This window comes from Massilia sp. 01N410, assembly GCF_056399665.1.
In genome coordinates this window covers 54,398-111,267 of record NZ_JBFTRV010000017.1, presented here as the reverse complement: position 1 = coordinate 111,267, position 56,870 = coordinate 54,398, and the positions used below count along the sequence as shown (strand labels likewise).

48 protein-coding genes and 1 pseudogene (2 of these 49 running past the window's edge) are annotated in these 56,870 nt (G+C 66.0%); 18 read left to right on the top strand and 31 right to left on the bottom strand.

Annotation, left to right across the window (positions count from 1 at the left end; translation table 11 throughout):
• From leuC to AC1DOP_RS20790, 3 genes are all read right to left on the bottom strand, one after another.
• Positions 1-360: the start of a 3-isopropylmalate dehydratase large subunit gene (gene leuC, locus AC1DOP_RS20800; protein ID WP_477253077.1), read on the bottom strand. 1,041 nt of this gene lie to the left of the window's left edge; 360 of the gene's 1,401 nt are visible here — the first part of the coding sequence; the start codon lies at positions 358-360; its stop codon lies beyond the left edge, outside the window.
• A 220-nt stretch (positions 361-580) separates the two neighbouring features.
• Positions 581-2,437, bottom strand: a complete 1,857-nt coding sequence (locus AC1DOP_RS20795; protein ID WP_477253075.1) for a chemotaxis protein CheA — start codon at positions 2,435-2,437, stop codon at positions 581-583.
• Positions 2,437-3,303: a protein phosphatase CheZ gene (locus AC1DOP_RS20790; protein WP_477253073.1), complete on the bottom strand. Its 867-nt coding sequence runs from the start codon at positions 3,301-3,303 to the stop codon at positions 2,437-2,439. Before AC1DOP_RS20790 ends, AC1DOP_RS20795 begins: the two co-directional genes overlap by 1 nt.
• A 364-nt stretch (positions 3,304-3,667) precedes the next feature.
• Here AC1DOP_RS20790 and AC1DOP_RS20785 point away from each other — a divergent pair, with 364 nt between their 5' ends.
• The 3 genes from AC1DOP_RS20785 (at position 3,668) to AC1DOP_RS20775 (ending at position 6,041) form a co-directional block, all read left to right on the top strand.
• The gene (locus AC1DOP_RS20785; protein WP_442123536.1) at positions 3,668-4,132 is read left to right on the top strand and encodes a universal stress protein; all 465 of its coding nucleotides are present in this window, start codon (positions 3,668-3,670) and stop codon (positions 4,130-4,132) included.
• Between the two features lie 105 nt (positions 4,133-4,237).
• Positions 4,238-4,882, top strand: coding sequence for a response regulator (locus tag AC1DOP_RS20780; RefSeq protein ID WP_442123535.1), 645 nt, complete (start codon positions 4,238-4,240; stop codon positions 4,880-4,882).
• A 364-nt stretch (positions 4,883-5,246) separates the two neighbouring features.
• Entirely contained in the window at positions 5,247-6,041 is a 795-nt protein-coding gene (locus AC1DOP_RS20775; RefSeq protein WP_442123542.1) for a Crp/Fnr family transcriptional regulator, read from the top strand.
• Positions 6,042-6,113: 72 nt separating this feature from the next.
• Here the strand turns inward: AC1DOP_RS20775 and AC1DOP_RS20770 are convergent, their stop codons facing one another.
• The 7 genes from AC1DOP_RS20770 to AC1DOP_RS20740 form a co-directional block, all read right to left on the bottom strand.
• Complete coding sequence (locus AC1DOP_RS20770) at positions 6,114-7,232, bottom strand: glycine zipper 2TM domain-containing protein (protein ID WP_442123534.1); 1,119 nt, start codon at positions 7,230-7,232, stop codon at positions 6,114-6,116.
• Between the two features lie 67 nt (positions 7,233-7,299).
• A complete protein-coding gene (pdeM, locus tag AC1DOP_RS20765; protein WP_442123533.1) occupies positions 7,300-7,968 on the bottom strand; it encodes a ligase-associated DNA damage response endonuclease PdeM in 669 nt (222 codons plus the stop codon).
• Positions 7,965-10,460, bottom strand: coding sequence for a ligase-associated DNA damage response DEXH box helicase (locus AC1DOP_RS20760; protein WP_442123532.1), 2,496 nt, complete (start codon positions 10,458-10,460; stop codon positions 7,965-7,967). The genes pdeM and AC1DOP_RS20760 overlap by 4 nt, the downstream gene beginning before the upstream one ends.
• Entirely contained in the window at positions 10,457-12,088 is a 1,632-nt protein-coding gene (locus AC1DOP_RS20755) for an ATP-dependent DNA ligase (RefSeq protein ID WP_442123531.1), read from the bottom strand. The genes AC1DOP_RS20760 and AC1DOP_RS20755 overlap by 4 nt, the downstream gene beginning before the upstream one ends.
• Complete coding sequence (locus tag AC1DOP_RS20750) at positions 12,081-13,148, bottom strand: ligase-associated DNA damage response exonuclease (RefSeq protein ID WP_477253069.1); 1,068 nt, start codon at positions 13,146-13,148, stop codon at positions 12,081-12,083. The genes AC1DOP_RS20755 and AC1DOP_RS20750 overlap by 8 nt, the downstream gene beginning before the upstream one ends.
• Before the next feature lie 16 nt (positions 13,149-13,164).
• A complete protein-coding gene (locus AC1DOP_RS20745; protein WP_477253067.1) occupies positions 13,165-14,880 on the bottom strand; it encodes a RecQ family ATP-dependent DNA helicase in 1,716 nt (571 codons plus the stop codon).
• Positions 14,881-15,324: 444 nt separating this feature from the next.
• A complete protein-coding gene (locus tag AC1DOP_RS20740) occupies positions 15,325-15,657 on the bottom strand; it encodes a DUF805 domain-containing protein (RefSeq protein WP_442123528.1) in 333 nt (110 codons plus the stop codon).
• A gap of 118 nt (positions 15,658-15,775) precedes the next feature.
• On the opposite strand from AC1DOP_RS20740, the gene AC1DOP_RS20735 reads away from it, so the two are divergent.
• On the top strand, positions 15,776-15,916 hold the full coding sequence (locus AC1DOP_RS20735) for a hypothetical protein (protein ID WP_477253065.1): 141 nt from the start codon (positions 15,776-15,778) through the stop codon (positions 15,914-15,916).
• 33 nt (positions 15,917-15,949) lie between these two features.
• On the opposite strand, the gene ahpF is transcribed toward AC1DOP_RS20735, so the two are convergent.
• From ahpF to AC1DOP_RS20690, 9 genes are all read right to left on the bottom strand, one after another.
• Positions 15,950-17,533, bottom strand: a complete 1,584-nt coding sequence (gene ahpF, locus AC1DOP_RS20730) for an alkyl hydroperoxide reductase subunit F (protein ID WP_477253063.1) — start codon at positions 17,531-17,533, stop codon at positions 15,950-15,952.
• Between the two features lie 278 nt (positions 17,534-17,811).
• Complete coding sequence (ahpC, locus tag AC1DOP_RS20725; protein WP_442123525.1) at positions 17,812-18,375, bottom strand: alkyl hydroperoxide reductase subunit C; 564 nt, start codon at positions 18,373-18,375, stop codon at positions 17,812-17,814.
• 143 nt (positions 18,376-18,518) lie between these two features.
• Entirely contained in the window at positions 18,519-19,733 is a 1,215-nt protein-coding gene (locus AC1DOP_RS20720; RefSeq protein ID WP_442123524.1) for a hybrid sensor histidine kinase/response regulator, read from the bottom strand.
• On the bottom strand, positions 19,730-20,338 hold the full coding sequence (locus tag AC1DOP_RS20715) for a chemotaxis protein CheB (protein WP_442123523.1): 609 nt from the start codon (positions 20,336-20,338) through the stop codon (positions 19,730-19,732). Before AC1DOP_RS20715 ends, AC1DOP_RS20720 begins: the two co-directional genes overlap by 4 nt.
• The gene (locus AC1DOP_RS20710; RefSeq protein ID WP_442123522.1) at positions 20,338-21,177 is read right to left on the bottom strand and encodes a CheR family methyltransferase; all 840 of its coding nucleotides are present in this window, start codon (positions 21,175-21,177) and stop codon (positions 20,338-20,340) included. The genes AC1DOP_RS20715 and AC1DOP_RS20710 overlap by 1 nt, the downstream gene beginning before the upstream one ends.
• Positions 21,150-24,617, bottom strand: a complete 3,468-nt coding sequence (locus tag AC1DOP_RS20705; protein WP_477253059.1) for a response regulator — start codon at positions 24,615-24,617, stop codon at positions 21,150-21,152. The genes AC1DOP_RS20710 and AC1DOP_RS20705 overlap by 28 nt, the downstream gene beginning before the upstream one ends.
• A 123-nt stretch (positions 24,618-24,740) precedes the next feature.
• Positions 24,741-27,275: an excinuclease ABC subunit UvrA gene (locus AC1DOP_RS20700; protein WP_477253057.1), complete on the bottom strand. Its 2,535-nt coding sequence runs from the start codon at positions 27,273-27,275 to the stop codon at positions 24,741-24,743.
• A 78-nt stretch (positions 27,276-27,353) separates the two neighbouring features.
• Complete coding sequence (locus tag AC1DOP_RS20695; protein WP_477253055.1) at positions 27,354-28,421, bottom strand: SDR family oxidoreductase; 1,068 nt, start codon at positions 28,419-28,421, stop codon at positions 27,354-27,356.
• A 74-nt stretch (positions 28,422-28,495) separates the two neighbouring features.
• Positions 28,496-29,746 (bottom strand): glycosyltransferase, encoded by a 1,251-nt coding sequence (locus tag AC1DOP_RS20690; RefSeq protein ID WP_477253053.1) that lies wholly within the window; start codon positions 29,744-29,746, stop codon positions 28,496-28,498.
• 281 nt (positions 29,747-30,027) lie between these two features.
• Here AC1DOP_RS20690 and AC1DOP_RS20685 point away from each other — a divergent pair.
• Positions 30,028-30,576, top strand: a pseudogene (locus AC1DOP_RS20685) (ATP-binding cassette domain-containing protein); the annotation flags it as partial.
• 227 nt (positions 30,577-30,803) lie between these two features.
• Positions 30,804-31,637, top strand: coding sequence for an ATP-binding cassette domain-containing protein (locus AC1DOP_RS20680; RefSeq protein WP_477253051.1), 834 nt, complete (start codon positions 30,804-30,806; stop codon positions 31,635-31,637).
• A 2-nt stretch (positions 31,638-31,639) separates the two neighbouring features.
• Here the strand turns inward: AC1DOP_RS20680 and AC1DOP_RS20675 are convergent, their stop codons facing one another.
• The gene (locus AC1DOP_RS20675; RefSeq protein ID WP_477253049.1) at positions 31,640-32,107 is read right to left on the bottom strand and encodes a cyanophycin metabolism-associated DUF1854 family protein; all 468 of its coding nucleotides are present in this window, start codon (positions 32,105-32,107) and stop codon (positions 31,640-31,642) included.
• Between the two features lie 2 nt (positions 32,108-32,109).
• Complete coding sequence (locus tag AC1DOP_RS20670; protein WP_442123515.1) at positions 32,110-34,395, bottom strand: cyanophycin metabolism-associated ABC transporter; 2,286 nt, start codon at positions 34,393-34,395, stop codon at positions 32,110-32,112.
• A 292-nt stretch (positions 34,396-34,687) separates the two neighbouring features.
• Between AC1DOP_RS20670 and AC1DOP_RS20665 the strand changes: the two genes are divergently transcribed.
• From AC1DOP_RS20665 to AC1DOP_RS20635, 7 genes are all read left to right on the top strand, one after another.
• On the top strand, positions 34,688-36,859 hold the full coding sequence (locus AC1DOP_RS20665; protein WP_442123514.1) for a cyanophycin synthetase: 2,172 nt from the start codon (positions 34,688-34,690) through the stop codon (positions 36,857-36,859).
• Between the two features lie 14 nt (positions 36,860-36,873).
• Positions 36,874-39,450 carry a cyanophycin synthetase gene (cphA, locus tag AC1DOP_RS20660; protein ID WP_442123513.1) on the top strand — a complete coding sequence of 859 codons (2,577 nt, stop codon included), beginning with the start codon at positions 36,874-36,876 and terminating at the stop codon, positions 39,448-39,450.
• A 219-nt stretch (positions 39,451-39,669) separates the two neighbouring features.
• Positions 39,670-40,023, top strand: a complete 354-nt coding sequence (locus tag AC1DOP_RS20655) for a hypothetical protein (protein WP_442123512.1) — start codon at positions 39,670-39,672, stop codon at positions 40,021-40,023.
• A gap of 78 nt (positions 40,024-40,101) precedes the next feature.
• Positions 40,102-40,320: a hypothetical protein gene (locus AC1DOP_RS20650; RefSeq protein ID WP_442123511.1), complete on the top strand. Its 219-nt coding sequence runs from the start codon at positions 40,102-40,104 to the stop codon at positions 40,318-40,320.
• A 151-nt stretch (positions 40,321-40,471) separates the two neighbouring features.
• Positions 40,472-40,696, top strand: coding sequence for a hypothetical protein (locus AC1DOP_RS20645; protein WP_442123510.1), 225 nt, complete (start codon positions 40,472-40,474; stop codon positions 40,694-40,696).
• 105 nt (positions 40,697-40,801) lie between these two features.
• Positions 40,802-43,501, top strand: coding sequence for a DNA mismatch repair protein MutS (mutS, locus tag AC1DOP_RS20640; protein ID WP_442123509.1), 2,700 nt, complete (start codon positions 40,802-40,804; stop codon positions 43,499-43,501).
• A 5-nt stretch (positions 43,502-43,506) separates the two neighbouring features.
• The gene (locus AC1DOP_RS20635) at positions 43,507-44,574 is read left to right on the top strand and encodes a hypothetical protein (protein WP_442123508.1); all 1,068 of its coding nucleotides are present in this window, start codon (positions 43,507-43,509) and stop codon (positions 44,572-44,574) included.
• 75 nt (positions 44,575-44,649) lie between these two features.
• Here the strand turns inward: AC1DOP_RS20635 and AC1DOP_RS20630 are convergent, their stop codons facing one another.
• Positions 44,650-45,195 (bottom strand): FKBP-type peptidyl-prolyl cis-trans isomerase, encoded by a 546-nt coding sequence (locus AC1DOP_RS20630; protein WP_442123507.1) that lies wholly within the window; start codon positions 45,193-45,195, stop codon positions 44,650-44,652.
• A gap of 130 nt (positions 45,196-45,325) precedes the next feature.
• Between AC1DOP_RS20630 and AC1DOP_RS20625 the strand changes: the two genes are divergently transcribed.
• The 3 genes from AC1DOP_RS20625 to AC1DOP_RS20615 all read left to right on the top strand — a co-directional run bounded on the left by AC1DOP_RS20625 (position 45,326) and on the right by AC1DOP_RS20615 (position 47,444).
• A complete protein-coding gene (locus tag AC1DOP_RS20625; protein ID WP_442123506.1) occupies positions 45,326-46,447 on the top strand; it encodes a ribosomal protein uL16 3-hydroxylase in 1,122 nt (373 codons plus the stop codon).
• 18 nt (positions 46,448-46,465) lie between these two features.
• Entirely contained in the window at positions 46,466-46,936 is a 471-nt protein-coding gene (locus AC1DOP_RS20620; protein ID WP_442123505.1) for a DUF7931 domain-containing protein, read from the top strand.
• A gap of 238 nt (positions 46,937-47,174) precedes the next feature.
• A complete protein-coding gene (locus AC1DOP_RS20615) occupies positions 47,175-47,444 on the top strand; it encodes a hypothetical protein (protein WP_442123504.1) in 270 nt (89 codons plus the stop codon).
• A gap of 155 nt (positions 47,445-47,599) precedes the next feature.
• On the opposite strand, the gene bamC is transcribed toward AC1DOP_RS20615, so the two are convergent.
• From bamC to AC1DOP_RS20570, 9 genes are all read right to left on the bottom strand, one after another.
• The gene (bamC, locus tag AC1DOP_RS20610) at positions 47,600-48,739 is read right to left on the bottom strand and encodes an outer membrane protein assembly factor BamC (RefSeq protein ID WP_442123541.1); all 1,140 of its coding nucleotides are present in this window, start codon (positions 48,737-48,739) and stop codon (positions 47,600-47,602) included.
• Between the two features lie 24 nt (positions 48,740-48,763).
• Positions 48,764-49,657, bottom strand: a complete 894-nt coding sequence (gene dapA, locus AC1DOP_RS20605; protein WP_442123503.1) for a 4-hydroxy-tetrahydrodipicolinate synthase — start codon at positions 49,655-49,657, stop codon at positions 48,764-48,766.
• A 114-nt stretch (positions 49,658-49,771) separates the two neighbouring features.
• Positions 49,772-50,335, bottom strand: coding sequence for a class I SAM-dependent methyltransferase (locus tag AC1DOP_RS20600; protein ID WP_442123502.1), 564 nt, complete (start codon positions 50,333-50,335; stop codon positions 49,772-49,774).
• Positions 50,328-51,530, bottom strand: coding sequence for a tryptophan--tRNA ligase (locus AC1DOP_RS20595; RefSeq protein ID WP_442123501.1), 1,203 nt, complete (start codon positions 51,528-51,530; stop codon positions 50,328-50,330). Before AC1DOP_RS20595 ends, AC1DOP_RS20600 begins: the two co-directional genes overlap by 8 nt.
• Before the next feature lie 4 nt (positions 51,531-51,534).
• Positions 51,535-52,188, bottom strand: a complete 654-nt coding sequence (locus AC1DOP_RS20590) for a site-2 protease family protein (protein ID WP_442123500.1) — start codon at positions 52,186-52,188, stop codon at positions 51,535-51,537.
• Between the two features lie 48 nt (positions 52,189-52,236).
• On the bottom strand, positions 52,237-52,860 hold the full coding sequence (locus AC1DOP_RS20585; RefSeq protein WP_442123499.1) for an L-threonylcarbamoyladenylate synthase: 624 nt from the start codon (positions 52,858-52,860) through the stop codon (positions 52,237-52,239).
• A complete protein-coding gene (gene htpX / locus AC1DOP_RS20580) occupies positions 52,857-53,753 on the bottom strand; it encodes a protease HtpX (protein WP_442123498.1) in 897 nt (298 codons plus the stop codon). The genes AC1DOP_RS20585 and htpX overlap by 4 nt, the downstream gene beginning before the upstream one ends.
• Positions 53,754-53,769: 16 nt before the next feature.
• Entirely contained in the window at positions 53,770-54,603 is an 834-nt protein-coding gene (locus AC1DOP_RS20575) for a 3',5'-nucleoside bisphosphate phosphatase (RefSeq protein ID WP_442123497.1), read from the bottom strand.
• A gap of 69 nt (positions 54,604-54,672) precedes the next feature.
• Positions 54,673-55,551: an alpha/beta fold hydrolase gene (locus AC1DOP_RS20570; protein WP_442123496.1), complete on the bottom strand. Its 879-nt coding sequence runs from the start codon at positions 55,549-55,551 to the stop codon at positions 54,673-54,675.
• A 166-nt stretch (positions 55,552-55,717) separates the two neighbouring features.
• Here AC1DOP_RS20570 and AC1DOP_RS20565 point away from each other — a divergent pair, with 166 nt between their 5' ends.
• Positions 55,718-56,242 carry a gamma carbonic anhydrase family protein gene (locus AC1DOP_RS20565; RefSeq protein WP_442123495.1) on the top strand — a complete coding sequence of 175 codons (525 nt, stop codon included), beginning with the start codon at positions 55,718-55,720 and terminating at the stop codon, positions 56,240-56,242.
• A 3-nt stretch (positions 56,243-56,245) separates the two neighbouring features.
• A protein-coding gene (gene hslO, locus AC1DOP_RS20560; RefSeq protein ID WP_442123494.1) for an Hsp33 family molecular chaperone HslO crosses the window boundary here: on the top strand, positions 56,246-56,870 show its 5' portion. Its footprint extends 332 nt past the window's final position; 625 of the gene's 957 nt are visible here — the first part of the coding sequence; the start codon lies at positions 56,246-56,248; its stop codon lies off the right edge, out of view.

Below are 56,870 nucleotides of genomic sequence, written 5' to 3'. Positions count from 1 at the left end.
GGGCAGCGTGGCGCCCTGCTCCGGGCCGATCACGTGGACGATGCCCTGGCGCTTGTCGTTCATGTTGAAGTAGGTGACGCCGAAGGCCTTCGCATTGCTGTCGAGGGTCTCGACCTGCAGGCGCGAGGTCGGGTCCGCGATGCCGTGGCTGCGGTCGGTGGTCGGCACGTTATGGTCGGCTACGGCAAGGTTGGCGGAGGTGCGCCATAGCGGGCGATCCGCCACGCGCAGGCCTTCGAAGGCTTGCGGGCTGGTCACTTCGTGAACCAGATGACGGTCGATATAGAGCACGGTGGTGCCGTCCGCGTCGGCACGCACGACGTGCGAATCCCAGAGTTTGTCGTAGAGCGTCTTTAACATGATTTCAATCGCTACCTATCCACTTGAACAACCGCCTTATGCGGGCATGGTCTTTGATTATGCCATATTTGTGCAGTGCGTCAGCCCGGGCACCAGCAAGATTATTTCAACCGACTCATCCGCATGCAAATTTTATTTGCAGCAAATAGCATGTTTGCAAATAAAAAAAGCCTGCGCAGAGTATGCGCAGGCTTTTCTTGGCTTTGTTTTCGTGTTGCTTTTATGCAGCCAGGCGCACGCTGGAACGGCAGCCGTCCATCAGGAAGGACAGGCCCACGACCAGCACCAGCGAACCCTCGGCGGAGCGCGCGGTACCGGTGATGCCCTCGACGTGCAGGGCCGTCATCGGCTTGATCACCAGGTCGGCCGTGCCGTCCACCGCTTCCACCGCGATGATGTAGGGCTGGGGCGCGTTGATGACGATGCCGACGCGCTCCGAGCACTCCTCGTAGCCCAGCGAGGCCGCCAGCGAGCGCACCGGCAGGGGACGGCCCTGGTCCTTCAGCACCGGGGCGCCGCCGACCTGCATGAAGGTCTCCGGCAGCTCGACCACGCGCTCGACCACCGCCATCGGCAGGGCCAGCTGGGCGCCCGAGGTCGACACCAGCATGGTCGGCACGATCGACAGTTCGATCGGCAGGCGGATCGAAAATTTCGTGCCGGCGCCGAGCCTGGAATCGATGCGGATCGCGCCGCGGTTCTTCTCGACCGCGGTCTTGACCACGTCCATGCCGACGCCGCGGCCCGACACCGACGACGCCACTTCCTTGGTCGAGAAGCCCGGCAGGAACACCAGCTGGTAGGCCTCGTCGTCCGAAGTCGCCTGGTGCTCGGTGATCAGGCCCTTCTCCATCGCCTTCTTGCGCAGCTTGGACGGATCCATGCCGCGGCCGTCGTCCTGCAGCACAATCATGACGCTGTTGGCTTCCTGCCAGGCTTTCAGCAGGATGTAGGCCTTGGCCGGCTTGCCCGAGGCGACGCGGTCTTCCGGACCTTCGACGCCATGGTCCAGCGCATTGCGCAGCATGTGCACCAGCGGATCGTAGAGGCTGTCCACCACCACGCGGTCGACTTCGGTCTCGGCGCCTTCGATGGTCAGCTCGACTTCCTTGCCCAGGTCCTTGGCCAGCTCGCGTACCAGGCGCGGGAACTTCTGGAACAGGCGGCCCACCGGCTGCATGCGGGTCGCCAGCGTTGCGCGCTGCAGCTCGGCCGAATAGCGCGAGGCGCGCTCCAGGGTCTCGGTCAGGGTCGCCATCAGCGTGGCGGCCTGGCCTTCGAACTTGAACTGCGACAGGCGCTCGAGCAGCACGGCGGCCTGGTTCGCGGCCTGCACCGATTCGCCCGCCACTTCCAGCAGCGCGTCCAGCTTGACCGCGTCGATACGGATGCTTTCGTCGGCCTTGGCGGCGGCGTTTTGCGCCGGCTTGTCGCCGCCACGGCGCTCGATGCCGTCCCAGCCGGACTTGGCCGGGGCGGCTTCGGCCGCGGCTGCCGGAGCCGCCACCGCCACCGCGTTTGCGGCGGCCGGCGCCGATTCCTGGCCCGCAGCCGGGGTGCAGGTGCCCGGCGGCACGACCGCCATGTACATGGCTTCCCAGTCCAGGCCGTCCTCGCCGATCGCGGCGGCGGCTGCCGGCGCGGCGGCCACCACCGGGGCTGCGGCCGGCGCCGGCGCGGCCTTCGGCGCATCCATGCCGGCGATCGCATCCTTCAGCATGCGCTCGAGGTCGGCCGGCATCGAGGCCAGCTTTTCCGGCGGCGTGCCGTTGTTCAGGTCGTTGAGCTGGTCGGCGACGAAGCCCGATGCCTGCAGCGACGCCTCGATGGCCGACGGCGTGACCGGCGCGGCGCCGGTGCGCAGCGCGTCGAACAGGTTCTCGGTCAGGTGGCAGGCAGTCACCAGCGCGGGCAGTCCCATGAAGCCCGCGCCACCCTTGATGGTGTGGAACGAACGGAACACCGCGTTCAGCGTTTCCTTGTTATCCGGATCGCGTTCGAGGAGGAGCAGGTGCTCTTCGACGTTGGTCGACAGATCCAGCGCCTCGACGACGAAATCCTTGAGCATCTCATCCATTAGAATCCCAGATCGGCAAGAAGATCATCGACACTATCCTGGTCCAGCGCGGCGGACGGCACCGACGGACCCTGCATCAGTTCCGCGGGCTTTTCCTGTTCCTGGGCGGCCTGCTTCTGCGCCAGCTTTTCCTTGACGTCGGCCGGCGCGCTGTCGCGCAGCAGCTGCGCCAGCTCGTTCTCGACGGTCTGCGTGATCTTGACCACCTTCTTGATCAGCTGGCCGGTGATGTCCTGGAAGTCCTGCGCCATCATGATCTCGAGCAGGCGCGCCTTCTCGGCCTCGGTGGCTTCCGACACCGCCTGGGCGAAGCCGCGCGAATCGCCGGCCAGCGCCTTGAACTGCTCGATCGACAGCTTGCCCGCGAACAGGTCGGCCCAGCGGCCTTCCATGTCCTTGGCCTGCTTGGACAGCTGGTCCTGGGCCGGCATGCCGTCGTCCAGGGTGTTCAGCACCTTGTTGGCGGCCTGCTCGGTCAGGCTCGCGACATATTCCAGGCGGTCCTGGGCGTCGACGATCTGGGACGAAGCCTCGGTGAGCGCCTTGTCGTAGCCGAGCTCGCGCAGCGAGTCGTGCATGATGCGCACGATGCTGCCGAGACGGGCGTACATCACCTGGCCGTCCGGGTCGTCGGCGCCTTCATGGCCGGTCGCCGCGCTTGCGGCGGCTGCGGCCACGGGGGGCGCGGCGGCCGGCGCGGAGCTCGAGGCGACCTGGTCGAACAGGGCCTCGAGGTCGTCGTCGTCCCCACTGTCGCCGCCGGCGGCCGGTTCGGGCGCCGGAGCCGGTGCGGGAGCGGGCGCGCTGGCTCGTTGCGCTGCCACTTCCTCGAATAATGCGTCGAAATCGTCAGCGGCGTCGGTCATAGTCCCTGCTTCTCCATAATGTGTAAATGTCGCGATGATCTGTACTGTGCTTGCTGCCGTCGATACTGACGGTCTGGGGTATTGCACGAGTGTAGCAGTGTGGTTGCCGTAGGTAAATCTCGGAACAGGGACCGTTGTCGATTGGGATCGTAAACTTAGTTCCGCGACAATTATTTCCACCAGTTTCTGAATATTTTCACAAAGCAAGTGTTGTATTTTTTTATCGCACGTCCTTTTGTGGCATTCGTTGTTTTCGCGCAGGCAAGCGAACATATCGCTGAGCAAGATCAAGCATTTACCATCTGCTAAGGATGAAAACGAGGACTACAATATAGAGGTAACGTGACGTGAGGGAGGACTCACCATGTACCAGAAAATTCTGATCACCACCGACGGTTCCGCGGTGTCCCAGCACACCGCCTGCGCCGGCGTACAGTTCGCGCAACAGATGGGCGCCGAAGTGCTGGCGCTGTTCGTCGCGCCCGAGTACCAGTACCCCGTGTATGTCGAAATCATCCCGCCGTCCTACCCCAGCGAAGAGGAATACATCGCGCAGATGCGGCGCATGGGCGAGGAATACATGGGCAAGATCATGCGCTCGTGCGATACCTGCGGGCTGAAGCACTCCTGCATGACCGCGTTCTCGGACTCGGCCGCGTTGAAGATCGTCGACGTGGCAGAACAACAACACTGCGACCTGATCTTCATGGGTTCGCACGGCCGCAGCGGCTGGGGCCAGTTGCTGCTGGGCAGCGTAACAAACAAGGTTCTGTCCCAGACCAGCAAGCCGGTACTGGTACACCGCCTGATCCGCGAGCCGGGCACCTGAGCCATCTCCCCAGGGAATGGACTTATTCCAAAAATAATACTGTTTGTTATCTTGCAATGTGGTAGCGTGGCAACCGCATCCGTATTGCACTCACAGGAAAGCCCCATGATCCGCATAGTCATCGCTGACGACCATACCATCATGCGCGAAGGCCTCAAGCGCATCCTCGACGGCGCGCTCGATATCGAGATCGTCGGCGAGGCCATCAACGGTTTCGAAGTCCTGTCGCTGGTGCGCCAGGGCGGCTTCGACCTGTTGCTGCTGGACCTGTCGATGCCGGGACGCAGCGGCGTCGACCTGATCCGCCAGGTGCGCAGCGAGGCGCCCAAGCTGGCCATCCTGATCCTCACCATGCACGAGGAAGAACAGTATGCGGTGCGCGCGATCCGCGCCGGCGCCCAGGGCTACCTGACCAAGGAAAGCGCCGGCACCCAGCTGGTCGGCGCGATCCGCAAGGTCGCTTCGGGCCGCCCTTATATCAGTACCGAAGTGGCCGAGCAGCTGGCGCTGAACATCATGGCGCCGAACGAGCAGCTGCTGCACAAGCAGCTCTCGGACCGCGAATTCGAGGTGTTTTCCCTGCTCGTCGGCGGCAAGTCGATCACCGAGATCGCCAACAACCTGCACCTGTCCGTGAAGACGGTCAGCACCCACAAGACCCGGATCATGCAGAAGATGGGCATGACCTCGCTGTCCGAGATGGTGCAGTACGCGGTCGCGCACCGCCTGCTGGCGCCCATGAGGGCCTGAGCGCCGACTGAACCACTTTTTGACCCACTGGCCACGCCATTGGTGCCCGTCACCGTCCGCGTGGCGCGCATGAGACGTGCTCTTCCTCATGCCCTTTTTACCCCTCCTCCACTCGGAACCGCAGTCAGGCAGTAAGAAATTTCCTACAGACTGACTCCCCTTCCTACCTACACATTCAGCCGTTGCTGATATGAATGCCGAACTCGTGTTGGCATACTGACTTCCAGCGTTTCGACTTGCTTGCGGTCCATTCTCCGCATTGAGCCGCCTGAAACAGTGTTTCATAAACCTGGAGATGAGTATGCAGTCCCAGCCAATGTCAGAACAACGCAACCCCTCCCCATCGACCCTGCACTCATCACAGATGGAGGCCGGGCGCCAACGCCAGGGTCGCCTGTGGTCCAACCTGAAAGAGGTCTGCGACCTGCTCCATATCCCGGCCGCCGTATCGATGAATTCAGAAGAACTCCTGTTCCAGCACGTACAGTTCAAGACTGGCCAGCGTGTCCACACGATCGGCCAGGCCTTCGACACCCTCTACATCGTCAATTCCGGCTTCCTGAAAACAGTGCTGATCGACGAATTCGGCAACGAACAAGTGCTGAGCTTCCCCATGAAGGGCGACATGCTCGGCGTCGACGGCATCCACACGCGCCATTACGCGTCGGAAGCGGTCGCCCTGTCGGACTGCGACCTGATCCTCGTCCCGTTCAAGAAACTCACGGCCCTGGGGAGAGTACATGCCGAGCTCGAGAACCTGATGTACGGGGTGATGAGCCGCGAACTGGTGCGCGAACAGGCCATGATCGGCATGCTCGGCGCGCTGTCGGCGGAAGCGCGGGTGGCCCGCTTCCTGATCTCGCTGGCCGAACGCTTTGCCGCGATGGGCTATTCGAGCAAACTGTTCAACCTGCGCATGACGCGCCACGAGATCGGCAGCTATCTCGGCCTCACCCTCGAAACCGTCAGCCGTACGCTGTCGGCCTTCAACGAGATCGGCCTGATCACCGTGGACCAGCGCACCATCGGCATCAAGGATCCGGAAGCGCTCAAGACCCTGCGCCGCCTGCCGCCCTCGCGCTCGCGCGCCAAGCAGAATGCCAAGCACAAGGCGGACGCCGAATCCTCGGGCGACGGCCAGGTGCTGGCCGCGGTCTGAAGCCCTGGCAATCCCGCCGAAAAAAAGCCGGCTCACGCGGAGCCGGCTTTGTCGTTTCCGGCGTGAGTGCGATCAATCCCGCGTCAGCACGCCATCCGTCACACGCACCTGCTCGCCGGCGCGGAAGCCCGGGTCGTTATCGTAGCGGATAGACTGGGTCGCGCCGTTTTCGTAGCGCACCACCACCTCGTAGCGCGGGGCGCGGGCATTGCGCTCGACCGCCCGTCCGGCGATCGCACCGCCGACCGCGCCGGCCACCGTCGCCGCCGTGCGTCCGCTGCCGCTGCCGACCTGGTTGCCCAGCAGGCCACCGACCGCGGCGCCGCCCAGGGTGCCGGCCGCGCCGGCTTCGCCCTGGATCACGTTCACCGATTCCACCGTCGCGCAATTGGTGCAGTAGCGCGCCACGCGCTGGCTGTCGCCGGAGCGGCGATCCTCGCGGCGGTCGTCCATGCGGTCGTCGCGGATGCGGCCGCCGGCCAGCAGCGGCTGGCCCAGGGTCGCGGTCGAGTAGCGGCCGTTGGCGCGGATGGTCGCGGTCACGGATGCGTCTGGCGCGATATTGTCGCCGCGGCGGATCGTGTACAGGCCGGCGTACTCGCCCGGACGCACTTCTGGCAGGGTGAAGATGCCCTTGGTGCCGGCGATCTGGACCTCGACCTTGGCGCCCGGGGTGCCGACCACGGTGAACTTCAGCTCGTTGCCGGGCCCGAGGTCGTCGCTGCCGCGCACGTCGAAGGTGCGGACCACAGGGGCCGCCGCCATCTCGCGGTCGCCGGGAGACACACGGTCCGGCACGCGCACGATGGTCGCGGCCAGCGCCTGGGTCCTGACCATGCCGTTCACGCGCAGGTTGGCGGTGATCGAGCTGTCCGGACGGATGCGGTCGTGCACGCCGATCGTGTAGGTGCCCTGGTAGGTGCCGGGGCGGGTTTCGGTCAGGTTCAGGTTGCGGGTGGCGCCGTCGATGCGCACGGTGGCGCTGCCGCCCGGCGTGCCGTAGACCTCGAAGTTCAGCTCGGCGCCAGGCTCGATGCGGCGCAGCTCGTTGACGTTGAAGCCTTCGATGCGCGGCTCCATCGCGCGGGCCCGCGGATGGTCCTGGGCCTGCACGGGAACCGGTACCGCGGCCGTGAAAAGAGGGAGCGCGGCAACCACTGCCGCGGCCAGTGTCTGTCGGGTTGTTGCCATGATGTCCTCCAGCGCGCAAATTATCAATATGGCCAGCTTACGCCGCACGCGACAGTGGCTCGGTGCGCTAACGAACGCTGTGCACGGCCTCGCCTGAGCTGACCCAGACACGCTCATCCGGCGCCGGACGCATCGCATGCCCGCCGGTAAATGCCCCAAAGGAAGGAAGAATCATGCGGCGCGGCCCGGCGATAAAACAGGGCAGGCGCAGGGCATCGAAACGCGTCGTCAGCACATACACCGGATGCACGTGGCCGGCCAGCACATAGCCGGGCGCATCGATGTCGGGATGGTGGCAGAAGGAGAACGGCCCGACGGTATAAGGTTCGTCGACGAGGTCGATGCCGAGCTGGGTGGCTGGATCGCCGGCATGCCTGTCGTGGTTGCCCCGCACCAGGGTCAGCACCAGTTCGCAACGGCGGCGGCGCCAGGCCAGCATCGCCGCCTGCGTACTGGCCGCGTGGGCCGCGCGCGCATGCAGGAAGTCGCCGAGGAAGAGCACGTGCCGGGCGCCGGTCAGTTCGACCAGCTCGTCGAGGGCATGCAGGTTCTCGCTGGTGGTCCCGCGCGGCACCGGGATGCCCAGGGAGCGGAATGCCGCAGCCTTGCCGAAGTGGATGTCGGCGATGATCAGCATGCGCTCGCGCGGCCAGAACGCGGCCTTCTGGGCCAGCAGGACCAGCTGCTCGCCTTTCAACTCGAGCGCCAGCGCGCCCGCTATCGGCGTCGCATTCATGCCGCGGCCGCCTTTTCCAGTTCGCGCACCATGCGCGCCACGCGATCGGACAGCTTCTCGGTCGAGACCTTTTCGCGAAAGCGCTCCACCATCAGCGGGAAGCCGAATGGCGTGGCGCGTTTGACTTCATGGAAAGCGATGCGGCGCGCGTGCAGTTCGAGCAGTGTGTCGCGCAGGCGGGTCAGCTCGAGTTCCTGCTCGAGCACCTCGCGCTCGGCCTGGGTCAGCAGCAGGTTGGCGCTGTCGTGCTTGCGGAAGACTTCGAAGAACAGCGAGGACGAGGCCTGCACCTGGCGCATCGATTTATGCTGACCCGGATAACCCTGGAACACCAGGCCGGCGATGCGCGCCACTTCGCGGAAGCGCTGCTGCGACAGCTGGGTCGCGTTCAGGGATTCCAGCACGTCTTCCAGCAGGCGGCCGGTATCGAACAGGCCGACACCCGCGCCGGTCTCCGCCGCAAACATGCCGGCCCAGTCGACCGGCTCCGGCGACAGCAATTCGAAACCGTAGTCGTTGACGGCCACCGAGAAGGTCGACGGCCTCATGCGCCCGACGCGGAAGGCCAGCAGCGAGGCCAGCCCCGTGTGCACGGAGCGCCCGGCAAAGGCGTACACGAACAAGTGGAATCCTTCCCTGCTTTTCATGCTCTCGACCACCAGCACGTCGCTGCTGGGCAGGGCCGACCAGCGTTGCTGGATTTCCAGCAGCGGCCGCAGCGCCCGCATCTCCGGGCCTTCGTAAGTGCCCCCGGCGGCCAGGCGCAGCTCTTCCAGCGCGGCGTGTGCCAGCTCGGAACTGAGCGGCATCTTGGTGCCGTTCCAGCGGCTGATGGCACCTTTCGTGCTCGTGCTGCGCTTCACGTAGGCCGTCATCTCGTGCACCCGCACCAGTTCCAGGATGCGGCCGCTGAACAGGAAGTGGTCACCCGGCTTCAGGCGTCCGATGAAGGATTCCTCGACGCTGCCGATCCGTCCGCCGCTCATGTACTTCACCTGCATCTGCGCATCCGAGACGATGGTGCCGATGCTCATCCGGTGGCGGCGGCCGATGGTGGCGTCGGGCACCCGGTAGACGCCCTCCTCGTCCGGCAGCACGCGCCGATACTCGGGATACACCGACAGGCTCGCACCGCCATGCGCGACGAAGTCCAGCGCCCACTGCCACTCTTCCTTCGTGAGCTTGCGGTAGGACCACGCGCTCGTCACTTCCTCGTACAGCTCGTCGGAGCGGAAACCGCCGCCCAGCGCCACCGTCACCAGGTGCTGCACCAGCACGTCGAAGGGCTTGTTGGGCACCAGCCTGGCCTCGATGCGGCGGGTGGCGACGGCGCGCTTTGCACCGGCCGCTTCCAGCAGCTCCAGGCTGTTGGTCGGCACCAGGGTGACGCGCGAGATCCGCCCCGGCGCGTGGCCGCTGCGCCCGGCCCGCTGCAGCAGCCGTGCGATGCCCTTGGCGCTGCCGATCTGCAGCACGCGTTCGACCGGCAGGAAGTCCACACCCAGGTCCAGGCTGGCGGTGCAGACCACGGCCTTCAGCTCGCCGCGTTTAAGGCCGCCCTCGACCCATTCCCTGACCTCGCGGTCGAGCGAACCGTGGTGCAGCGCCACCAGGCCGGCCCAGTCGGGACGGGCCTCGATCAGGTTCTGGTACCACACCTCGGACTGCGAGCGGGTGTTGGTGAAGACCAGCGTGGCCTCGTGCTTCTCGATCTCGTCAATCACTGGCTGCAGCATTTGCAGGCCCAGGTGGCCGCCCCAGGGAAAGCGCGAGACGTTTTCCGGGATCAGGCAGTCGACCACGATCTGTTTTTTCAGGTCGCCCTCCACGAGCACCCCCGCCGCCTCGTCCGCATCGGTCCCCAGCAGCACATGGCGCGCCTCCTGCAGGTTGCCCATGGTCGCCGACAGGCCCCACACGACCAGTTCCGGATTCCATCGCCGCAGCCGCGCCAGCGCCAGCTGCACCTGCACCCCGCGCTTGCTGCCCATCAGTTCGTGCCACTCGTCGATGATGATCATGTCGAGGTGCTTGAACTGCTCGCGCGCGGCCGCGTGCGAGAGCAGCAGCGACAGCGATTCCGGCGTCGTGATCAGGGCGCCGGGCAGGCTCTTCGATTGACGCGCGCGCTCGGCGGAGCCGGTGTCGCCGGTGCGCGCGCCCAGGGTCCAGGCGCCGATCGCTTCCGGGCTGGCCGCGCCCAGCTCGGCGGCGGAGATTTCCAGCGAGCGCTGGGTATCGGCCGCCAGCGCGCGCATCGGCGTGATCCACAATACGCGCAGGCCAGTGCGGTCGCGGCGCGAGCGCTTCGCCCCGCGCAACATGGCGGCGAACCACACGGCATAGGTCTTGCCGGCGCCCGTGTTCGCGTGCAGCAGGCCGGACTGGCCGGCCAGCGCGGCCTTCCATACCGCGCGCTGGAAGGGGAAAACCTTCCAGCCGCGCGCCGCGAACCAGGCATCGACGGCCTGCTCTGCCTGCGACTTGCTCATGGCGACGCTGCTTGCAGCAGCCCCTTGAGCGTATCGAGGGTATCCGCCTCTTCGACCGCCTTGTCGTCCCGCCGGCGCAGGATGCGCGGGAAGCGCACCGCGATGCCCGCCTTGTGGCGCGGCGACAGCGCGATGCCTTCGAAGCCCAGCTCGAACACCATGGTCGGCTTGACGGAACGCACCGGCCCGAACTTCTCGACCGTGGTGCGGCGGATGGTGGCGTCGACCTGGCGGATCTCGGCATCGGTCAGCCCGGAATAGGCTTTCGCGAAGGGCACCAGCCGGCGCTGCTCGCCCTCCCCGTCCCACACGGCGAAGGTGTAGTCGGTATAGAGGGATGCACGGCGGCCGCTGCCCGGCTGGGCGTAGATCAGCACGGCGTCGACGGCATAGGGATCGATCTTCCACTTCCACCACGTACCGACGTCCTTGGTGCGGCCCACGCCGTACCGGGCATTCCTCGCCTTCAGCATCATGCCTTCGACGCCGCGGGCGCGCGACTCTTCGCGCAGGCCGGCCAGGTCGTCCCAGGTATCGGCCGTCACCAGCGGCGAGATGCGCAGCTGCGGTTTGGCGACGCCGGTCACCAGGGTCTCCAGCAATGCGCGCCGCTCGTGCTGGGGCAGGCTGCGCAGGTCGACACCGTCCAGTTCCAGCAGATCGTAGGCCAGCAGCACCGCCGGCAGCTCCGCCAGCAACTTGCTGCTCAAGGTCTTGCGCCCGATGCGCTTCTGCAGGTCGGCAAACGGCGCCGGCGCGTCGCCACCGGTCCAGATCAGCACCTCGCCGTCGACCACTGTCCCATCCGGCAGGCCCAATGCGGCCAGCTCCGGGAAGCGTTCGGTAATCAGGTCCTCGCCGCGCGACCACAGGTAGTTCTGGCCGCCGCGCCGCACCAGCTGGGCGCGGATGCCGTCGTACTTCCACTCGACCTGCCAATCGGCCATGTCGCCCAGTTCGCTCGGCTCGCCCTGCAACTGGTGCGCCAGGAAGAAGGGATAGGGCTGGCCGCCGCGCAGCTTGTGCTCGTCCTCGGACTGGGCCGCGATCAGCTGCAGGAAACCGGTCGCGGTCGGGCGCACGCGGCCGTCGGTCCAGCCCATCAGGCGCTGGGCGATCAGCTTGGCGTCGACGGCGGCGATGGCGGCCAGGGCGCGCGTCACCAGCAGCTTCGATACGCCGACCCGGAAACCGCCACCGATCAATTTGACGAACAGGAAGCGCTCCCGCCAGGTCAGCTCGTCCCAGTATTCGAACAGCTTCTCGCGGATGAAGCCGGGGTCGGCGCCGCGCAGCGGGCCGATGCGCTCTTCCATCCACACGGCCAGGCCGACGTCGCTATGGCGCTTCGGCGCCGGCAGGATGTGGGCAATGGTCTCGGCCGTGTCGCCGACCGCCGCATGGCATTCCTCGAACAGCCACTCGTCCAGGCCGGCGTAGGCGATGGCCGCCTCGCGCAGCACCTTGGTCGGCACCGCCTGGCGCGGCTTGCCGCCGGCCAGGAAGTAGACGGCCCAGGCGGCGTTCTCGGGCGCGGCGTGCTCGAAGTAGTCCTGCAGGGCCTCGAGCTTGCGGTTGGTGGCGGTGGTCTCGTCGAGGTCGGCGTAGAGGCGGGCGAATTCACGCATCCTTGGTCTCCTTCTCGCCCTCCTCCGGCGCTGCCGAGCCGCTGGCTTCGTCGTTCGATGACGCGACGTCGGTCGCCTCATCGTCACCGAACTCCGTATCGAAGGCCTTCGCATCCAGCCCGATCTGGCACAGCCAGCGCACCATCACCGGAATCGAGCCATGGGTGACCACCACCTGCTGCGCGCCGGTGGCTTCGATGGCGCTCAACAGACCAGGCCAGTCGGCATGGTCGGACAGCACGAAGCCGCGGTCGACGCCGCGCCGCCGGCGCGCCCCGCGCAGCAGCATCCAGCCGCTGGCAAAGGCATCGGAATAGTCGCCGAAGCGGCGGGTCCAGGTCGAGCCGGCGGCCGATGGCGGCGCCAGCACCAGGGCGCGCTTCATCTCCTCCTTGCCGGTCTCGCTGACCAGCTGGGTATCCGGCAAGGCAATGCCGCCCTCGCGGTAGACGCGGTTCAGCGGCTCGACCGCGCCATGGCAGACGATGGGCCCGATCGAGGTATCCAGGCCGGACAGCACGCGCTGGGCCTTGCCGAAGGCATAGGCGTACAGCACGCTGGTGCGGCCTTCCTCCGCGTTGCGGCGCCACCAGCGGTTGATCTCGTCGAAGACTTCCTGCTGCGGGTCCCAGCGGTAGATCGGCAGGCCGAAGGTGGATTCGGTGATGAAGGTATGGCAGCGCACGGCTTCGAACGACACGCAGGTTTTATCTGGTTCGACCTTGTAGTCGCCGGACGCGACCCAGACCTCGCCTTCGTGTTCCATGCGCACCTGGGCGGACCCCAGCACGTGGCCGGCTGGGTGCAGCGAGACCGTCACACCCTTGTGCACGATGCGTTCGCCGTAGGCCAGGCCGTCGATATCGATGTCGGCGCCCAGGCGCGACTTCAGGATGTTTACGCTCTGGCCGGATGCCAGGTAGTGCTTGTGCCCCCAGCGCGCATGGTCGCCGTGTGCATGGGTGATGACGGCGCGGTCCACCGGCCGCCAGGGGTCGATGTAGAAATCGCCTGGTACGCAGTACAGGCCCTCCTTCCTTACGACGACCATGTCCGTCATGTGATCCTTTCTCGGGCTAGTGTATGTGTTCGACGAAATCCTTCACGAAAGACCGCTGTTCGCCGTCCGGGAATTCGATCGTCACCTGCTCTCCAACCGCGGCCAGCACCACACCCTCCCCGTACTTCGGCACCTTCACGCGGAGGCCTGCTTCGAAGATGGACGAGGGATCGGGCTCCGGTTCCGGCTCGCGGTCGAATTCGTCGTCGCGGATTTCGATCTCTTCCGTGAGCACGGCCGCCGGCGGGTTCAGGCAGTTGTCGCAGCGGCAGCACTTCTCGAAGCCTTCTACCTCGTCGCCGAAGTAATCCAGCAGCAGCTTCCAGCGGCAGAAGCCGCTGACGGCATAGCCGACCATCTGCTCCAGCGCCTCCTTGTCGCGCTCCTGCTTCTGGCGGTAGACCTCGGCCATGGCGGCGAACAGGCTGTCCTTCGGCGCATGGGCGGTCACGTTGTAGGCCAGCTTGCGCGACTGGCGCAGCAGTTTCGCATCCTTCAGCAGCTTGAGGCAGACCTTCAGGTGCGGCCCGGCCAGCTCGCCGGCGACGTCGTCGACGCGCTCCGGGGTCGCGGTCTCGTTGTCCGCCAGTTCGCGCACGGCTTCGTAGACGGCGCGGATCTCGTCGGCCGTCGGGTAGTGCTTCACCAGGAAGAACTGCTGCACCCGCTTGTCGTCCTGCAGGAACAGCAGCGTGCATTCGGCATCCTTGCCGTCCCGCCCGGCGCGTCCGGATTCCTGGTAATAGGCTTCCAGGTTGGCGGGAATCTGCAGGTGGATGACGAAGCGCGTGTCCGGCTTGTCGATGCCCATGCCGAAGGCGTTGGTAGCCACCATCACGCGCCGTTCGTCGTCCATGAACAGGTCCTGGTTGGACTTGCGCTCGGCGGACGGTAATTTGCCGTGGTAGATGGTGGCGGACTCGCCCTGCTCCTGCAGCAAGTGGTACATCTCTTCGGCCATCTTCACGGTGGCGGCATAGACGATGCCCTTGCCTTCGGTCTCGCGGACCAGGCGCAAGGCGGCCGAGAGCTTCTCGTCCGGATTCGTCACCTGCAGCACGCGGTAGTGCAGGTTCGGGCGGTAGATGCCGGTATTGATGACCTTCATGCGCGGGCGGCCGAGCTGGCGGCCGATATCCTCGACCACGTCCTCGGTGGCGGTGGCGGTCAGGGCCAGCACCGGCGGCTGGTCCAGGGCGTCGATCGCGCCGGCCATATCGAGGTAAGCCGGACGGAAGTCGTGACCCCATTGCGAGATGCAGTGGGCTTCGTCGATCACCACCAGGGCGATCTTCACGTGCTTCAGCACCTCGACGAACTCCGTCATCACCAGGCGTTCGGGCGTGCAGAACACGATCTCGCAGCGGTTCTCGCGGATCGCGGCCAGCGCCACGCGCTCCTCTTCCGCGGACAGGCTGCTGTTGACCTGCACCGCGCGGATGCCCATCTCGTCCAACTTTTCGAGCTGGTCCTTCATCAGGGAGATAAGCGGGGAGACGACGATGGTCATCCCTTCGAGGATGCGGGCGGGGATCTGGTAGCACAGCGATTTTCCGCTGCCGGTAGGCATGATCGCCAGCGTGTCCTTGCCGTCGAGGACGCTGTCGATCACGCGTTGCTGGCCGTCGCGCAGCTGTTCGATACCGAAGACGGTATTCAGGAGCCGGCGGATGGTGTTGCGGCGCACCGCAAGCAGGCCTTTGTGCAGGAGTTTGGGTTCGTGTCGGGTCATGATGACCCAACTTTAAAATGGGCCGAACTGGGCCGGTATAGGACGCAACCTACAGTTACCGTAGGAGGCGCACCAGAGCTTTCGACACGAGCTCAGACAGAGCGACAAGGTGTTTTCCTACAACTCGGCGGATTGCCCGCCGATAGTTGCTAGACAGCAGCCGACCTATGATGGAGGCATATTCTCCCCAAACCGGCATACCCTGGAGGTTCATCATGATCCGCATCTTCCCCGCCACCTGGACCGCGCTCCACGTCGGACTGATCAGCATCGCCACCTGGCTGGTGGTGGAAACCGATGCCCTGAACGGCATGGCCCCCATGTTCTTCCACTGAGCGATGCTGCAGACCCCGCAGTCTTGCCGCATCTGCAGTTCCCAGGCGACGCTACCCTGAGTCCTCACGGGTCGGCGCGCTTTCCCACGTCCCTGCTCCTTCAACCTGTTCAGGCATACGCCTTCGCCGAATCGTAACGATTCGGACGCGACTCCTGCACCCAGAACACGATCAGCACGATCCAGCCAATCAGCGGCACGATGGCCAGCAGCTGCCACCAGCCACTGCGGTCGGTGTCATGCAGGCGCCTGGCGCCGACCGCGAGTGAAGGCAGCAAGGTCAGGAGATTGAATGCCATTTGCAGCTTCTCGCTGAACACCCCGCATACGCAGGAACCCAGGAACAGGAACAGCGCGAACCACCAGTATTCGGAGCGTGCCGCCGTTCCTTCGAAGGTGGCGTATTTGCTGAAGCAGGTCTGGATCGATTCGAGAAAGGTCATGGCATCTCCGGTTGGCGGCTAGGGCAGCCACCATGGCCGCCGGCGCTGTCTATCCTACATGGAATTTCCGCCCAGAAATCTCGCGAACTCTCACGACACGTCCAATGTCAAAGGCTGTGTGCGCGTTGAATGGATCGCGAGCATCGCGCACCCCGGCGCGTGCATCGCTCTGATCGACATGGACGCCACCGAACTGGCGCGCCGCCTGCGGGCCCTGCCGGAAGCCACGCACGCGACCCCGGACCGCGTGCGTGCCTGATACCGCTGCCGATACTGCCTTGCGCGGCGCTGCTTACGCGGCTTCGACTGCCACCGGCATGCGGATCAGGTAGTCGAAAGCCGACAGTGCGCACTTGGCGCCGTCGCCGGCCGCGATCACGATCTGCTTGAACGGTGTGGTGGTGGCGTCGCCGCCCGCAAACACACCCGGGATATTGGTGCGGCCGTGGGCGTCGACCACGATCTCGCCGAAGCGCGACAGCTCCACGCTGCCCTTCAGCCATTCGGTATTCGGCACCAGGCCGATCTGCACGAACACGCCTTCCAGCTCCACGTGCTTGTCTTCGCCCGACACGCGGTCCTTGAAGCTGATGCCGCCCACCTTCTTGCCGTCCCCTAGGATCTCCGTGGTCTGGGCATTCACGTGGACGTTCACGTTCGGCAGGCTGTTCAGCTTGTTGACCAGCACCGCGTCCGCTTTCAACTGGTTCGCGAACTCGATCAGGGTAACGTGCTGGACGATGCCGGCCAGGTCGATCGCCGCTTCCACACCCGAGTTGCCGCCGCCGATCACGGCCACGCGCTTGCCTTTGTACAGCGGGCCGTCGCAGTGCGGGCAATAGTTCACGCCGGCGTTCTTGTACTCCTGCTCGCCCGGCACGTTGACGTTCCTCCAGCGCGCACCGGTCGACAGGATCACGGTGCTCGACTTCAGCGAACCGCCGTTGGCGAAGCGGACTTCGACCAATTCACCAGGGGCCGACGGCGGGATCAGCTGCGCGGCTTCCTGCTGGGTCATGATGTCGACGCCGTAATGGCGGACCTGGGCTTCCAGCGCGCTTGAAAACTTCGGACCGTCGGTTTCCAGCACCGAGATGTAGTTCTCGATCGACATCGTGTCGTTCACCTGGCCGCCCATGCGGCCGGTGGCGATGCCGGTGCGGATGCCTTTGCGGGCCGCGTACACGGCTGCTGCCGAGCCGGCCGGGCCGCCGCCGACGATCAGCACGTCGTACGGTTCCTTGGCGTTCAGCTTGGCGGCGTCGCGTTCGCCGGCGCCCTTGTCCAGCTTGGCCACGATCTCTTCGATCATCATGCGGCCGGAACCGAACATCTCGCCGTTCAGGAACACCATCGGCACCGCCATCACCTGGCGCGCCTCGATTTCCTTCTGGAAGGCGCCGCCCTCGATGACGGTGGTCTTGATGCGCGGGTTCAGGATCGCCATCAGGGACAGGGCCTGCACCACGTCCGGGCAGTTATGGCAGCTCAGCGACATGTAGACGTCGAATTCGTAGTCGCCGTCGAGCGCCTTGATGGTGTCGATGACGTCCTGCTCGACCTTCGGCGGATGGCCGCCGGTCCACAGCAGGGCCAGCACCAGCGAGGTGAACTCGTGGCCCAGCGGCAGGCCGGCGAAGCGCAGGCTCGTGTCACTGCCGGTGCGCTGCAGGCTGAAGGACGGCTTGCGGGCGTCGTTGCCATCGAGGCGCAGGGTGATCTTGTCGGCGCGCAGGCCCTGGATGGTCTGCAGCAGGTCGAGCATCTGCTTCGAGGTCTCGCTGTCGTCGAGCGAAGCGACCAGTTCGAAGGGTTGCTGCACGCGTTGCAGGTAGGCGCCGAGCTGGGTTTTCAGGTCATTGTCGAGAACGCTCATGGTCATTTCCTTTTCTTCAGTCGTGTTCAGGCCGATGGCGGACACATATGAATTCACATGCGGGCGCATCCGGTAATCTAAATAGTGAATCTGGACCGGCAGATCGACTAGTTGGATCGCCTGTCAGTACTGCGTGGCAGGTCCATCGTCATGGACTGCCTCTGAGGAGGGGTCGGCGCCGGCCGCCCCTCGCGGACGGCGCCTGGTACTGCTTGTACTTCTTGTCCCGCAGGGTGGGCGCGGCCGGCGTAGGCACGCCGTGCCCACGCACATTCGGCTTAGATCTTGCCGACCAAGTCCAGCGACGGCTTCAGGGTTTCGGCGCCTTCGGTCCACTTGGCCGGGCAGACTTCGCCCGGGTGCGCGGCGACGTACTGGGCAGCCTTGACCTTGCGCATCAGTTCCGATGCGTCGCGGCCGATGCCGTTGTCGTGCACTTCCATGACCTTGATCTGGCCTTCCGGATTGATGACGAAGGTGCCGCGCAGGGCCATGCCTTCTTCTTCGATCATGACTTCGAAGTTACGCGACAGGGTGCCGGTCGGGTCGCCGATCAGCGGGTAGTTCACTTTCTTGATGGCTTCCGAGGTGTCGTGCCATGCCTTGTGGGCAAAGTGGCTGTCGGTCGACACGCCGTAGACTTTGACGCCCATCTTCGCGAATTCCGGCTGGAAAGCAGCCAGGTCTTCCAGTTCGGTCGGGCAGACGAAGGTGAAGTCAGCCGGGTAGAACATCAGGACCGACCAGGTGCCCTTGAAATCGGCTTCGGTCAGGTCGACGAACTTGCCGTCGTGGAAAGCGGTTGCCTTGAACGGTTTGATTTCGGTGTTGATGATGGACATGAAAACTCCTCTTTCGGGGTTAAAAAAAACGTTAGGTACGCACTATACCGCGCACGCCGGTGAATGTGAAATTAATTGAACGGATTTCATCAATTGATTTTAGCTATCACGGTGCGTGGGCACGGGGTGCCGCGTCGAGCGATTCAGGCGGAAGCCACCACCGGCATCGCCGCCTCGGTACAAGGCAACAGCAGACTGAAGGTCGCCCCCTGCCCCGGCGTACTCTGCACGGTCAGTTCGCCGCCATGCGACGCAGCCAGCTGGCGCGAGATGTAGAGGCCCAGGCCGAGACCCTTCGGCTCGCCGCTCCTGGCGCCGCGCTCGTAGGGTTCGAAGATACGGTCGAGGTAGTCGGGGGCGATGCCCTTGCCGTGGTCGCGCACGTCGATGCGCACATTGCAGCCGACTTCCTGAACGTCGACCTCGACCGTGCCGCCGCCGCCGTAACGCAGGGCATTGGTCAGCAGGTTGACGATCACCTGTTCGATGCGGAACTCGTCCCACCAGCCTTCCACGGGTGCGTGCACGGACAGTTGCAGGGTCGTGTTCGCCGCGGTCGCCTGCAGGGACAGGTCGTTGACGACCCGCTCCAGCAAGCCCATCAGTTCGACCTTGCCCGGCCTGATCGACAGCGTGCCGCTCTTCATGCGCGAGACGTCCAGCATGTCGTCGATCAGGCGGATCATGGCCTTGATCTGGCGTTCGTCGCGCTTGATCATGTTCGCCATCTGCTCGGGGTCGAAGGCCGGCATATTGCCGCGCTTGAGCTGCAGGCTGCGCATCTGGGTTTCCAGGAACAGGGTGTTGAGCGGGGTCCGCAGCTCGTGGGCCACCAGCGACATGAAGTCGTCGCGCATGCGCAGCGAGCGCTGCAGCTCTTCCTGGGTCTTGTTCAGCTCGCGCAGCAGGGTTTCCTGTTCGCCCCGGCTGCGTTCCAGCGCCTCCATCTGGCGGCGCATCTCGCGGCGCTGCTGGTCGAGCGTGACGAAGACGTTGACCTTGCTGCGCACCGCGTCCGGGTCGAGCGGCTTGTAGAGGAAGTCGACGGCGCCCTGCTCGTAGCCCTTGAAGGCATAGTTCAGCTCGCGTCCGGCGGCCGAGACGAACACGATCGGGATGTTGCGGGTGCGTTCGGTGCCGCGCATCAGCTCGGCCAGCTCGAAGCCGTCCATGCCCGGCATCTGCACGTCGAGGATGGCGAGCGCGAATTCGTGCTCGAGCATCAAGGTCAGCGCTTCCTCGCCGGAGCTTGCCTGGAACACCTGGCGCTTGTCGTCGCGGATCAGGGCGTCCAGGGCACGCAGGTTTTCCGGCAGATCGTCGACGATCAGCAATTTGCTTGGGTCTTGTGCGCTCATGGCAATTCAGTCTCCAACATGGGCAGCAACGCCCCGATGCGCGCCAGGGGCAGGATCAGGTGCGGGGAAAAACGGTCGATGGCGCTTTGCGGCATCGTGGCCACCTGAGCGTCATCGGGGTCTTGCACGACGGTCAGGCCGCCGCTGGCATGGATGGCGGCCATGCCGGCGGCGCCGTCCTGGTTGGCGCCGGTGAGCAGGATGCCCACCAGGCCGGGGCCGTAGGCGTCGGCGCTCGATTCCATCAGCACATCGATGGCCGGGCGAGCAAAATGCACGGGCGGCTCGCAGCTCAGCGAGAAAGTGAAATCCCGCTCCACCGACAGATGGTAGCCCGCACCGGCAAAGTAGACGGTGCCGGGCTCGATCGCCTGCTTGTCGGCGGCTTCCCTGACCGGCAGCGGCAAGCGTTCGCCGAACAGCTCGGGCAGCCGGCTCTCCCGGTCGGCCGGCAGGTGCAGGATGCACACCACCGGCAGGCGGTAGCCGGCCGGCAGCGTGGGCAGCAGCGTGCCGAGCGCCTCGACCCCGCCGGCCGAGGCGCCGATCACCACCGCTTCGATGCGGCGGCCGGCGAGCGCGGCGTGCAGGTCGGCGGTGTCCATCACGGCCCCACCTTGCGGAATACCCGCTCGCGCCTGGCCAGCGGTTCGAAGCGCTGGGCGTAGCTGGAGAAGTCGATGCTCTCCTTGCTGCCCAGGCCGAGGAAACCGCGGTGCACCAGCGATTCGTGGAACAGGCCCAGCACCCGGTTCTGCAGGCGGCGGTTAAAGTAGATCATCACGTTGCGGCAGCTGATGAAATGGGTCTCGGCGAACACGCTGTCGGTGGCGAGGCTGTGGTCGGCAAAGGTGACGTTCTCCACCAGCGAACGCTCGAACAGCGCGCCGCCATAGGCCGCCGTGTAATAGTCCGAGAAGGCACGGGTGCCGCCCGCCTTCTGGTAATTCTCGGTGTACAGGCGCATGCGCTCAAGCGGCATCACGCCGCGCCGCGCCGCTTCCAGCGATTCCGGATTGATGTCGGTCGCGTAGATCAGGCTGCGCTCCAGCAGTCCCTCTTCCTTCAGCAGGATGGCCAGCGAATACACCTCTTCGCCGGTACTGCAGCCGGCCACCCAGATCTTCAGCGAGGGATAGGTCTCCAGGTGCGGCACGACCTGCTGGCGCAGCGCCAGGAAGTACTCGGGATCGCGGAACATTTCCGTGACCGGAATGGTCAGGAATTGCAGCAGCTGGGCAAAGGCGGCCGGCTCGTGCATCACCCTGGCCTGCAGCGCGGACACGGTGTCGCAGTCCATGGCGCGCATGGCGGCCTGCACGCGGCGCTTCTGCGAAGCGCCGGTATAGTCGCGGAAGTCGTAGTTGTACTTGAGATAGACAGCTTCGACCAGCATCCGCAGTTCGATGTCGATACTCAAATCCGCTCCAGGGTAGGCATCCATACCCGCAGCAGCGAGTACAGCCGGGTCAGGTCGATCGGCTTGGCGAGGTAGTCGTTGGCGCCCGCGGCCAGGCATTGTTCCTGGTCATCCTTCATCGCCTTGGCCGTGATCGCGATGATCGGCAGGCGCGTGAAACGCGCGTCCTGGCGGATCCTGCGCGTCGCTTCCAGACCGTCCATGCCGGGCATCATGACATCCATCAGCACCAGGTCGATCGCGTCCACTTCATTCAGCTTAGCAATGGCTTCGAAGCCATTGCGGCCCACCTCCACATGCGCGCCGCGCTGCTCCAGCGCGCTGGTCAATGCGAATACGTTGCGAACGTCGTCATCCACCAGCAGGATGGTCCGGCCTTCGAACACCCGGTCGCGCCCGCGTACGTTCTTGAGCATGGTCTGGCGTTCGGACGACAGCTGCGACTCCACCTTGTGCAGGAACAGCGTCACCTCGTCGAGCAGGCGTTCCGGCGAACGTGCACCCTTGATGATAATCGAGCGCGAGTATTTCAGCAGCTCCGCCTCCTCCTCGCGGGTCAGGTTGCGTCCGGTGTACACGATGACCGGCGGGAAGGAACACAGCTCTTCCAGCGACATGCGTTGCAGCAACTCGTTGCCCTGCATGTCGGGCAGCTTCAGGTCGATGATCATGCAGTCGAAAATCTGCGTGCGCAACAGGGTCAGCGCTTCCTCGCCCGAGCCGACAGCCGCGATCTCGACGTCGTTATCGGAGATCAGCCGGACCACGCTGTCGCGCTGGCGCTCGTCGTCCTCGACCAGCAGCACCCGCTTGACCTTTTGCGAGGACTTGTCCTTCAGCTTGCGGAACACCTCCTCCAGCTGCTCGCGGGTGGTCGGCTTCAGGGCGTAGCCGATCGCGCCCAGGTGCAGGGCTTCGCCGCCGTTCTCCATGCTCGACACCACGTGCACCGGGATGTGGCGGGTGGCCGGATTGTCCTTCAGTTGCTGCAGCACCGACAGGCCGGAACGGTCCGGCAGGCGCATGTCGAGCAGGATGGCGTCCGGGTTCTCGCCGGCCGCCAGTTCCAGGCCCTCCTGCGCGGTCAGCGCGACCAGGCAGCGGAAGTCCATGTCGTGGGCCAGGCCGTAGAGGATGCGCGCGAATTCCGGCTCATCCTCGATCACCAGCGCGGTGCGGCGGCCCGACGGCGCTTCGGCGCGGTCGTCGTCGAAGCGCGGACCGGCCGGGACGGCGGGTTCGGCTTCGGCCACGGCCGGCACCGGCGCCTGTGCGCGCACCGGCTTGGCCGCATGGACCAGCTGGGGCGCCGGCGGGGTCGCGGCGACGGCGCCGTTGCGCGGCAGGCTCAGGGTGAAGGTGCTGCCCTCGCCCGTCGTGCTGGCGACCGTGAGCGTGCCGCCCAGCAGGCTGGTGAGGTCGCGCGAGATCGACAGGCCCAGGCCGGTGCCGCCGTACTTGCGCGCGGTCGAGCCGTCGGCCTGGTGGAAGGCGTCGAAGATCTTGTCCTGCTGCTCGGGCGCGATGCCGATACCGGAATCCTGCACTTCGAACTGCACCCAGCCCTCGGCATTCGCGCTGACCGTCAGGCTGACGCGGCCGGCATCGGTGAACTTGACCGCGTTCGACAGCAGGTTCTTCAGGATCTGCTCCAGGCGCTGGCGGTCGGTGTGGATGGCCACCGGCACGCCCGGCTCGACGGTGAGCGAGAACTCCAGGTTCTTCTGGTGAGCCAGCGGCTCGAAGGTGCGCGCCAGGCCCTCGATCACGCGGCGCAGCGGCAGCTCTTCCGGCACCAGCTCCAGCTTGCCGGCCTCGACTTTGGAGATGTCGAGGATGTCGTTGATCAGGTTCAGCAGGTCGTTGCCGGCCGAATAGATGGTCTGGGCAAAGCGCACCTGCTCCTCGTTCAGGTTGCCGCCGGCATTGTCCGCCAGCAGCTTTGCCAGGATCAGCGAACTGTTGAGCGGCGTCCTCAGTTCGTGCGACATATTCGCCAGGAACTCGGATTTATAGCGGCTAGCGCGCTCCAGCTCCAGGGCGCGATCGCGCAACTGTTCCTGGACCGTGGTCAGGGCTGCGTTCTTGAGGTCGAGGTTGGCGGCCTGCTCGGCCAGCTGCTCGTTGGTCTGCTCCAGCTCGGCCTGCTGGTTTTCCAGCGCCGTCTGCGATTCCTCGAGGGCGCGCGACTGCTCTTCCAGCTCCTCGTTGGCGGTGCGCAGCTCTTCCTGCTGCACCTGCAGTTCCTCGTTCATGGCCTGCTGCTCTTCCAGCGCCACCTGCAGGCGATGGCGGTAGACGACGGAGGCGACCGAGGCGCCGACGGCCGGGCCGATCAGCTCCATGAACTCGGTATCGCGCTCGCGTACCGCGTGCAGGAAGCCGATCTCGATCACGCCCTTGATCTTGCCGTGGTTCGAGATCGGCGCGATCAGCAGTTCGCGCGGCGCGGTTTCGCCCAGTCCCGAACCCACCTTGATATAGTCGGGCGGCAGTTCGCGCAGGGTCAGGATGCGGTTCTCGTTGGCGGCCTGGGCGGCCAACGATTCCCTGGACCCGATTACCTTGGCATGGCCGTCCTGGTGGGCGAAACCGTAGGTCCCGATGCGGGTCAGGGTGCCGTCGTCGCTGCGCGCGTACATCGCGGCCACTACGCCGCCGAGGTAGGGCGTCACGAAATTCAGCACGGCGGTGGCCAGCGGCTCCAGCTCATGCATGTTTGCGGTCTTGCCGGCGAGTTCGGTCTGGCCGCCACGCAGCCAGTCCTGGTGGCGCAGCTGGGCATTGTGCTCGGCCTCGTGCGACAGGATCTCGCCATAGGAGTTTGACAGGCTCATCAACTCACGGCGGCCGAACAGGGCCAGCAGGCCGGCCACCGACAGGCTGAACAGCAGGAAGGCGCCGACCGACCAGCCGATCACGCTGCGCGAAGAGGTATTTCTCTCCTGCAGCAGACGCTCCTCGTTGGCGATGAATGCGCCGAACTGGGTGCGCACCTCGTCGGTCAGCAGCTTGCCGCGGCCGCTCTTGACCAGCGCGATCACGTCGTCGTTCTTGGTGCGGCGGGCAATCACTTCTTCGGCATACCGCTGCCACTCCTGCTGTGCGGCGCGGATGCGCCGGACCCGATCGAGCTGATTGGGATTGTCCTCCACCATGCCGGCCAGCGAAGTGAGTTCGGCGTCGATCCTCGGCTTGGCCTGCAGATAGGGCGCCATGAAGTCGTCGTCGCCGGACAACAGGTAGCCGCGCATGCCGGATTCCATGTCGGCCGACATGCGGCTGACCTCGTTGGCCTTGCCGATCACGCGCTCGGAATGCTCGACCCAGGTGAGCACATTGATGAGGTAAGCGATGATGCCGACGAAGACCAGTGCGCTCAACACCCCCATGCCCAGCGGCATGGCGACATTGCGCGACAGGATGCGGCGGAACTGGCTGCTATCGATACTCGATCCGGTCATGCTTATATGTGTACTCTTAGGAAAAAAATATCCTAAGTGTAACGCAATTGCAAAATCCCGCGTGTTCTGTTGACTGGCTCTTCTTGCATTGCCGAGCAGAAATTAGCAGAAGATCCCGGGCTTTTATCGTAAATATTCAGCCAGATACGGTGCAGTTCTGCTGCGCCTGCTGGCCGCGATCCGCGCCGGCGGACCGGATGCCACCACCGTGCCGCCGGCCTCGCCCGCGCCCGGACCGATGTCGATCACCCAGTCGCAGGCGGCTGCCACCCGCATGGTGTGCTCGACCATGATGACGGTATTGCCGGCGTCGACCAGGCGGTTCAGCTGCGCCACCAGGCGGTCGGTGTCGAGCGGGTGCAGGCCGGTGGTCGGCTCGTCCAGCACGTACAGGGCGCCGCCGCGGGTGGCGCGCTGCAGTTCCGTCGCCAGCTTGATCCGCTGGGCTTCGCCGCCGGACAGCTCGGTGGCGCTCTGCCCCAGGCGCAGGTAGCCGAGCCCGACTTCGCGCAGCACCTGCAGCGGCCGCGCCACCGCTTCCTGGTCTTTGAAGAAGGCGTGGGCCTCGTCCACCGTCATGTGCAGCAAGTCGGCGATGTTCTTTTCCTTGTAAGTGATCTTCAGGGTGTCGGCGTTGTAGCGCGCGCCCTTGCAGGTCGGGCATGGCGCGTACACGCTGGGCAGGAACAGCAGCTCGACCATCACGAAGCCCTCGCCCGCGCAATGTTCGCAGCGGCCCTTGGCGACGTTGAAGGAAAAGCGGCCGGCATCGTAGCGGCGCTTTTTTGCCGCCGGCGTCGCCGCGAACAGCTTGCGCACCTGGTCGAACAGGCCGGTATAGGTGGCCAGGTTCGAGCGCGGCGTGCGGCCGATCGGCTTCTGGTCGACCCGCACCAAGCGTTTTATCCCCTCCATGCCGGCGGCGATGCGGCCTTCCGTTGCGATCCGCGGCTCCTGTTCCAGGCCGGGCTCCTGCTCCGCCTCCTCGTCCGGCGCGCCCTGGCCCAGCGCCGCGGTCACCAGGTCGACCAGCACCTGGCTCACCAGGCTCGACTTGCCGGAGCCGGAGACGCCGGTCACGCAGCTCATCACGCCCAGCGGGAACTCGACCTTCAGGTCGTGCAGGTTGTTGCGGGTGACGCCTTCCAGCTTCAGCCAGCCGCTTGGCTCGCGCAAAGTGGGCGGCTCGGGCCGCACGTCGTCGAACAGGTAGCGCCGCGTATGCGAGCCATCGACTTTCTTGAGCCCATCGGGCGGCCCGCTATACAGAATCTGGCCGCCGCCCTCGCCCGCCTGCGGGCCGACGTCGACGATCCAGTCGGCGCGCCGGATCACGTCCAGCGCGTGCTCGACCACGAACAGCGAATTCCCGGCCGCCTTCAGCTGGGCCAGCGCCGCCAGCAAGGCCTCGGTATCGGCCGGATGCAGGCCGGCCGAGGGCTCGTCCAGCACATACACCACACCGAACAGGCTGGAACGAACCTGGGTCGCGAGCCGCAGGCGCTGCAGCTCGCCGGGAGACAGGGTCGGCGTGCTGCGCTCCAGCGCCAGGTAGCCGAGCCCCAGGTCGAGCAGCACGCCGAGCCGCGCGCACAGGTCGGCGGCGATGCGCCTGGTGACGATCAGCTGTTCCGGGTGTCTGGCGGCGGCGGTATCGGGCGGCACCTCGCCCCTGGCGAAGGGCTTCATCAGCTGCGCCAGCCGCTCCAGGGGCAGGCGCGACATTTCCGTGATGTCGAGGCCGGCGAAGGTGACGGACAGGGCTTCCCGGCGCAGGCGGCGGCCCCGGCACAGCGGACACTCGGTACTGACCATGTAGCGCGCGACGCGCTTCTTCATCGCCGCGCTTTCGGTGTTGGCGAAGGTCTGCAGCACGTAGCGGCGCGCGCCGCTGAAGGTGCCCTGGTAGCTGGGCGTTTCCTTGCGCTTCAGGGCCCGCTTCGTCTCGTCCGGCGTCAGGCCGGCATACACCGGGACGGTCGGGGTCTCGTCGGTGAACAGGATCCAGTCGCGGTCCTTCTTCGGCAGTTCGCGCCAGGGCGTGTCGACGTCGTAGCCCATGGTGACGAGGATGTCGCGCAGGTTCTGGCCATGCCAGGCCGGCGGCCACGCGGCCACCGCCCGCTCGCGGATGGTGAGGCTATCGTCGGGCACCATCGACTGCTCGGTGGCTTCGTAGACGCGGCCCAGGCCCGAGCACTGCGGGCAGGCGCCTTCGGCGGTATTGGGCGAGAAGGATTCGGCGTACAGCAGCGGCTGGCCGGGCGGATAGTCGCCGGCGCGCGAGTACAGCATGCGCAGGGAATTCGACAAGGTGCTGACGCTGCCGACCGAGGAGCGCGCGGTGGGCGTGCCGCGCTGCTGCTGCAGGGCCACGGCCGGCGGCAAGCCGTCGATCTCGTCGACTTCCGGCACCGGCATCTGGTGGAACAGCCGGCGCGCATAGGGCGACACCGATTCCAGGTAGCGCCGCTGCGCCTCCGCGTACAGCGTGCCGAAGGCCAGCGAGGACTTGCCGGAACCGGAGACGCCGGTGAACACGACCAGCGCATCGCGCGGCAGGTCCACGTTGACGTTCTTGAGATTGTGCTCTCGCGCGCCGCGCACGCGCACGAAACCGTGGTTGGCTCGGGCCAATGGGTTGTCGGATGCCTTCATGCGCCTATTGAAGCCTACTCCGGCCTCGCTGGCGGTGCGCTGCCGCACGCAGTACTCCCTGCCGTCCCCGTTCAGGAATCAGGGAATCAGGCGCTCCGCCCGCAAGGCCGTGAACAGGTCGAAGAAGGAATCCTCGGTCGACTGCCAGTTCGAGAAGCCCAGCCGGCGGCTGTTGGCCATGTCGGTCATCACCTCGAGCGGGCGGCCGAGGTCGAGGTCGGTGTGCCAGGGCGAGGCCAGGCGCTTCAGATCGGCTTCCTGCAGGCCGTGGCGGCGCGCCATGTCGGCCCACCGTTCGGCATCGTTCGCCATGATGTCTTCCAGCGGCTGCACCGTGCCGCTGAAGCCGGCCGCCGGCACGCCGAACCAGGCCGCCAGGCGGCGCCACAGCCAGCTCCAGCGGAAGTAGTCGCCGTTGGTGATGTTGAAGGCTTCGTCGCGTGCGCAATCGCAGTCGGCGGCCCAGCGCAGCTGCTTCGCCAGCATGCGGGCATCGGTGACGTCGGACAGGCCGTTCCACTGCGCCGCCGAACCGGGAAACTGGAAGGGGCGGCCGGTCTCCTTGCAGATCGAGGCGTACACGGCCAGGGTCGTGCCCATGTTCATGGCGTTGCCGACCGCCATGCCGATGACGGTATGCGGGCGGTGAACGGTCCAGGTGAAACGGTCGCGCGCCGCCGCGGCGTAGACCTCGTCTTCCTGGGCGTAGTAGAAATTCTCGATGGGCAGCCGCGGCTGCGACTCGCGCAGCGGGGTATCCGGCAGGGTGCCGGAGCTCGCATAGGCTTCGAAGGGGCCGAGATAGTGTTTCAGCCCGGTCACCAGGGCCACGTGGCGCAGCGACTTCTTCGGCGACAGCGCGTCGAGAAGGTTGCGCACCATGAGGGCATTGACGCGGATGTTCTCGGCCTCGCTGTCCTGGCGCATCCAGGTCGTGATGAAGACGTGGGTCGGGGCGACGTCCGCCAGGGCCGCCTGCAGGCCGACCTCGTCGAGCAGGTCGGCGACCACCGGAATCAGGCCCGGCAGGTCGCGCGGCGGACGGCGCGCCAGTCCGTACACGGTCCAGCCATGTGCCAGCAGTTCGCGTGCCGTGTAGCGGCCGCCGATGCCGCTGGCGCCGACGACCAGTGCGCTTCGTTGCATAGTGATCCCTTCCATGTTTGCCGATGCCTCATTCTTGCGTGCTTCCCGGCTCGCTGGCGCGCCGTTGCCCTGGCTCATCGGCTGGCCTGGCCGGCCAATGCTTCCAGGCGCAGGCGCAAGCCCTGCAGCCCATGTCCGAGTGCGAAGCGGCGGCTGATCTTGCGGCAGTGCGGGACCAGCTCCCGATCCCCCAGCAGCTGCTGCAGCGCCCGCGCCAGCCGCACGCCGTTGAGCCGCGGCGCCCTCGCACGAAAGGCCACGCCCAGCGCCGCCACGCGCGCCGCGTTGTCGAACTGGTCGTGCGCCAGCGGCACCACCAGCTGGGGCGTACCGGCGCGCAGGGCTTCGGCCGTGGTGCCGATGCCGCCGTGGTGGACCAGCACCATCGTCCGCGGCAGCAGGCGGCGCAGGGGCACGTAGTCCTGCCACAGGATGGAAGGCGGCAGCTCGGCGGGCAGCTGCTCGCGGTGCGGGGTCAGGAAGATGGCGCGCAGGCCGAGCAGTTCCACCGCCGCGCGCGCATGCTCGAAGTAGGCGCGCGACTGGGTGTTGCCGGTGCCGTGGGTGAAGACGACCGGCGCGCTGCCCTGCCCGTCGTCCAGGAAACATTCGAGTGCGGGCGACAGGGCCGCGTCCGGATGCGGGTCGAACAGGGGAAAGTCGGCGCGGTACAAGGGCTTGGGCCAGTCCGGCTGGGTCGGCGCGAACCATTCCGGAAACAGGGTCACCGACAGGTCCGGCACCGCGAACAGGTGCTCGAGCATGCCGGCCACCTCCGGCATGCCGCGCGCCCGGCGCGCCGCGTTCACCTCGCCCAGCGCCACCGGATCGATGAAACGCGCCGCCAGCCGCCGCAACAGCCAGCGCCGCAGCCCGGGCGGTACCCAGGGCGGCACTGGCCATGGTCCGAACATCAGCGGGTCGTGGACGGTCGGCAGGTTCTGCGGCGCCAGGTAAGCCGCCGCCACTTTCAAACCGGGACGCGCGCCCCGGCACAGGTCGGCCTCCGGCAGCGCCAGCGGATGCGCCAGCAGCACCACCGCTTCGTCATGCGGCAAGGCGTCGACGAAAGGCACGATCCCGGCCATAGCCGGCCGCGTGGCGCGCCAGACCACCCCGAAGCCGCGCGTCGGATGCCAGAGGTCGGGGTCGAGCAGCACAGCCGGGTCGGCGGGCAGGCCGACGAAGTGCAGCCCGGTGCCGCGCACATAGGGTTCATGCTGTTGCGGCGCAAGGAAGCTGATCCGATGGCCCGCATCCCGCAGGACCAGGGCCATCGCCATGAAGGGGAACAGGTCGCCGGCCGAGCCGATGGTGACCACCACGAAATGCGTCCTGCCTGCTGCTGGCGTATCGATACCCGCTCCTCCTGTCCCTTGCGTTGTGCTGGACATACTCTACGCGAAAAGCGGCCAGAGCACGGTTGGCGCAGGATTTCGGCAGTCAGGGTGCGGCGCATGCTGCTAGAATGACTGATCCATATACAAGGGGGATTCCACCGATGCGCCTGTAATGCCCGCTCTCGCGCCCGCCGCGAAAGCACAGAAACCTCATCGCCACGTTCGCAAGGACCTGGTGCGGCTTCGACGCATTACAAGGAGTACTCATGGCCCATCCCTACCACCTGGCCCTGCACGGGGTCGACATCGCCCTCCCCGACGGGCGCATCCTGTTCCAGGACATCCACGACAGCTTCAAAGCCGAGACCGTCGCCCTGATCGGCCCCAACGGCAGCGGCAAGTCCTCGTTCGGCCGCGTCGTCGCCGGACTTGCGCAGCCGGCACGCGGCCGTATCGAGCGCGTCGTCCCCAGCCGTTACGTCGAACAGCAGACCGGCCCCACCTTCGCCGCCACCCTGGCGCAGCTGGCCGGACTCGATGCGCCGCTGGAGGCGCTGCGGCGGCTGGCGGCTGGCGACGCGCGCGATGAGGACTTCGACCTGATCGGCGAACGCTGGGACCTCGAAGCGCGCTGGCAGGCGATGCTGGACCAGGCCGGGCTGGACGAGGCCATGACGCCGCAATCGCTGTCCGGCGGCCAGCGCACCCTGCTGTCCCTGATCGGCGCCTTCTGCAGCGAGGCCGGCCTGCTGGTGCTGGACGAACCCAGCAACCACCTGGACCGCGAACGGCGGCGCTTCCTCATCGACCAGATGCGGGCCTGGCGCGCGGCGGGCCGCGGGCTGCTGCTGGTCAGCCACGACCGCGAACTGCTGGAGCACGCCGAGCGCACCCTGGAAGTGCATGCCTGCGGACTGCGGCGCTATGGCGGCGGCTGGTCGCTGGTCGAGCAGCAGCGCGGCGCCGAACTGGCGGCGGCCGGCGCGCGGCTGGAGCGCGGCTGGAGCGCGCACGGGTCGAACGCAAGACCGCGGAAGCGGCGATGCGGCTCGATGCCGAACGCGCCGCGCGCAGGAACGCCCGCGGCGCGCGCGCAAAGGCGGCCGGCGGCCAGCCGAAGATCGTCCTCAACGCCCTGCCGCAGCGCGCCGAGAAAACGGACGGCGCGCGCGCCGAACGCCATGCGCAGCGCCGCCAGGAGCTGCAGCAGGACCTGCACGAGGCTTTCGAAGCGCTGGACGGCGCCCTGGAGCAGCCCAGCTTTCCGATGCTGGACCTGCAGATTCCGGAGGGCCAGGCCGCGCTGGTGCTGGAAGAACTGGTGGCGTCCTGGGGCCCGCGCCAGCCGCTGGACTGGAGCGCGCACGGCGCGGCCAGGATCGCCATCCGCGGACCGAACGGCTGCGGCAAGTCGACCCTGCTGCGCACCATCGCGGGCGAGATCGCGCCGCTGTCGGGCCGCTGCCGCACCTTATCTTCGGTGCTGCTCGACCAGCACCTGGCCCTGCTCGATCCGGCGCGCAGCCTGCTGGACCAGCTGCGCAGCGCCGCCCCCCGCCACGACGACGGCCGGCTGCGCCAGTACCTGGCCCTGGCCGGCCTCAAGCAGGACCGCGTACTGCGCCCGGCGGACAGCCTGAGCGGCGGGGAAAGGATGCGCGGGGCGCTGCTGTGCGCGGTGCTGCGCGAACCGGCGCCGCGCCTGCTCCTGCTGGACGAGCCGACCAACCACCTCGACCTGCAGGGCATCGAGGCGCTGGAAGCGATGCTGCGGTCGTGGCCGGGAGCGCTGGTGGTGGTGTCGCACGACGAGCGCTTCCTGGCGCGGCTCGATCCGAGCCACCGGATCGACTGGACGCCGGCGGGCTGGCGCTGAGACTACAGGAAGCGGTCGAGGATCTTCCGGCTGCCCCTGTCGATCGCGAACATGTCGCGAATCAGGAAGTGGATGCCGTGGCTGTCCGCGATCAGCAGCGAGTAGGCGCCCAGGCGGCGGATGTCTTCTTCGCCCTTGAGCACGAATTCGGTGTCGCCACGGTCGGTCCTGACGGTCCAGGTGGAGGGCGTGGCGAAGCTGGACACGCCCTTGATCGACTGGATCTCGGGCATGAATTCGCGGCCTTCCAGCTCTTCGGTCACCAGCTTGCGGATCTCGGCCGGCATGGTCTCGAGGTCGTCGATCCAGCCGACTTCCTTGCCGCCTTCGCGCACCAGGGAGATGCCGCGGGTCGGGGCCTGCACCGGGAAGGAACGCACCGGCGCCACGCCGACGAATTCCTCGCCCTCCTTATTCTTCAGCACCAGCTTGCCGAAGGCGTCGCGGCGTAATTCAAAAGCAGTCATCATCATCAATCTTCCTGGCTGGAGTCGTCCGGATCCTGGTCGACGTTGCGCGCCTGCGCCTCGTACAGGCGGTAGTAGGCGCCTTCTTTCGCCATCAGTTCGTCGTGGTTGCCCTCTTCGACCACCACGCCGCGGTCCAGCACCACCAGGCGGTCGGCGCGGTGCAGCGTGGACAGCCGGTGCGCGATCGCGATCGTGGTGCGGCCTTGCACCAGGTTGTCGAGCGCCTTCTGGATCTCTTTTTCGGTTTCCGAGTCCACCGACGAAGTCGCTTCGTCGAGGATCAGGATCGGCGGGTCGATCAGCAGGGCGCGCGCGATCGAGATACGCTGGCGCTCGCCGCCGGACAGGCCCTGGCCGCGTTCGCCGACCATCGAATCGTAGCCCTGCGGCAGGCGCAGGATGAACTCGTGGGCGTGGGCGGCGCGGGCGGCGGCGATGATCTGTTCGCGGGTCGCATCCGGCTTGCCGTAGGCGATGTTCTCGGCGATGGTGCCGAAGAACAGGAAAGGTTCCTGCAGCACCAGGCCGATGTGGCGGCGGTAGTCGGACACGGCGAAGGAGCGCACGTCCTTGCCGTCCAGCAGAATGGCGCCCTCGGCCACGTCGTAGAAGCGGCAGATCAGGTTCACCAGGGTCGACTTGCCGGAACCGGAATGGCCGACCAGGCCGACCATCTCGCCGGCCTTGATCTTCAGCGAGATGCCGCGGTTGACCGCGCGGTTGCCATAGCGGAAGCCGACTTCGCGCAGCTCGATATTGCCGTCGACCTTGTCCAGCTTCACCGGATTGACCGGGTCCGGCACGCTCGACACGTGATCGAGGATGTCGAAGATGCGCTTGGCGGCGGAGGCCGATTTCTGGGTCACCGACACGATGCGGCTCATCGAATCCAGGCGCACGTAGAAGCGGCCGCTGTAGGCGATGAAGGAGGCCAGCGTACCGACGGTGATCTCGCCGCGGCTGATCTGCCAGATGCCGAAGCACCAGATCACGAGCAGGCCCAGTTCGGTCAGCAGCGACACGGTCGGCGAGAACAGCGACCAGACCTTGTTCAATTTGTCGTTGACGGCCAGGTTGTGCTTGTTCGCTTCACGGAAGCGGGAAGCCTCGCGCTTTTCCTGGGCAAAGGCCTTCACCACGCGGATGCCGGGAATGGTGTCGGCCAGCACGTTGGTGACCTCGCCCCAGACGCGGTCGATCTTTTCGAAGCCGGTGCGCAGGCGGTCGCGCACGACGTGGATCATCCAGGCGATGAAGGGCAGCGGCACCAGGGTGATCAGGGCCAGCTTGGCGTTGATCGAGAACAGGATCACGCCCGTCATGATGATCATCAGGACGTCGGACAGGAAGTCCAGCAGGTGTAGCGACAGGAACACGCAGATGCGGTCGGAGCCGCTGCCGATGCGGCTCATCAGGTCGCCAGTTCGCTTGCCGCCAAAAAATTCCAGCGACAGGCGCAGCAGGTGCTCATAGGTTTCCGAGCGCATGTCCGCGCCCATCCGTTCTGACACCAGCGCCAGGATATAAGTACGGCCCCAACCCAGCGCCCAGGCCAGGATGGCGGAGCCGAACAGGCCACCCATGTACATATAGACCAGCGACGTATCGATCTGCTTGCCGTTCTGGTAAGGGATCAGGACGTTGTCCATCAGGGGCATCGTCAGATATGGCGGGATCAAGTGTGCGCCGGTACTCGCCAGCATCAGCAAGAATCCGACCAGGAGCTGGCCTTTGTACGGCATGGCGAAGCGCCACAGGCGGAACAGGGTCCAGGTCGACGGCGGAGTGTGCAGCACCTTGGTGCAGATCGGGCAGTCTTCCTGGTCCGGCTCGAGCGGCGCCTTGCAGCTCGGGCAGGTGTGCTGCTCGGGCGGCTGGACGGCGACGCCGCTCAGATAGCCTTCGACCTGGTCGTGGAACTGGTCCACCAGGCGGATGGCCTGCAGGTTCTGGCCGAGGGTAAAGCGCCAGGACGCCAGCAGGCCGTTGGCGTCGACCAGCTCGATGTGGCCGACGCCGGCGTGGTCGTAATGACGCAGGGCCAGGCCGGCCCGGTAAGGCCAGTCGCGCCAGTGCTTGTCGCCGGGGCTGAGAGTCAGTAGACGTAGGCTGGTAACGACCAGTATCCCTTTGGTGAAACGTAATTTCGCGTCGAGGTCAACCTCAAGGGCGCTTAAAACGTTTTCCCCTGGCGCAAGCTTTTTCTGGACGTCCGCCTGCCAGTGCTCAGGCAGGAAACTGGCGGTGACCGCCAGCGGTGCGGAAGGAACAAGTTGTTGATTCGTCATGTGCTTTTGGAAACAGGGTTTGCGCTGAACTGCGCGGCGACCGCAAGGTCGTCAAGGTCATTGGGATGGAACGCTGAGCATGGCACGCCGGTTGACAGGCGTACGGTATTCTATCGGCGGGGCGTGACTGGCAGAATTCGGTTCAGCGCGGTAAGCTTCGTTCCCGCAAGTATACAACATGTGCACTGCAGCAAATGGGCCTCCCCGGTGGGGCAGACCATGGTGTAATGGCACAAACATAAGGCAACGCCGAGCGGTGAGTGAGCGGTCACTGCGGGGCAAGATATTTTTCATGACAAACAAGAAAGACATTAAGATTCTTCGTGTAACCCACTTGCGTGGCCCGAACATCTGGACCTACCGCCCGGTCATCGAGGCCTGGCTCGACATCGGCGAGCTCGAAGAATGTCCTTCGAACACCCTCCCCGGCTTCAACGAGCGGCTGACCGCCTGGCTGCCGGGGCTGATCGAACATCGCTGCGGCGTCGGCGAACGCGGCGGCTTCCTGGAACGGCTGCGCGACGGCACCTGGGCCGGTCACATCCTCGAACACGTGGTCCTCGAACTGCAGAACCTGGCCGGCATGAAGACCGGCTTCGGCAAGACCCGTTCCACCGTCGACTACGGCATCTACAAGATGGCCTTCCGCACGCGCGACGAAGTGGTCGGCCGCGCCGCCCTCCAGGCCGGCCACAAGCTGCTGATGGCCGCCATCAACGACACCCCCTTCGACATGAAGACCACGGTGGCTGAACTGACCGAACTGGTCGACCGCTACTGCCTCGGCCCCTCGACCGCCAACATCGTCGATGCCGCCACCGAGCGCCGCATCCCCTCGATCCGCCTGACCGAAGGCAACCTGGTACAGCTCGGCCACGGCGCCGCCCAGCGCCGCATCTGGACCGCCGAAACCGACCGCACCAGCGCCATCGGCGAAAGCATCGCCAGCGACAAGGACCTCACCAAGACCCTGCTCGCCTCCTGTGGCGTGCCGGTGCCGGAAGGCAGCGTCGTGCGCAGCGCCGAGCACGCCTGGGGAGAAGCCGAGGACATCGGCCTGCCGGTGGTGGTCAAGCCGGTCGACGGCAACCACGGCCGCGGCGTGACCCTGAACCTGATGAACGAAGCGGACGTGAAAGCCGCCTATGCGATCGCCGCCGAAGCGGGCGACTCCAGCGCCGTGCTGGTCGAGCGCTACGTGCCGGGCAACGAGCACCGCCTGCTGGTGGTCGGCTCGAAGGTCGTGGCCGCCGCCAAGGGCGAATCGCTGTTCGTGACGGGCGACGGCAAGTCGAACGTCATCGCGCTGTGCAACAGCCAGATCAATATCGATCCGCGCCGCGGCGAGAGCGAGGAACACCCGCTCGGCCTGGTCAATCCGAATGACGACGAAATCAAGCTCGACCTGCAGCGCCAGGGCCTGAGCCCGGAATCCGTCCCGCCAGCCGGCCAGAAAGTGCTGATCCAGCCGAACGGCAACGTCGCCGACGACGTCACCGACGAGGTGCACCCGGACGTGGCCTATGTGGCGGCGCTGGCCGCGCGCGTGGTCGGTCTCGACATCGCCGGCATCGACCTGGTATGCGAAGACATTTCGCGCCCGCTCGAAGAGCAGCGCGGCGCCATCATCGAAGTCAATTCCAGCCCCGGCCTGCTGGCCCACATCAAGCCGGCCACCGGCCAGCCGCGCGAAGTCGGCAAGGCCATCGTCGAGCACCTGTTCGCGGACGCCGGCTGCGTGGACGGCGAGTGCGGCCGCATCCCCGTGGTGGGCGTGACCGGCAGCGCCGACGCCAGCCTGGTCGCCAACCTGGTCGGCATGGTGCTGTTCCAGTCCGGGAAGCACGTGGGCGTGGCCAATCGCAATGGCCTGTTCCTCGACCAGCGCCGCGTCAGCGCGGCCGACTCCACCCGCTTCGACGCCGCCCAGCGCCTCCTCATCAACCGCAACGTGCAGGCCGCCGTGTTCGAATCGAACGCGCGCGCGATCCTGTCCGAGGGCCTGCCCTACGACCGCTGCCTGGTGGGCGTGGTGACCGACCTGGGCCGGGTGGCGGAGGTGGAAGACCTGTATGTGCGCGACGACGACGCCCTGTTCAACGTGGTGCGCAGCCAGGTCGACGTCGTGCTGTCCGAGGGCGCGGCCGTGCTGAACGCCGCCGATCCGCAGGTCGTGCAACTGGCCGGACTGTCCGACGGCGCCGTGATCTTCTATGCAGTGGACGAAAACAACGACGTCATCAAGCGGCACCGCGCCGGCGGCGGACGCGTCGCCTTCCTGCGCGACCAGCACATCGTGCTGGCCCAGGGCAGCGAGGACGCACCGCTGCTCGGCCTGTCCAAGCTGAAGCCGGCCACGGCGAGCCAGCCGGAAGCCGTGCTGGCCGCCGCCGCCGCAAGCTGGGCGCTGGATGTGCCGACCGACCTGATCTGCGCCGGTCTGCGCAGCTTCGAGAACAAATAAAGGATTCGAGTTTTATGGAAGTATCACGCGTCCGGGCCCTGCGCGGCCCCAACCTCTGGAGCCATCACACGTCGGTCGAGGCGATCGTCTCCTGCACGGCGGACGAAGAATCGATCAGCGCCCTGCCCGGCTTCGAAGCGCGCCTGCGCGCCCTGTTCCCACAGATCTGGCCGCTGCAGCCGACCGGGCATGACGACACCATCCCGCTGGCCCAGGTGCTGGAAGTGGCGGCCCTGGCCCTGCAGGCCCAGGCCGGCTGCCCGGTCACCTTCAGCCGCACCACCGCCACCGTCGAGCGCGGCATCTACCAGGTCGTGGTCGAGTACAGCGAAGAAGACGTCGGCCGCCTGGCGCTCACGCTCGCCGGGCAGCTGATCCAGGCTGCGCGCGACGACCGCTCCTTCGACCTCGACGGCGCCCTCCACCAGCTGCGCGAACTCGACGAAGACGTGCGCCTCGGCCCCTCGACCGGCTCGATCGTGAACGCCGCCGTCGCCCGCGGCATCCCCTTCCGCCGCCTGACCGAAGGCAGCCTGGTGCAGTTCGGCTGGGGCAGCCGCCAGCGCCGCATCCAGGCCGCCGAGATCGACGCCACCGGCGCCATCGCCGAGACCATCGCCCAGGACAAGGAACTGACCAAGAAGCTGCTCGACGCCGCCGGCGTGCCGGTGCCGCTGGGCCGCGTCGTGGTGGATCCCGATGACGCCTGGGCCGCCGCCCAGGAGATCGGCCTGCCGGTCGTGATCAAGCCGAAGGACGGCAACCAGGGCAAGGGCGTGACCGTCAACGTCAACACACGCGAACAGCTCACCGCCGGCTTCCATGCGGCGTCCGAATTCCGCGACGACATCCTGGTCGAAAAATACCTGCCGGGCCACGACTACCGCCTGCTCGTGATCGGCAACAAGCTGATCGCAGCGGCCCGCCGCGACCCGCCGCACGTGGTCGGCGACGGCGTGCACACGGTGCGCCAGCTGGTCGACACCGTCAACCTCGATCCGCGCCGCGGCAGCGGCCATGCTACCTCCCTGACCAAGATCCGCTTCGACGACATCGCCCTGGCCAGCCTGGCCAAGCAGGGCTATGACGCCGAATCCGTGCCGCCGAAAGGCCAGCGCGTCACCCTGCGCAACAACGCCAACCTGTCGACCGGCGGCTCGGCCACCGACGTCACCGACGACGTGCATCCGGAAGTGGCCGCGCGCGCCATCGCCGCCGCCCACATGGTCGGCCTCGACATCTGCGGCGTCGACCTGGTGTGCGACAGCGTGCTGAAACCCATCGAAGACCAGGGCGGCGGCATCGTCGAAGTCAACGCCGCGCCCGGCCTGCGCATGCACATCTCGCCGTCCTTCGGCAAGGGCCGCGCGGTCGGCGAAGCCATCATGGACACGCTGTACGCGCCCGGCGACGACGGCCGCATCCCGGTGGTGGCCGTGACCGGCACCAACGGCAAGACCACCACCGTGCGCCTGATCGCCCACCTGCTCGGCGCCTCCGGCCTGCGCACCGGCATGACCAACACCGACGGCGTGTACATCCAGGGCCGCCGCATCGACAGCGGCGACTGCAGCGGTCCGCGCAGCGCCCGCAACGTGCTGCTGCACCCGGACGTCGACGCCGCCGTGTTCGAGACCGCGCGCGGCGGCATGCTGCGCGAAGGCCTGGCCTTCGACCGCTGCCAGGTGGCGGTGGTGACGAACATCGGCGCCGGCGACCACCTCGGCCTGAACTACATCACCACCCTGGAAGACCTCGCCGTACTCAAGCGCGTGATCGTGCAGAACGTGGCGCCGGGCGGCATGGCCGTTCTGAACGCGGCCGACCCGATCGTCGCCGCGATGGCCGAGAACACCCGCGGCGACGTCACCTACTTCGCGATGGACTGCTCGCTGCCGTTGATGCAGAAGCACCGCGCCCAGGGCCGCCGCATCGTCTACGTCGACGAGGGCCATCTGGTGGCGGCGCAGGGCAAGGCCGAAGAACGGATCCCGCTGTCCGAGGTGCCCATCACCCGCGGCGGCGTGATCGGCTTCCAGGTCGAGAACGTGATGGCCTCGGTGGCCGCGGCCTGGGCCGTCGGCATCGATTGGAACGTCACCCGCACCGGCCTGAAGACCTTCGTCGGCGAGAGCGACAACGCGCCGGGCCGCTTCAATGTGTTCGACTACAAGGGCGCGACCGTGATCGCCGACTACGGCCACAACCCGGACGCGATCCAGGCCCTGAGCAACGCCGTCGAAGCCATGCCGGCCAAGCGCCGCTCGGTGGTGATCAGCGGCGCCGGCGACCGCCGCGACGAAGACATCCGCGACCAGACCCGCATTCTGGGCCGCGCCTTCGACGACGTGCTGCTCTACGAAGACCAGTGCCAGCGCGGCCGTTCCGAAGGCGAAGTCGTGGCCCTGCTGCGCGAAGGCCTGCGGGAAGCGCCCCGCACCAGCCGCATCGAAGAGATCAGGGGCGAATTCGTCGCCATCGACCGCGCACTCGAGCTGCTGCAGCCGGGCGACCTGTCGCTGATCCTGATCGACCAGGTGGACGAGGCGCTGGCGCATATCGGCAAGCGGGTGGCGGAAGCGAAAGTCTGAACCCGACCGATGTTGGTTGAACGATGGGCGCTTCGGCGCCCATTTTCGTTTGCGTAAGCACGTCGTCCCCGCGCCTCACCTCGTCGTCCCCGCGAAGACGGGGACCCAAGTTTGCTCGCACACCACCCGTCCCACACGATTCAGTTGGCAATCGCACCAGCCGCAAACGCGTCATGCCTTACCATTGACCGATCACGATACCGGCAAGGCAGTGAGATCATGACCATTGACAAGCAAGCAAGCGAAGAAGCCCCGGAACTCCCCTTCCGCTCCCTGCTCTACCGCTTCCTCTTCTTCGACTGGCTGTTCCGCGACGTCAGCGCCGCGCGCACCCGCATCGAACGCCACGCCGCCTTCCAGCACAACCGCCGGATGAGCCGCTACCTGCCGGTCTACCTGCGCCGCTGGTCCTTCCTGACGGCCTTCGACTTCGCCCTCGGCCTGCTGTTCGAGAAAGTGCTGCAGGCAGGGCTGCTGTCCGCCTGGTTCTTCACCTGGAGCTGCGTGACCCTGGCCGGCATGGTGGTGATCACGGTGGCCTGGCTCATCCTGACCAACGTCCGCCTGTCGTAGATTTCTTGACGATAACTAATTTTTCCTATGCGCAAATGCGCGAAGATGCCTCTAGCGACAACTACCATGGAGGCAAACATGATCCCCAGAATGTATCCGGGCAAACGCAGCTTCGAGCGCCGCATCGACGAGCGCACCGCCAAGGACATCGGCGACGCCCTGCGCGCGGACAGCGTCCAGGCAGCGGCGATGGCAATGGAACATCTGCAAGTCGACGTACAGGTGGCGCTGCGGGTGCTGGCCGGCACCAACGACGACCGCGGCGGCAAGCGGCGCGAGAACGGCCCCGGCACCTGAATCGTCAAGCTTCCCCTCTTTATTTTTCGAAGTCCTGCGCCGGCATTTGCCGGGCAGGACTTCGTTGCTTGAAGCCCCGTCTTTCGTTGACGTCCGCTAAGTTGCCAACTCAACAAGGCGCGATGATGAAACTTCAACAACGGAGGCAGATATGAGCTACCAATGGATCGACGATCACGGCCGCTCGCGTATTCCGCGCAGCGACACCCTGGGCGAACGCCGCACCGACCTCGTCACGGCGGAAAAGATCCGCGACGCGCTGCGAGCGCGCAGCGTCCACGCGGCGGCGCAGGCGCTGGAGCATCAGCATATCGATCTGGCGACGGCGCTGCGGGTGCTGGCCAAGCCCGAGTGGCGGCGGCAATGCGGGCAGTGAATCCGCCCCGACTGTTGCCAAACAATCTCCTTGGCTCTCCCCGCCCAGCCCTAACGCGGTAAAATGGCGCGCCCGGCCACCTGCCGGGCTTCAAATTGCCAAGCCATGAACGTCCCACACGAAATCAATGCCGCCGCGGCCAAGGCTCTTGCCACCGCCGAAAAACACACGCCGATGATGCAACAGTACCTCCGGATCAAGGGAGAGTACCCGACCATGCTGGTCTTCTACCGCATGGGCGACTTCTACGAGCTGTTCTTCGAGGACGCCGAGAAGGCCGCGCGCATCCTGGGCATCACGCTGACGGCACGCGGCAACTCGAACGGCAATCCGATCAAGATGGCGGGCGTGCCCTTCCACTCGCTCGACCCCTACCTGGCCAAGCTGGTCAAGCTGGGCGAGTCCTGCGCGATCTGCGAACAGATCGGCGATCCGGCCCTGTCCAAAGGGCCGGTCGAGCGCAAGGTGGTGCGCGTGGTCACGCCGGGCACCCTGACCGATTCGGACCTGCTGCCGGAGAAGGCCGAGCGTCCGCTGCTGGCCGTGTGCACGGTCCCGAACCGCAAGCAGGTGACCACCGGCCTGGCCTGGCTGTCGCTGGCCAGCGGCGCATTGAAGCTGATGGAGTTCACGGCGGATTCGAAGACCGCCGCCCTGCGCCTGGTGCAGGAACTGGAACGGATCGCACCGGCCGAAGTGCTGCGCGCGGACGCCAACGGCGGCGACATGTTCGAAGAGACCAGCATCGGCCACAACCAGCGCGTGCCCGAGTGGCATTTCGAAGTGGTGCACGGCCACAAGGCCCTGCTCGACCAGCTCGGCGTGTCGACCCTGAGCGGCTTCGGCGCGGACGGCCTCGGCGCCGCCTTCGGTGCGGCCGGCGCGCTGCTGCGCTACGCCCAGTCGACGCAGGGACGCGGCCTGCAGCACGTGAAGAGCCTGGCCGTCGAATCCGAGAGCGAATTCATCGGCCTCGATGCCGCCACCCGCCGCAACCTGGAACTGACCGAGACCATCCGCGGTACCGAAGCACCTACCCTGTTTTCGCTGCTGGACGGCTGCCGCACCGCGATGGGTTCGCGCCTGCTGCGCCACTGGCTGCACCATGCGAAGCGCGACCAGTCGGTGGCGCGCGGCCGCCACGAGGCGATCGCCGCGCTGGCCGAACACGATGCCATGGCCACCCTCTCGGGCACGCTGGCCCATGTGCCGGACGTCGAGCGCATCACCACCCGCATCGCCCTGCTGACCGTGCGCCCGCGCGACCTGGCCGCCCTGCGCGACGGCCTGAAACAGCTGCCGGTGCTGCGCGAGCAGGTGGCGCGCTGCTTCATCCCGGGCGACGCCAAGCTGCTGCGCGACATTCATGAAGCCATCGCGATCCCCGAGGATTGCCTGGACCTGCTGGCCCGCGCCATCGCCGAGGAACCGGCCGCCATGGTGCGCGACGGCGGCGTGTTCGCACGCGGCTTCGACGCCGAACTGGACGAGCTGCGCGCGCTGTCCGAGAACGCCGGTCAGTTCCTGGTCGATCTCGAGACCCGCGAACGCGCCCGCACCGGCATCGCCAACCTGCGCGTCGAGTACAACAAGGTGCATGGCTTCTACATCGAAGTCACCAACGGCCAGGCCGACAAGGTGCCCGAGGACTATCGCCGCCGCCAGACCCTCAAGAACTGCGAGCGCTACATCACGCCGGAACTGAAGGCCTTCGAAGACAAGGCCTTGTCTGCCCAGGACCGCGCCCTCTCGCGCGAGAAGCTGCTGTACGACCAGCTGCTCGGCGACCTGGCCCCGCACATCGTCTGCCTGCAGAAGGTCGCCGGCGGCATCGCCCAGGTCGACGCGCTTGTGGCGCTGGCTTCGCATGCGACGCGCAACAACTGGTGCCGTCCGCAGTTGGTGGATGCCCCTTGCCTGACCATCGTCGAGGGCCGCCATCCGGTGGTCGAGAACCAGATCGAGCGCTTCATCGCCAACGATTGCGCCCTGTCGAACGACAAGCGCCTGCTCCTGATTACCGGTCCGAACATGGGCGGTAAATCGACCTTCATGCGCCAGGTCGCCCTGATCACGCTGCTGGCCTACGTGGGCAGCTATGTTCCCGCGACCCTTGCTACCATCGGCCCGATCGACCGCATCTTCACCCGCATCGGCGCCTCCGACGACCTGGCCAACGGTCGCTCCACCTTCATGGTCGAGATGACGGAATCGGCGGCGATCCTGAACGGCGCCACCGAGCATTCGCTGGTGCTGATGGACGAAGTGGGCCGCGGCACCTCGACCTTCGACGGCCTGGCCCTGGCCTGGGCGATCGCGCGCCACCTGATCGACAGCAGCCGCAGCTTCACGCTGTTCGCGACCCACTATTTCGAGCTGACCCAGCTGCCGGAAGCCCATCCGAGCGCGGCCAACGTGCACCTGTCGGCGGTCGAGCACAAGGACAGCATCGTGTTCCTGCACGCGGTCCAGGACGGCCCGGCTTCGCAGAGCTACGGCCTGCAGGTGGCGCAACTGGCCGGCGTGCCGCCCGCGGTGATCCGCGCCGCGCGCAAGCACCTGGCGCGGCTGGAATCGCAGGCGCTGGACGCCACGCCCCAGCTCGACCTGTTCGCCGCACCGCCCTGCGACGATGCCGATGCCGAACCGGCGCCCACCACCGCGGCGCAAGCCATGGCAGCGGCGGCGCCGGCAGCCGAGGAGTCGCCCGCCCTGCTGCTGCTCGACACCATCGATCCGGATGCCCTGACCCCGCGCGAAGCGCTCGAGCGCCTGTACGAGCTCAAGCGCCTGGCCAGCGCATAATGCGCTTGACCGGTCCACGCGCGCGCCGGCGCATCGGCATCCTGCTGACCGCCTTGCTGGTCTCGGCCGGCGCGCTGGCGGCCAAGGATACGAAAGGCGCGAAAGCCACGAAGGAAGCCGACGAGGCGCACACCTTCGCGGTGATCGGCCACAGCTTCGCCGACGGCTTCGAAGGACGCCTGAAGCAGGCCCTGGACCAGAGCGACGACCAGTCGAGCGCCTTCATGGTGGTCACCGGCATCAAGGGCGTCAAGGAAGCCTGCAGCGACAAGGTCTACCAGCAGCGGCGCGAGCTGATCGGCGATGCGCGCCGGCCCGCCATCGTGGTGCCGGCCGCCAGCGACTGGACCGAGTGCCGCAACAGCGCCGGCCGCTCGAATGCGATCGAGCGCCTGAACCGCATGCGCGAACTGTTCTACGGCGAGCCGAAATCGCTGGGCGCGCGCAAGCTGCCGCTCACGCGCCAGTCGATGAGCCCGCGTTTTCGCAGCTATGCGGAGAATGCCCACTGGTCGGTCGGCAAGGTGCTGTACGCCACCCTCAACCTCCCGGCCAACAACAATCACTACCTGACGGAAGCGGGCCGCAACAGCGAATACGAAGACCGGCTGGTGGCCAACCGCTTCTGGCTGAACCGCCTGTTCACCATCGCCCGGCGCGACAAGGCGGAAGCCATCGTGCTGTTCAGCGAAGGCGACCTGAAGGCGCTGTCGCAGCCGACCGGCCTGCGCGCCCTGCTGCGCCGCGCGGTGCCGGACAACGACGGCTTTGCCGAGACGCGCCGCCAGGTGCTGGCGCTGGCGCAGAAATTCCCGGGCAAGGTGCTGCTGGTCGACGGCGCGCCGCTGGCCAAAGGGGCGAAGCCGGCGATCGAATGGCGCGGCAACCTGGGCCATCTATCGGTCGGGCATGACGAAATCGACGTCGCGGTGGATCCGGGGGCCAGGACCCTGTTCAAGGTGAGCGAGCTGGAAGATACCGGCGCGAAGGCCAGGCCGGAAAAGCAGGACAAACAGGACGACGGGCGTCATCCCAAGGCGGTCAAGGAAGCAGGCAAGGACAGCGCCAAATAAGTGCTCAATCGAGCAGAAAAAAGTGCGCAAATGAGCACGGACCGCGCGTTGCGGTCCGTTGCCGGGCCAGGCCGATCAGTTCAGTGGCTGGCTGCGGAAGTGGTCGCCTTCCTCGCCGTCGTCCATGTCGTCGTCATGGCCGTGGTGGTGGCCGTGAGCGCCGTGCACGTGACCGTGGGCGATTTCTTCCGCCGTGGCGGCGCGCACGTCGATGACCGACAGGTCGAAGCGCAGGGCCATGCCGGCCAGCGGGTGATTACCGTCGAGCACGACCTTGTCGTCCGCGATTTCGGTGACGGTGAAGATGGTCGGTTCGTCTTCGCCGCCCTCGGCAACGCCTTCGAACTGCATGCCGACTTCGAGCGGCTCCGGCAGGCGCGAACGCTCTTCGACTTTCAGCAGGGTCGGGTCGTAGTCGCCGAAGGCGTCTTCCGGCTCGATCTGGATGGTCGACGAGTAGCCCACTTCCTTGCCGTCCAGTTCCTCTTCGATCTTCGGCAGCGTGTTCTCGTAGCCGCCGTGCAGGTACACCATCGGCTGGGCGCCATCTTCGATCAGGTTGTTCTGGGCGTCGGACAGCTTGTAGTTGACCGATACTACCGTGTTCTGGGCAATCTTCATTGCGCTTCCTTTCGTGGATAAGGCTCGGATTATAACCCCGCTAACGCGGAAGCCTCGCAAACCTGCCGCGCGTTGCACTGTCGGCCTGCGATGCTCGCCGAAGCCTTCCGAGCACTGGTTATAATGTCGCATGAAAAAATTACAGCTCCTCGGGAACATTACTCCCGCCCAGTTTCTTCGTGATTACTGGCACAAGAAGCCGCTGCTGATCCGTCAGGCCATCCCCGGTTTCAAACCCCTGCTCAAATTCGACAAGCTGGCCGAACTGGCCAAGCTCAACCACGTCGAATCGCGCCTCGTCACCCAGACCGGCAAGCAATGGGACATGCAGCACGGCCCGCTCCAGGAACTGCCGCCGCGCAGCGAGCGCGAGTGGACCATGCTGGTCCAGGGCGTCAACCTGCACGATCCGAAAGCCGACGAACTCCTGCGCGAATTCCGCTTCGTACCGGACGCGCGCCTGGACGACCTGATGGTCAGCTTCGCCACCGACGGCGGCGGTGTCGGTCCCCACTTCGATTCCTACGACGTGTTCCTGCTGCAGGCCCAGGGCCGGCGCCGCTGGCGCATCGGCGCCCAGCAGGACCTGAGCCTGGTCGAGGGCCTGCCACTGAAGATCCTCGCCAACTTCGAACCGGAAGAGGAATTCGTGCTCGAGCCGGGCGACATGCTCTACCTGCCGCCCCACTACGCCCATGACGGCGTGGCCGAGGGCGAATGCATGACCTATTCGATCGGCTTCCGCTCCCCGTCCTTCCAGGAACTGGGCGAAGCCTTCCTGCAGTTCATGGCCGATTCGATCGACCTGCCGGGCCGCTACGCCGACCCGGAACTGCAGCCGGCCAGGAATCCGGCCGAGATCCCGAAGGACATGCTGAGCAGCATCACCGAAGAACTGAACAAGGTGCGCTGGGACGAGGAAGACGTCACCATCTTCCTGGGTGAATACCTGTCCGAACCCAAACACAATGTGTTCTTCACGCCGGTCGCCAAACCGCTGACCGTGGGCCGCTTCATGGAACAGGCCGCCAAGCGCGGGCTGAAGCTGTCGGCCAAGACCCTGATGCTCTACCGCGGCAAGCACGTGTTCATCAACGGCGAATCGTTTGCCGTTGGCCGTGCGGACAAAGCCGTGCTCGACGTGCTGGCAAACCAGCGCGGCCTTGACGGCGCGATGCTGGACCAGGCCTCCGATGACGTGCTGGAAGCGCTCCACACCTGGTATTCGGACGGCTGGCTGGAACTGGGTTGAAGGCGTAGACTGAGCACGATGGACATCCTGCGCTTCGACACCCGTGCCGAGTTCCAGCGCCAGCTGCGCGCGGTGCTGGAGCGGGCGCAGGCCTCGCTCGACATGTTCGATCCGGATTTCTCGCTATTCCCGCTGGGCGATCCGGATGTCGACACTACCCTGCGCCGCTTCTTTCTGGGCGGCGGCCGGTTGCGCCTGGCGATGCATGACAGCGCGCACACCGAGCGCCACTTTCCGCGCTTCCTGCGCCTGCTGCGCGACCACGGCCACCGGATCGAATGCCGGCTCACCGGGCGCGGCATCCGCCAGCTCACGGATTCCTTCTGCATCGCGGACGGCGTGCACCTCGTGCGGCGCTTCCACAGCGACCATTTACGGGGCGAAGCGGCGTTTGATGCGCCACAAGAAAGTGAAATCCCGCGTGAGCGTTTTGCGGCAATCTGGGAAGAATCGCAGCCGGGTTTGAGCCCGTCCACGACCGGGCTGTGAGCCGGTTTCCCTATGACACGCTAGCTGCACATTCGTGTTACAAGTTGATACAATATGAATGTTGTTGTTACCTCTAAACGTGCCATCCTGGCATGAGTTTTCTATTGCGATTCAGTAAATTTGGCTATAATATCGGGTTAGGAAGATTCCGTATCGAAATTCCTAACGAGCGATAATTACCGGTAATTATTCATCGCATTAGATGTACCTTACCTTTTGAATTTACTAAGGAAAAATCATGAAAAAATCTCTGCTGATCGTGTCCCTGCTGGCTGTTGCTCTGGCTGCTTGCAGCAAGAAAGAAGAAGCTCCTGCTGCTGCTCCGGCACCGGCTGCTGAAGCCACCGCTCCGGCTGCTGCTCCGGCCGCTCCGGCTGACGCCGCTGCAACCCCGGCCGCTCCGGCCGCTGCTGAGGCTGCTGCTTCGGCCGCTTCGGCTGCTGCTTCGGCCGCTTCGGCTGCTGCTGACGCTGCTGCCGCTGCTGCTGCTCCGGCTGCTTCGAAGTAATTCTGAATTGCTTCAGAAAAAAACCGGCCTGCGGGCCGGTTTTTTTACGCCTGTACTAGCCGAACACGTCATTTCCGCGAATGCGGGAATGACGCTTTGGAGTCAACAATAAAAAAACCGGCCAAAGGCCGGTCTTTCTTTGGGCTCGAACCCGATTACTTCAGCTCATCCGCCAGCAGCTTCAGGATCTTGGCACCGGTTTCCGAGGTCTCCGGCTTGCCGTCGTTGCTCTGGACGGTGATGTCGGTGGTGGTCGCGTTCGGGACCGCCGAGACCAGCACGCGGTAGCGCTGGGCTTCCTTGTTCTTGTCTTCGCTGCCGAACAGCTTGCTGAAGAAGCCTTCCTTGCTGGCCTTGTCCGGATCGACATAGCGCACGAAGTAAATGCCCTGCACGCGGTCGCGGTCTTCGACGGTGAAGCCGACGCGGTCGAGTGCCAGGCCGACGCGGCGCCATGCGCGGTCGAAGCCTTCGTCGACGACGACCTTGCCGTTTTCCAGCTTGGCGTGCTGGGCTTCCGGCGCGGCGCTGGCGACGGCCTCGGTGGCCTGCTTGACTTCCGCCGGCTTGATCTGGCCGGTCAGCTGGGCCATCAGGCGGCCCAGGAATTCGGCTTCCAGGCCCGGATCGCTCGGACGCGAGGTCCAGGTCGTGCTTTCCTTCTGCGGACCAACCAGCACTTCCTCTGCACCGCGGTGGCTGATGTAGATCTCGGTCGAGCCGTCCGGACGGCGCTCCAGGCGGGTGCGGTACTTGTCGCGCTCGCCGGTCGAGTAGGCCGAATCGAAGACCTTGCCGATGGTGCGGCGAATGATGTCTTGCGGGATCTTGGCGCGGTTCTCGGCCCAGTTGGTCTCCATGATGCCGGTCTGGAGGTTCTCGGATTCCACCGTGAAACCGACGCTCGGCCAGAAGGCCTGGAGCTGCGGCCACAGCTGTTCCGGGGTCTCCTTGACCACCAGCCAGCGCTGGTTGCCGGCGCGCTCGATGCGCACGGCATCGGTCGAGACCGGACCCACGGCGCCGTTCACGGCTGCCGGGCCGGCGGCCGGGGTGCCGCGTGCCTGCTGGAAGCCGGAAGCGGTGGCGATGCCGCGGCCGTCAGGCACGGCGTAGCGGTTGTCCTTCTGGAGTTGGGTCAGATCGGGCGGGATGTCCAGCGGCGCGGCTTTCTTGGCCGAGCGGTAGTCCACTTTATCCGATTCGAACACGGTCGTGCAGGCGGCCAGGCTGAGCGCCACGGTGGCCAGGGCGACGGTGCGGGCTGCGTGGTGAGTCTTGAACTTGCGATTCATCATGTCGTTCTGAGTCTGAAGCTATCAAAGGACGCCGGAGTCGCGCAACGCGGCGCGTACGGTGTCGTGGTATTGCGCGGACAGCGGCGCCAGCGGCAAACGCAGGCCCGCCGGCATCTTGCCCATTTCAGCCAGCGCCCATTTGACCGGGACCGGATTCGGTTCTACGAACAGCTTGCTGTGCAGCGACAGCACGCGGTTATTGATTTCCACAGCACGGGCAACCTGCCCCGCCATCGCCGCCTCGCACAGCTCGTGCATGGCGCGCGGTGCGACGTTGGCCGTCACCGAGATATTGCCGGCGCCGCCCATCAGCATCAGCGCCATCGCGGTCGGATCGTCGCCCGAATACACGCCGAAAGGCTTGCCGCCGGCGAATGAGCGATCGAGGTCGCGCAGCAGCTCGGCCCCGCGGCCGATGTTGCCGGTCGCATCCTTGATGCCGACGATGTTGTCGATCGGCGCCAGCCGCAGCACGGTCTCGTTGCTCATGTCCGCCACGGTTCGGCCCGGCACGTTGTACAGGATCACCGGCAGGTCGACCGCTTCCGCGATCGCCTTGAAGTGCCGGTACATGCCTTCCTGGGTCGGACGGTTGTAGTACGGAACCACCTGCAGCGAGGCGTCGGCGCCGACGTCCCTGGCATGGCGGGTCAGTGCGATCGCTTCGGCGGTCGAGTTACCGCCCGAACCGGCGATCACCGGAATACGGCCAGCGACGTGCTCGACCGTCAGCCTGATCAGTTCGCAGTGCTCTTCCGGGCTGACGGTGGCGGATTCGCCGGTCGTGCCGACGATGACGATGCCGTCCGTACCCTCCGCAACATGCCAGTCGATCAGTTTGCGGAGGCTGTCTTTGTCCAGACTGCCGTCTTCAAACATCGGAGTGACGATTGCTACTATGCTGCCCTTAATCATAATCAGTGGACCGTGCCGTTAATAAATAAAAATTCGATTGTACTGGATAGCCCGCGGTTATGGTTCATTACGCCTTAGATAAATGACCTCACTTATCGGACATTTACAGCTCAGTTACAAATTACCAGAAACCAAATTTGCCATGCCGGGATCGAAGGCCGGCCCCACCGCGCACAGGCGCTGTACGCGCGCAGGTTTCGGCGCATCGATGACGCCATCCTCGTAAGCCACCACGCGCAAGCCGCCGCGCGCGGCCAGTTCCAGCAACTCACCGGGATTCAGCAGGAAGTCCGGGTTCGACGGCTTGCCGAAGATTTCGTTCCCGTGGGCGAAAGTTTCGTAGATCAGCACCCCATCCGGCGCCAGCGCCGCGGCGATATCGCCGAACAGCGGGCGGTGCAGGTAGTTGGTGACGACGAGTCCCGCCAGGCTGCCCGGCGCGATGGGCCAGACCGCGCCCGGCGCTTCCAGGTCGTGTTGCAAGGTCACGATGCCCGGCCCTGCCGCGGCGGCCAGCGCCCCGGCATCGCGGTCGAGTGCGGTCACGGGATGGCCCAGGCCGGCAAACAGGCGTGCATGGCGGCCGCTGCCGCAGGCCAGGTCGAGCACCCGCCCGTTCGGCACCAGCGGCGCCCAGCGCGCCACCCATGGCGACACCTCGGACATACGCTCAGACATACGACAAGCCCATCGCTTCGCGCACGTCGCGCATGGTTTCCTGGGCCAGCTTGCGCGCCTTTTCGCAGCCGTCGGCGACGATGGCGCGCACCAGCGAAGGATCGTCCAGGTATTGCTGGGCGCGCTCGTGCATCGGCGCCTGCTCGGCCAGCACGGCTTCCACCACCGGCTGCTTGCACTCCAGGCAGCCGATGCCGGCGCTGGTGCAGCCCTTCATGACCCAGTCCCTGGTATCGCTGTCCGAATAAACCTCGTGCAGCTGCCACACCGGGCACTTGAGCGGATCGCCGGCGTCGCTGCGGCGCACACGCGCGGGGTCGGTCGGCATGGTGCGGATTTTCTTGGTGCTTGACGCCGGATCCTCGCGCAGCGAGATCGAATTGCCGTAGCTCTTGCTCATCTTGCGGCCGTCCAGGCCCGGCAGGCGGGACGCCTCGGTCAGCTTGACCTGGGGCTCGACCAGGATGATCTTGTGGCTGCCTTCGAGGTAGCCGAACAGGCGTTCCCGGTCGATGTTCGACAGGCTGCCGGCATCGATCAGCATGGCCTGCGCCTGTTCCAGCGCGGCGGCGTCGCCTTCCTGGCGGTAGGCGGTGCGCAGCTCGGTGTAGAGCCTGGCGCGCTTGCTGCCGAGCTTTTTCACGGCATCCAGCGCCTTCTGCTCGAAGCCCGGCTCCTTGCCATACAGGTGATTGAAGCGCCGCGCAATCTCTCGCATCATCTCGATGTGCGGGACCTGGTCCTCACCCACCGGCACCTGGGTCGCGCGGTAGATCAGCACGTCGGCCGCCTGCAGCAGCGGATAGCCGAGGAAGCCGTAGGTGGCGAGGTCGCGGTTGGCCAGGTTCTCGATCTGGTCTTTATAAGTCGGCACGCGCTCCAGCCAGCCCAGCGGCGTGGCCATCGACAGCAGCAGGTGCAGCTCGGCGTGCTCGGGCACGCGCGACTGGATGAAGATGGTGGCCTGGGACGGATCGATGCCGGCGGCGAGCCAGTCGATCACCATGTCCCAGGTGCTCTTTTCGATGATGCTCGGGTCGTCGTAATGCGTGGTCAGGGCATGCCAGTCGGCCACGAAGAACAGGCAAGGCAGTTCGGACTGCATGCGGATCCAGTTCTTCAGGGCTCCATGGTAATGGCCGAGGTGCATGTGCCCCGTCGGGCGCATGCCGGAAACGACACGATCGGGAAACATGGGCTTAGCCAAGCACGAGATTAAGCGGATAGACGATCAGCTGCAGCAGCAGGTTCGCCACCGCCATGATCGGCACCACCCAGTATGCCAGCAGCTTCAGCAGCATCAGGCCCAGCAGGATGAAGAAGCCGTAGGGCTCGATCTTCGCGTATTTATAGGCCAGCTTGTTCGGCAGCAGGCTGAAGACGATGCGGCCGCCGTCCATCGGCGGGATCGGCAGCAGGTTGAAGGCCAGCAGCACCAGGTTGGTGAGGACACCTGCCTTGGCAACCCGGTTCGGGAATGGTTCGGAGACGCCGAAGTATTCGAGGAAAATCCCGAGCAGCAGCCACAGCAGCGCCATGGCGAAGTTGGCGGCGGTGCCGGCCAGCGCCACGAAGGCCATGTCGCGCTTCGGGTTGCGCAGGCGGCCGTAGTCGATCGGCAGCGGCTTGGCGTAGCCGAAGGCAAAGCCGGAAACCAGATACAGCATGATCGGCAGGATCACGGTACCGAAAGGATCGATATGCGCCAGCGGGTTGGTGGTGACGCGTCCGGCGGCGAACGGCGTCATGTCTCCAAAATATTTTGCGGCATACGCCTGGGCGGCGTTGTGCATCGTGATCGCAAAAAGAACGGGCAGTGCATAGACTGCGAGGTTGCGTATGAGTTCATCCATAAAGGAGATTCTAACAGACGCCGCGGACGGGCCGGCCGTCAGGGCCGGCTAGAGGCCGAAGACGGCCGGATCGCCGCGGCCTGCGCGCAGCAGCACAGGCTCGTCGCCGGTCAGGTCGACGATGGTGGTTGGCTCGAGAGTGCCGGCGCCGCCGTCGATGATGAGGTCGAGCTGCTTGCCGAGGCGCTCCCTCACCTCTTCCGGATCGGACAGCATGTGGTCGTCCCCAGGCAGCTGCAGGGTGGTGCCGATCAGCGGCTCGCCCTGCTCTTCCAGCAGGGCCAGCAGGATCGGGCTCTCGGGCACGCGGATGCCGATCGTCTTGCGCGAAGGATGCGACAGGCGGCGCGGCACTTCATGGGTGGCGTCCAGGATCAGCGTGTAGGGGCCGGGCGTGACCGCCTTCAGCAGGCGGTACTGGCGGTTGTCGACGCGCGCATAGGTCGAGATTTCGGACAGGTCGCGCACCAGCAGGGTCAGGTGGTGCTTCTCGTCGACGCCGCGGATGCGGCGCAGCTTCTCGACCGCGCCCTTGTCGTCGAGGCGGCAGACCAGGGCATAGGCCGAGTCGGTCGGGACGGCGACGATGCCGCCCGACTGGATGATCTGGGCGGCCTGGCGGATCAGGCGCGGCTGCGGGTTTTCCGGATGGATCTCGAAGAATTGGCTCATCGTGCAAACCCCGGCTGTTGCAGGGTTTGCAGGGCCGCGATCCGTTCTTCCATCGGCGGGTGGGTGGCGAACAGGGCGCCCCAGCCACTGCCGCCGCCGGCAATACCGGAGGCCGCCATCGACTGCGGCAGGCCGCCGGCGTGGGTGCCGCCCAGGCGCATCAGCGCATGCTGCATCGGCAGCGGGCTGTTCAGCAGACGGGCCGAGCCGGCGTCCGCGCGGAACTCGCGCTGGCGCGAGAACCAGGCCACGATGATGGACGCAACCAGGCCGAACACGATCTGGCACACGAACACGGTAATGGCATAGCCGATGCCGGGACCGCGGTCGCTGTCGCCCCGGCGCAGCATGCTGTCGACGAAGAAGCCGACCACCCGCGCCAGGAACACGACGAAGGTGTTGACCACGCCCTGGATCAGGGTCAGCGTGACCATGTCGCCATTCGCCACGTGGGCGATCTCGTGGCCGAGCACGGCCTCGATCTCTTCATGGTTCATGCTTGCCAGCAGGCCGGTGGACACCGCCACCAGCGAGGAGTTCTTGAAGGCGCCGGTGGCGAAGGCGTTCGGCTCGCCGTCGTACACGGCCACTTCCGGCATCGCGATGCCGGCGCGCTCGGCCAGCGAACGCACGGTATTCAGCAGCCAGGCCTCGGTGCCGTTGCCCGGCTGTTCGATCACGCGCGCGCCGGTGCTCCACTTGGCCATCGGTTTGCTCATCAGGAGCGAGATGATCGAACCCGTGAAGCCGACCACCAGCGAGAATACCGCCAGGGCGCCGATGTTGAGACCGCCCGGCCCCACCGTGCGCCCGACGCCGAGGACGTTGAGCACGATGGTCAGCACGAGCACCACCGCAAGATTGGTGGCCAGGAACAGGATGACTCTTTTCATGAGATGAAGCCTCCTCTCAGAACCAGTCGTGCCACACCGGGGTCAGGCCCGCCGGCAGCGGCGCCAGCTTGTCGAATTCGACCCTCGCCTCGCCCGGCGCATGGAAATCGGTGCCGCGCGACGCCAGGAAGCCGTAGCGGCGCGCGGTCTCCGCATAGGTCTCGTACTGGTCCGGCGTGTGGCTGCCGGTGACGACTTCGATGGCATTGCCGCCCAGCTGCTTGAACTCGTCGAACAGCGCGCCCTCGGCCACCGGCGTGAAACGGTAGCGGCCCGGGTGGGCGATCACGGGAACGCCGCCGGCCTTGCGGATCCAGCCGACCGCCTCGGCCAGGCCGGCCCAGCGGTGCGGCACATAGCCGGGCTTGCCTTCGGTCAGGTATTTGCGGAACACCTCGGCGGTGCTGCCGCAGGCGCCGATCTCGACCAGGTAACGCGCGAAATGGGTGCGCGACAGCAGGTCGGGATTGCCGACGTACTTGAGCGCGCCCTCGTAGGCATTCGGAATGCCGGCGCGGTCGAGCTGGGTCGCGATCTCGCGGCCGCGCGCATCGCGCCCATGGCGGGTTGCCGCCAGGCCCTGCACCAGCGCGGGCTCGTCCTCGTTCACCTGCAGGCCGACCACGTGCACGGTTTCGCCGCCCCAGGTGACGGAAATCTCGACACCGGGCACGAAGCGCATGCCGAGCTCGCCGGCAGCCTGGCGCGCCGCCTTGATGCCGCCGACCTCGTCGTGGTCGGTCAGCGCCCAGACGTCGACCCCGCCCTTGCGGGCATAGGCAGCGACGGCGGCTGGCGCGAGTACGCCGTCGGAGACATTGGAATGGCAGTGGAGATCGACTTTCAGCATGCCTTCATTGTACCTGCATCGGGCGGTCACGATGCGTTACGCGTGGGCACTCCGTGCCCACGCCTTACCTCATACCGCCAGAAACTCTTCGATCATCCGCGCCAGCATTTCCGGCTGGTCATGATGCAGCATGTGGCCCGCATCCGGCATCATGCGCGGCGTCACCTTCGCCAGGTGGCCCATGCGGCGCTCGACTTCGCTGCGCGCCTCCTCCTTCGGTCCCATCCACAGCCACATATTCGTGTGCTCGGCCTCGACCCACAGCACCGGCGCCGTGACGCGGCGCCAGCAGGCCAGCACTTCCTCGATGCGGTACAGCAGCGGGCCGCGCATCTTGTGGGCCGGGTCGCCCAGGATCTCCCATTCGCCGTCGGCGTTCCGCGCTGCCCAGTGCGGCGCCAGGAAGGCGGCACGCTCCGCCGGCAGGCGCGGATTGGTCTTCCGCAGGCGCGACGCCACCTCCTCGAGGCTGGCGTAGGGACGCATGGCCGGCGGCGATTTGAGTTCGTCCAGCCAGGCGGCGTAGCGGCCCGGCGCCGATTCCGGGCGGGTCGCCGCCAGGCCGAAGCCTTCCAGGTTGATCAGGCGCGCCACGCGCTCCGGCCGGATGCCCGCGTACACGCTGACGATGTTGCCACCCATGCTGTGCCCCAGCAGCTTGACCGCCTCGCCCGGCGCGTAATGGTCGAGGATGGCGTCGAGATCCGCAAAGTAATCCGGGAACCAGTAGGTGTCCGTGCCCGGACGCTCGGTCAGGCCGAAGCCGCGCCAGTCGTGGGCGATGACGTGCCAGTCGCCCTGCAGGGCGTCGACCACGAACTGGAAGGAAGCCGACATGTCCATCCAGCCGTGGGCCATGAAGAGCTTGGGTGCGCCTTCCCGTCCCCAGTGCCGGACGTGGGTGCGCAGACCGCGGATGGTGAGGAATTCGGAACGGGAAGGAGTCATGACGAGCCTGCTTGAATGGTGGAAAATAGAACGACCGTTCAGATTATATGCCGAAAGCTTGATTTGCCGCTCACCGTCCCCATCTCTGCCCCTTGCCGGACGACAGCTGGCACGAGGGCGTAAAATAGCGGTATTACAACCCCTTTACTCTTCTGCGAGCACATCCATGGCAATCTACCAGCTGGGCGAGCATGCGCCCGAGATCGACGCTTCGAGCTATGTCGCCGATTCGGCCAACCTGATCGGCAAGGTGACGATCGAAGCGAAAGCCTCGGTCTGGGACGGCGTGACGATCCGCGGCGACAACGAGCGCATCACGGTCGGCGAGAACAGCAATGTACAGGAAGGCACGGTGATGCATACCGATATGGGCTATCCGCTCACGCTCGGCAAGAACGTCACCGTAGGCCACCAGGCCATGCTGCACGGCTGCACCGTCGGCGACGGCTCGCTGATCGGCATCCAGGCGGTCATCCTGAATGGCGCCAGGATCGGCAAGGCTTGCCTGGTCGGTGCGGGCGCCCTGGTCACCGAAGGGAAGGAATTCCCGGACCACTCGCTGATCCTCGGGACCCCGGCCAAGGTAGTGCGTACCCTCACGGAAGAAGACCTGCTCCGCCTGCAAGGCAATGCCGCCAGCTATGTCGAACGCGGCCAGCGCTTCAAGGCGGAGCTCAAGAAAATCGGATAAAGAATGACGACTGATACCAGCAAGGACATCCTGCAAAAATTCATCTTCGACAACGCCGCCGTGCGCGGCGAGCTGGTCGAGGTTTCCAAGGCCTGGGCCGAGATCCAGTCGCGCCACACCTACCCTAAGGCAGTGAAGAGTCTGCTGGGCGAGATGGTCGCAGCCAGCGCGCTGCTGTCGGCCAACCTGAAGTTCAACGGTTCAATCGTGATGCAGATCTTCGGCGACGGCCCGGTCAAGCTGCTGGTGGTCGAGTGCGACGCCGAGCTGCACCTGCGCGCCACCGCCAAGCTGAGCCCGGGCGCCGTGGTACCGGACACGGCTTCGGTCACCGAGCTGCTGAACGTGGGCGGCCAGGGCCGCTTCGTGATCACCCTCGATCCGAAGGACAAGGTGCCGGGCCAGCAGCCCTACCAGGGCGTGGTGCCGCTGCACGGCGAGGACATCGCCACCGTGATCGAGAACTACATGCTGCGCTCGGAACAGATGGACACAAAGCTGTGGCTGGCGGCCGACGACAAGGTCGCACGCGGCTTGCTGCTGCAGAAGCTGCCGCGCAACAGCGAGGTCGAAGGCCAGGTGGCCCAGGCGACCGAGGAAGAAGACATCGAGACCTGGAACCGTGCGC

What these genes read in the sequence shown, in the direction of transcription:
- AC1DOP_RS20795 (WP_477253075.1), bottom strand. Translation starts at nt 2,437, where the DNA reads ATGGATGAGATGCTCAAGGATTTCGTCGTCGAGGCGCTGGATCTGTCG.
- AC1DOP_RS20790 (WP_477253073.1), bottom strand. Translation starts at nt 3,303, where the DNA reads ATGACCGACGCCGCTGACGATTTCGACGCATTATTCGAGGAAGTGGCA.
- AC1DOP_RS20785 (WP_442123536.1), top strand. Translation starts at nt 3,668, where the DNA reads ATGTACCAGAAAATTCTGATCACCACCGACGGTTCCGCGGTGTCCCAG.
- AC1DOP_RS20780 (WP_442123535.1), top strand. Translation starts at nt 4,238, where the DNA reads ATGATCCGCATAGTCATCGCTGACGACCATACCATCATGCGCGAAGGC.
- AC1DOP_RS20775 (WP_442123542.1), top strand. Translation starts at nt 5,247, where the DNA reads ATGGAGGCCGGGCGCCAACGCCAGGGTCGCCTGTGGTCCAACCTGAAA.
- AC1DOP_RS20770 (WP_442123534.1), bottom strand. Translation starts at nt 7,232, where the DNA reads ATGGCAACAACCCGACAGACACTGGCCGCGGCAGTGGTTGCCGCGCTC.
- pdeM (WP_442123533.1), bottom strand. Translation starts at nt 7,968, where the DNA reads ATGAATGCGACGCCGATAGCGGGCGCGCTGGCGCTCGAGTTGAAAGGC.
- AC1DOP_RS20760 (WP_442123532.1), bottom strand. Translation starts at nt 10,460, where the DNA reads ATGAGCAAGTCGCAGGCAGAGCAGGCCGTCGATGCCTGGTTCGCGGCG.
- AC1DOP_RS20755 (WP_442123531.1), bottom strand. Translation starts at nt 12,088, where the DNA reads ATGCGTGAATTCGCCCGCCTCTACGCCGACCTCGACGAGACCACCGCC.
- AC1DOP_RS20750 (WP_477253069.1), bottom strand. Translation starts at nt 13,148, where the DNA reads ATGACGGACATGGTCGTCGTAAGGAAGGAGGGCCTGTACTGCGTACCA.
- AC1DOP_RS20745 (WP_477253067.1), bottom strand. Translation starts at nt 14,880, where the DNA reads ATGACCCGACACGAACCCAAACTCCTGCACAAAGGCCTGCTTGCGGTG.
- AC1DOP_RS20740 (WP_442123528.1), bottom strand. Translation starts at nt 15,657, where the DNA reads ATGACCTTTCTCGAATCGATCCAGACCTGCTTCAGCAAATACGCCACC.
- ahpF (WP_477253063.1), bottom strand. Translation starts at nt 17,533, where the DNA reads ATGAGCGTTCTCGACAATGACCTGAAAACCCAGCTCGGCGCCTACCTG.
- ahpC (WP_442123525.1), bottom strand. Translation starts at nt 18,375, where the DNA reads ATGTCCATCATCAACACCGAAATCAAACCGTTCAAGGCAACCGCTTTC.
- AC1DOP_RS20720 (WP_442123524.1), bottom strand. Translation starts at nt 19,733, where the DNA reads ATGAGCGCACAAGACCCAAGCAAATTGCTGATCGTCGACGATCTGCCG.
- AC1DOP_RS20715 (WP_442123523.1), bottom strand. Translation starts at nt 20,338, where the DNA reads ATGGACACCGCCGACCTGCACGCCGCGCTCGCCGGCCGCCGCATCGAA.
- AC1DOP_RS20710 (WP_442123522.1), bottom strand. Translation starts at nt 21,177, where the DNA reads ATGGATGCCTACCCTGGAGCGGATTTGAGTATCGACATCGAACTGCGG.
- AC1DOP_RS20705 (WP_477253059.1), bottom strand. Translation starts at nt 24,617, where the DNA reads ATGACCGGATCGAGTATCGATAGCAGCCAGTTCCGCCGCATCCTGTCG.
- AC1DOP_RS20700 (WP_477253057.1), bottom strand. Translation starts at nt 27,275, where the DNA reads ATGAAGGCATCCGACAACCCATTGGCCCGAGCCAACCACGGTTTCGTG.
- AC1DOP_RS20695 (WP_477253055.1), bottom strand. Translation starts at nt 28,421, where the DNA reads ATGCAACGAAGCGCACTGGTCGTCGGCGCCAGCGGCATCGGCGGCCGC.
- AC1DOP_RS20680 (WP_477253051.1), top strand. Translation starts at nt 30,804, where the DNA reads ATGCGGCTCGATGCCGAACGCGCCGCGCGCAGGAACGCCCGCGGCGCG.
- AC1DOP_RS20675 (WP_477253049.1), bottom strand. Translation starts at nt 32,107, where the DNA reads ATGATGACTGCTTTTGAATTACGCCGCGACGCCTTCGGCAAGCTGGTG.
- AC1DOP_RS20670 (WP_442123515.1), bottom strand. Translation starts at nt 34,395, where the DNA reads ATGACGAATCAACAACTTGTTCCTTCCGCACCGCTGGCGGTCACCGCC.
- AC1DOP_RS20665 (WP_442123514.1), top strand. Translation starts at nt 34,688, where the DNA reads ATGACAAACAAGAAAGACATTAAGATTCTTCGTGTAACCCACTTGCGT.
- cphA (WP_442123513.1), top strand. Translation starts at nt 36,874, where the DNA reads ATGGAAGTATCACGCGTCCGGGCCCTGCGCGGCCCCAACCTCTGGAGC.
- AC1DOP_RS20655 (WP_442123512.1), top strand. Translation starts at nt 39,670, where the DNA reads ATGACCATTGACAAGCAAGCAAGCGAAGAAGCCCCGGAACTCCCCTTC.
- AC1DOP_RS20650 (WP_442123511.1), top strand. Translation starts at nt 40,102, where the DNA reads ATGATCCCCAGAATGTATCCGGGCAAACGCAGCTTCGAGCGCCGCATC.
- AC1DOP_RS20645 (WP_442123510.1), top strand. Translation starts at nt 40,472, where the DNA reads ATGAGCTACCAATGGATCGACGATCACGGCCGCTCGCGTATTCCGCGC.
- mutS (WP_442123509.1), top strand. Translation starts at nt 40,802, where the DNA reads ATGAACGTCCCACACGAAATCAATGCCGCCGCGGCCAAGGCTCTTGCC.
- AC1DOP_RS20630 (WP_442123507.1), bottom strand. Translation starts at nt 45,195, where the DNA reads ATGAAGATTGCCCAGAACACGGTAGTATCGGTCAACTACAAGCTGTCC.
- AC1DOP_RS20625 (WP_442123506.1), top strand. Translation starts at nt 45,326, where the DNA reads ATGAAAAAATTACAGCTCCTCGGGAACATTACTCCCGCCCAGTTTCTT.
- AC1DOP_RS20620 (WP_442123505.1), top strand. Translation starts at nt 46,466, where the DNA reads ATGGACATCCTGCGCTTCGACACCCGTGCCGAGTTCCAGCGCCAGCTG.
- AC1DOP_RS20615 (WP_442123504.1), top strand. Translation starts at nt 47,175, where the DNA reads ATGAAAAAATCTCTGCTGATCGTGTCCCTGCTGGCTGTTGCTCTGGCT.
- bamC (WP_442123541.1), bottom strand. Translation starts at nt 48,739, where the DNA reads ATGAATCGCAAGTTCAAGACTCACCACGCAGCCCGCACCGTCGCCCTG.
- dapA (WP_442123503.1), bottom strand. Translation starts at nt 49,657, where the DNA reads ATGATTAAGGGCAGCATAGTAGCAATCGTCACTCCGATGTTTGAAGAC.
- AC1DOP_RS20600 (WP_442123502.1), bottom strand. Translation starts at nt 50,335, where the DNA reads ATGTCTGAGCGTATGTCCGAGGTGTCGCCATGGGTGGCGCGCTGGGCG.
- AC1DOP_RS20595 (WP_442123501.1), bottom strand. Translation starts at nt 51,530, where the DNA reads ATGTTTCCCGATCGTGTCGTTTCCGGCATGCGCCCGACGGGGCACATG.
- AC1DOP_RS20590 (WP_442123500.1), bottom strand. Translation starts at nt 52,188, where the DNA reads ATGGATGAACTCATACGCAACCTCGCAGTCTATGCACTGCCCGTTCTT.
- AC1DOP_RS20585 (WP_442123499.1), bottom strand. Translation starts at nt 52,860, where the DNA reads ATGAGCCAATTCTTCGAGATCCATCCGGAAAACCCGCAGCCGCGCCTG.
- htpX (WP_442123498.1), bottom strand. Translation starts at nt 53,753, where the DNA reads ATGAAAAGAGTCATCCTGTTCCTGGCCACCAATCTTGCGGTGGTGCTC.
- AC1DOP_RS20575 (WP_442123497.1), bottom strand. Translation starts at nt 54,603, where the DNA reads ATGCTGAAAGTCGATCTCCACTGCCATTCCAATGTCTCCGACGGCGTA.
- AC1DOP_RS20570 (WP_442123496.1), bottom strand. Translation starts at nt 55,551, where the DNA reads ATGACTCCTTCCCGTTCCGAATTCCTCACCATCCGCGGTCTGCGCACC.
- AC1DOP_RS20565 (WP_442123495.1), top strand. Translation starts at nt 55,718, where the DNA reads ATGGCAATCTACCAGCTGGGCGAGCATGCGCCCGAGATCGACGCTTCG.